We start from the raw sequence: 54,486 nt of genomic DNA on the forward strand, positions 1-54,486 counted from the left end.
ACTTCTCTCCAGCTACGAGTTTCCCGGCGATGACATTCCGGTTATCAGCGGTTCGGCCCTCAAAGCCCTTGAGTGCGGCTGCGGCAAACGCGACTGCACCTGGTGCGGCAAGATTTTGGAACTGATGGATGCCGTTGACGAGTACATTCCTACGCCGCAGCGCGATACCGACAAGCCCTTCCTGATGCCGGTCGAGGACGTGTTCACCATTACCGGCCGCGGTACCGTTGCCACCGGTCGTGTGGAGCGCGGTACGGTCAAAGTTGGCGACACCGTCGAAATCGTCGGTATGAACGAGAAACCCAAGTCCACCGTCGTAACCGGTGTAGAAATGTTCCGCAAGCTGCTTGACCAAGCGGTGGCCGGCGACAACATCGGCTGCCTGCTGCGCGGCGTTGAGCGTAAAGAAATCGAGCGCGGCCAGGTGTTGGCGAAACCCGGCAGCATCAAGCCGCACACCAAGTTCCGGGCCGAGGTCTACGTTCTGTCCAAAGAAGAGGGCGGCCGTCACACTCCGTTCTTCAACGGCTACCGTCCGCAATTCTATTTCCGCACCACGGACGTGACCGGTGTGGTCAAACTGCCGGAAGGCGTCGAAATGTGCATGCCTGGCGACAATATCCAGATGGCGATCGAACTCATCACCCCGATCGCGATTGAGGAAGGTCTGCGCTTCGCGATCCGTGAAGGCGGTCGTACCGTTGGCGCCGGTGTCGTAACTGCCATCGAAGCTTAAGGTTAGTTGGCGGGGACGGCTGCCCGCCGTCCCCACCCTAAAATAACAAGCGACAGCACTGTTCCATTATTAATTCCCCAGGATGAGTACCATCCCCCAAGCGATGACGCGGAAGGTTGCCCGCGCTTGGCGGGGAAATTTCCGCGGAGAACTGTCCGTTCAATGAAACTGGGCGATAAGGAGGATTTAAACTTTTATGGCTAAACAGCAAAAAATCCGTATCCGTTTAAAAGCCTACGACCATAAAGCGCTTGACCAAAGCGCGGCTCGTATCGTCGAAACGGCGAAGAGAACCGGATCGATGGTTTCCGGTCCCATTCCCCTACCTACCGAAAAAAATATCTTTACCATTTTGCGTTCACCTCACGTCAACAAGGATTCCCGTGAGCAGTTTGAAATGCGGACGCACAAGCGTCTCATCGACATCCTCGAGCCGACGTCCAAGACGGTGGACGCGTTAATGCGCCTGGACCTGCCGGCTGGCGTGGATATCGAAATCAAGCTGTAAGAGGAGGTGTGGCAGAATGGCTGCAACGACGAAAGCAATTTTGGGCAAAAAACTCGGAATGACGCAAATTTTTACCGCCGAAGGCCACTTGGTGCCTGTAACGGTGGTGGAAGCTGCTCCCAATGTGGTAGTGCAAAGAAAGACTGTTGAAACTGACGGCTATAATGCGGTGCAACTCGGTTTTGGCGCCGTTAAAGATAAAAAGGTAACCAAGCCGATGAAAGGCCACTTTGCCAAGGCTGGCGTGAAACCTGTCCGGTTTATCCGGGAACTCCGTCTGCCCGGTGAACCTGAGTTTCAAGTGGGCCAAACAATCGGCGTCGACATCTTTAGTGACGGTGAACTGGTTGACGTTACCGGCACCGGCAAAGGCAAAGGCTTCGCCGGTGGCATCAAGCGCCACAATTTCAAGCGCGGACCGATGGCTCACGGCTCCAAATCGCACCGTGAACCTGGTTCCATGGGTCCCCGGATGAGCGGTGGCGGCGGTAAGGTATTCAAAGGCAAAAAACTCCCTGGCCGGATGGGTGGTCATAGAGTTACCGTACAACGCCTGACTGTCGTCAGAGTTGACAAAGACCGTAACTTGCTGCTGATCAAGGGTGCTATTCCCGGTGCAAAAGGCAGCCTGGTAATGGTTAAAAATACCGTAAAACCGGCGAAATAGTAAAACCGTGTATGGGCGCGCGGCGCCCGCAAGGAAAGGAGGATGCGTTCTATGCCAAAAGTAGCAGTATATGACATCACCGGCGCGCAAACCGGTGAGATTGAGCTCAGTGACAGCGTATTTGGCGTCGAAGTGAACAAAGCGGTACTGCATCAGGCAGTTGTGATGCAGCTTGCGAATCAGCGTTTAGGTACTCATGCCACCAAGACCAGAGGTATGGTACGTGGCGGCGGCAAGAAACCCTGGAGACAAAAAGGCACCGGCCGCGCCCGCGCCGGCAGCATCCGCTCGCCGCTGTGGGTCGGCGGCGGCACCGTTTTTGGGCCCCAACCCCGCAGCTATGCCATTTCCATGCCTCGGAAAGCCCGCCGTTTGGCGCTCAAGTCGGCCCTTTCCGCCAAAGTGCGAAGCGGCGAAATGGTTGTGCTCGAAGACTTTACTTTTGCAGAGCCCAAGACCAAGAATGTGGTGAAAATGCTCGACAACCTGAAGGTTGCCGATGACAAAGCCCTGATTATCCTTTCGGAAGCCGATGAGAACGTAATTAAGTCGGCGCGTAACATACCTGGCGTCAAAGCCATTGCGTCCACGGGCATCAATGTGTATGATTTGCTGTATCATGACAAGGTGCTTGTAACCAAAGGTGCTGTCGCCAGAATAGAGGAGGTGCTGGCGTAATGGCTGCCAATCCGCGCGACATTATTATCCGCCCGCTTATTACCGAAAAGTCCAACAACCTCATGCAGGATAACAAATACACCTTCATCGTGGCTCCCAAAGCGAACAAAGTGGAAATCCGCCAAGCCATCGAACAAATCTTTAAAGTAAAAGTTCTTGCTGTGAATACCATTCGCGTGCGCGGCAAGGTTAAGCGTCTTGGCCGCACCCAGGGCAAGCGTCCGGATTACAAAAAAGCGATCGTCAAGCTGGCTCCCGGTGAACGCATTGAGTTCTTTGAAGGTGTGTAATCAACATTTGGGGTAAAGGAGGGTAACACATGCCAGTAAAAACTTTTAAACCTTATGCTCCCGGCCGGCGCTTCATGACGGTGGCCAGCTTTGAAGAAATCACCACCGACAAACCGGAGCGTTCGCTTGTTGAGCGTCTGAAAAAACACGGCGGCCGCAACCAGCAAGGCCGCATTACCGTAAGACACCAGGGCGGCGGCCACAAGCGCCTGTACCGCATTATCGACTTTAAGCGCAACAAAGACGGTATTCCGGCCAAAGTCGCCACCATTGAGTACGATCCCAACCGTTCGGCCCGCATCGCGCTGCTGCACTATGTGGACGGCGAAAAGCGCTATATCATTGCTCCAAACGGTCTTAAAGTCGGGGACGTCGTCATGAGCGGTCCGGACGCTGACATCAAGATCGGCAACGCGCTGCCGCTGAAAAATATCCCCGTTGGTACCATGGTTCACAATGTTGAGTTAAAAATCGGCAAAGGCGCCCAATTGGTCCGCTCCGCCGGTGCTGCCGCTCAGCTTATGGCCAAGGAAGGCAACTATGCCCTCTTGCGTCTCCCGTCCGGCGAACTACGTAAAGTGCATGTCAACTGCCGGGCAACCATTGGTCAAGTGGGTAACCTGGAACATGAGAACATTACGATCGGTAAAGCCGGCCGCTCCCGTTGGCTGGGCATTCGTCCCGCCAACCGCGGGGTAGCGATGAACCCTGTCGACCATCCCCATGGCGGTGGCGAAGGCCGTTCGCCGGTTGGTCGCAAACGTCCGGTTACGCCTTGGGGCAAAGCGGCAATGGGTGTTAAGACTCGCAAAAAGAAGAAAGCTTCTGACCGTTTGATCGTCAAGAGAAGAAAGTAGGCTTACGAAGGGAGGCTAATCTAAGTGTCCAGATCGGTTAAAAAAGGACCGTATGTTCATGAAAGCCTGCTCAAAAAGATTAAGGCCATGAATGAAAAAAATGAGAAAAAAGTAATTAAAACCTGGTCGCGCGCTTCCACCATTCTTCCCAGCTTTGTCGGCCACACCATTGCCGTTCACGACGGACGCAAGCATGTGCCGGTATATATTACCGAAGATATGGTCGGCCACAAATTGGGCGAATTCGCGCCGACCCGCACTTTTAAAGGTCATGCCGGCAGCAAGGTCGAGCGCTCCACATCATTGAAATAGTCACGAGAGGGGGTAATACCATGGAAGCTAGGGCAGTAGCCAAATATATCCGCATTGCGCCGCGCAAGGTTCGCATCGTCGTCGACCTGATCCGCGGCAAAAACGTAGGCGAAGCTTTTGCGATTTTAAAGCATACCCCGAAAGTCGCATCCGAAGTGGTCGCCAAAGTCCTCAAATCGGCAGTTGCCAACGCTGAGCACAACTATGACATGAACGCCGACAAGCTTTACGTTGCGGAAGCCTATGTCGACCAAGGGCCGACGCTGAAGCGCATCCATCCCCGCTCCCGCGGACAGGCTTTTAAAATCCTGAAGCGCACCAGCCATGTGACGGTTGTTGTGAAAGAGAGATAAGAGGCAAAGGAGGGAAAACTAGTGGGTCAAAAAGTTAACCCCCATGGTCTTCGCATCGGTATTATCAAGACCTGGGACGCTAAATGGTATGCTGACAAAGATTATGCAAAACTGCTGCATGAAGATATTAAAATCCGTGATTTCATAAAAGAAAAACTGTATACGGCGGGCGTTTCCCGCGTCGAAATAGAGCGGGCTGCTAACCGGGTGAAAGCCACCATCCACACCGCCAAGCCCGGTATGGTTATCGGCCGCGGCGGCGCCGGCATCGAAGAGCTGAAGCAGCAGCTACGTAAACTTGTGGGACGGAATATCGATATCAACATCGCGGAAATAAAGCAGCCTGAGCTGGATGCCACTTTGGTAGCGGAAAACATTGCCGCCCAGCTTGAGCGGCGCATCGCGTTCCGCCGGGCGATGAAGCAGGCGGTAACCCGCACGATGCGCATGGGCGCCAAGGGTATCAAAGTTATGGTTAGCGGTCGTTTAGGCGGCGCCGAGATTGCCCGGACGGAGCAATACCGTGAAGGCAGCATCCCGCTGCATACCCTGCGCGCCGACATTGACTATGGAACGGCTGAGGCACACACCACCTATGGCCGCATTGGCGTTAAAGTGTGGATTTACAAAGGTGAGGTGCTGCCGGAGGCGAAGAAGCCCGCTGCCGTAACGGAAGGGAGCGAGAAATAATGCTAATTCCGAAGCGTGTAAAGCATCGTAAACAATTCCGTGGCCGTATGACCGGCAAAGCCAATAAAGGCAATACGGTCACCCATGGCCAGTATGGCCTGGTGGCGCTCGAACCGGCCTGGATTACCAACCGCCAAATCGAAGCCGCCCGTATCGCGATGACCCGTTATATCAAACGGGGCGGTAAAGTGTGGATTAAAATTTTCCCTGACAAGCCCATTACCGCCAAGCCGGCTGAAACCCGGATGGGTAGCGGTAAAGGTTCGCCGGAATACTGGGTAGCGGTTGTCAAACCCGGTCGCGTCATGTTCGAGATGGATGGCGTGACCGAAGAAGTCGCGAAAGAAGCCATGCGTCTTGCTGCGCACAAATTGCCGATTAAAACCAAGTTTGTCAAGCGGGAGGACGCTCCGGAAGTTCAGCAGGAAGTGGGTGGTGAAGTAGATGAAGGCTAAAGACATCCGCGAAATGAGCTCGGCCGAGCTCGACCAAAAACTCAGCAGCCTGAAGGATGAGCTTTTTAACTTGCGGTTCCAGCTCGCTACCGGCCAGCTGGAAAACCCGATGCGCATCCGTGAAGTAAAGAAAACCATCGCCCGCATCAAAACCATTCAGCGCGAACGCGAACTCAAGGCGAAAGAGGCTTAACGCCGATTTACTGAGGGAAGGAGGCTAACAGCGTGACCGAAAGAAACGAGCGCAAGACCCGTATCGGCAAAGTGGTCAGCGATAAAATGGATAAAACAGTTGTGGTTGCCGTTGAACGGCTAGAGCAGCACCCGCTGTACAACAAAGCCGTGAAAAAGACCTCGAAGTTTAAGGCCCATGACGAAAACAACGAATGTCGCGAAGGCGACACCGTCAAAATTATGGAAACCCGTCCGCTTTCCAAAGAAAAACGCTGGCGAGTAGTTGAAATTCTCGAACGGGCCAAATAATTGCACCAACATTCTCGCCTCACGCATTCCGAGAAGGAGGGATAAGGATGATCCAGCAGCAAACCATGCTGAATGTCGCTGATAATTCCGGGGCCAAACAAATCATGTGCATCCGGGTATTAGGCGGTTCATACCGCAAATATGCCAACATTGGTGATATTATCGTCGCTTCTGTCAAGGATGCTACGCCCGGTGGCGTAGTGAAGAAGGGCGACGTTGTCAAGGCCGTAGTCGTTCGTTCCACCAAAGGCCTGCGTCGCCCGGACGGTTCCTATATCCGCTTTGACGATAACGCCGCAGTTATTATTAAAGAAGATAAGAGCCCGAGAGGCACCCGTATCTTTGGACCGGTAGCGAGAGAACTGCGTGACAAAGACTTTATGAAAATTATCTCGCTGGCGCCGGAAGTAATCTAGGTTTAAGGAGGTGGCCTAAAAGATGCAACCGAAACTGCATGTCAAGAAAGGCGACACCGTAATTGTTCTTTCCGGTAAGGACAAGGGCAAAAAAGGTAAAGTAATAGAAGCGCTGCCGAAAAAAGGCAAGGTTGTCGTGGAGGGCGTCAACAAGGTCAAGCGTCACACCAAGCCGAGCCAGAAAATGCCCCAGGGCGGCATCCTGGTGAAGGAAGCGCCGCTCCACGCTTCCAAAGTAATGCTTGTCTGCCCCGAGTGCGACAAACCCACCCGGATTAAAAAGACGGCTTTGGCTAGTGGGGCCATGGCCCGGACTTGCAAAAAATGCGGTGAAATTATCGACAAGGACAAGTAATTCCCGCCGAAAGGAGGTAACTGCACGTGCCGAGACTGAAAGATAAATATTACAACGAAGTGGCCAAACAACTCATGGAGAAGTTCGGCTACAAGAACGTCATGGAAATTCCGAAAATCGAAAAAGTGGTTATCAACATGGGCGTAGGTGATGCCGTCGGCAACCCCAAAGCCTTGGATGCCGCTGTGAATGATTTGATGGCTATTGCCGGTCAGCGACCGGTAATTACTAGAGCGAAAAAATCCATTGCCGCTTTCAAAATTCGTCAAGGCATGGCCATTGGAGCGAAAGTTACTTTGCGTGGCGACCGCATGTATGAGTTTCTTGACAAGCTCTTCAACGTGGCGCTGCCCCGCGTGCGCGACTTTCGCGGCGTAAGTCCCCGCGCTTTTGATGGCCGTGGCAACTACACCCTGGGTATTAAAGAGCAGCTTATTTTCCCGGAAATCGATTATGATAAAGTTGAAAAAATCCGCGGCATGGACATTGTGGTCGTAACCACCGCCAAGACGGACGAAGAAGCCCGTGAACTCTTGCGGCTGATGGGCATGCCGTTCAGCGCATAAGAAGGAGGGACACCTGTGGCCAAAAAGGCGTTAATTGAAAAGTGGAAGCGTGAACCAAAATTTAAAGTGCGCAAATACAACCGCTGCAAAATCTGTGGCCGTCCGCATGGTTATATGCGCAAGTTTCAAATGTGCCGTATCTGCTTTAGAGAGCTTAGCTACAAGGGTGCCATTCCAGGGGTAACCAAGGCAAGCTGGTAGTAATTTTACTGGAAGGAGGTTTTGTCGTATGGTAATGACCGATCCGATCGCTGACATGCTGACCCGCATCCGCAATGCCAGCTCGGTTTATCATGATAAAGTTGATATTCCGGCTTCCAAGATCAAGGAGGCCATCGCCCGTATTCTTAAGGAAGAAGGCTTTATCAAGGACTATGAAGTAATTCAGGATGGCAAGCAGGGTATTTTGCGGGTTAGCTTAAAGTACGGCGCTAACCGGGAAAAAGTGATCACCGGTATCAAACGCATTTCCAAGCCGGGACTTAGGGTCTACGCGAAAAAAGACCAGCTGCCCCGCGTGCTGGGTGGCCTGGGTATTGCCATCATTTCGACTTCCAAAGGCATTATGACCGATAAGCAAGCCCGTCATCAAGGACTGGGCGGCGAAGTTATCGCTTACGTCTGGTAACACTGGTCAACTAGGAGGTGCAAATATGTCCAGAATTGGTAGAATGCCGATCGCCATTCCTGAAGGCGTTACTGTGAAAGTGGACGGCAACGTCGTGTCGGTTAAGGGCCCTAAAGGCGAACTAAGCCGCGCCGTACACAAGGATATGATGGTGGAAGTGGCTGACGGCAAGGTTGTTGTTAAACGGCCTTCCGATGAAAAAGAACACAAGGCCCTGCACGGACTGACCCGGACGCTGATTGCCAACATGGTTGTGGGCGTAAGCAAGGGTTTTTCCAAAACGCTGGAAATTGCCGGTGTCGGTTATCGTGCGGCCAAAGCGGGCAATAAACTTAGCCTTACCCTTGGTTTCTCCCATCCGGTAGAAGTAGTGCCGCCGGCTGGTATCACGATTGATGTGCCGGCGCCGAACAAAATTGTTGTTTCCGGTATTGACAAAGAAGCTGTCGGCGCACTTGCCGCTAAAATCCGGGCCTACCGCGAACCTGAACCGTATAAAGGCAAGGGCATCAAATACGAAGGGGAAGTTATCCGCCGCAAAATGGGTAAAGCCGGCGGTAAAGGCAAGAAGTAACACTTTAAGCGAAAGGAGTGACAACCTTGCTGCGTAAAGAGAGCAGAAATGTGCTGCGCAAAAAGCGTCACCTCAGATTGCGGAAAAAAATCGTCGGCACTGCCGCCAGACCGCGTTTGAACGTATTTCGCAGCCTTAACCACATCTATGCCCAGATTATCAACGACCAGACCGGTACGACGCTGGTTTCCGCCAGCACGATGGATAAAGAAATCCGCGAGCAGGTAAAGTACGGCGGCAACATTGAAGCAGCGAAAGTTGTCGGCGCGGCCATCGCCAAACGGGCGCTGGAAAAAGGCATTAAACAAGTGGTGTTTGACCGCGGCGGCTATGTCTATCACGGCCGGGTCGCGGCTCTTGCCGAAGCGGCGCGCGAAGCAGGTCTTGAGTTTTAAGCAAAGGAGGGAAAACAATGGCCAGAATAGACTACTCCAATCTTGATCTCAAAGAGAAAGTCGTATTTATTAACCGCGTGGCCAAGGTGGTAAAGGGTGGTCGGCGTTTCTCCTTCAGTGCGCTCGTCGTTGTCGGCGACGGCAACGGTTATGTTGGCGCCGGCCTGGGTAAAGCCGCCGAAGTGCCCGAAGCCATCCGCAAAGGCGTGGAAGACGCTAAGAAAAACTTGATCAAAGTGCCTATTGTCGGTACAACTATTCCTCATGAAGTTATCGGTGAATTCGGAGCAGGCAAAGTCCTTCTCAAACCTGCCTCCGAAGGTACTGGCGTTATTGCCGGCGGTCCCGTCCGCGCCGTTCTCGAACTGGCCGGCATCCATGACATCCTGACCAAGTCCTTAGGTTCATCCAACGCCAACAATATGGTGCGGGCCACCATCGAGGGCCTGAAGCAGCTCAAGCGGGCGGAAGACGTGGCGGCGCTCCGCGGGAAAACCGTCCAGGAACTTTTGGGCTAAGGAGGATTAGGTCATGGCAAAACTCAAAATTACTCTCACCCGCAGCCTGATTGGCAGGCCTGAAGACCAGCGCGCTACCGTGCGGGCTTTGGGATTAAAGAAGACCAACAGCTCGGTTATTCAAGACGACACTCCTGTTATTCGGGGCATGATCCGTAAAGTCGCGCATCTTGTTACGGTTGAAGAAGTGCAAGAATAGACTAAGGAGGTGCGAATAATGAAATTACACGAACTGTCTCCTGCGCCTGGCTCTAAACATAAACGCACCCGTGTCGGCCGTGGTCTGGGGTCGGGCCTTGGCAAAACTGCCGGCAGAGGCCATAAAGGCCAGAAAGCCCGCGCCGGCGGCGGTGTCCGTCCCGGTTTCGAAGGTGGCCAAATGCCCATTTACCGCAGGTTGCCGAAACGCGGTTTCCACAACAAATTTGCCAAAGAATACGCAGAAGTCAATGTCAATCAACTGAACCGCTTTGAAAACGGCGCAGTAGTGGACCCGGTCGCTCTTGTCGAAGCAGGCATTTTGAAAAATGTTCGTGATGGTGTCCGCATTCTTGGCAATGGCGAACTAGAGAAGTCCCTCACCGTAAAGGCTCATGGATTCACCAAGTCTGCGGTGGAAAAAATCCAAGCCGCCGGCGGAAAAGTTGAGGTGATCTAGGTGCTTTCGGCCCTGTCCAACATACTCAAGATTACGGAACTAAGGCAGAAGGTGCTGTTTACGCTGGCGATGTTTCTCGTTTTCCGGGCCGGCACGCACATTCCCGTTCCTGGTGTCAATCCTGCCGTTATCGAGCAGTTGTTCACCACAGGCAACCTTTTTGGTTTCCTGGACTTATTTTCCGGTGGTGCGCTGAGCAAGTTTTCCGTATTCGCAATGAGTATTACGCCTTATATTAACGCCTCCATTATCATGCAGCTGCTGACGGTCGTTGTGCCCAAGTTTGAGCAGTGGGCGAAAGAAGGCGAAGAAGGACGGAAAAAGATCACCCAGGTTACCCGTTATGGTACGGTACTATTGGGCTTTATCCAAGCCCTCGGCATGGCTTATGGTTTAAAGGTGGCGATTATTAACCCGGGCATCGCCTCCATCCTCTTAATAGCGCTTACCCTGACGGCAGGAACAACTTTCCTGATGTGGCTGGGCGAGCAAATTACCGACAAAGGCATTGGTAATGGCATTTCTCTCATCATTTTTGCCGGTATCGTTTCAAGACTGCCGGACGGTATGTTTGTCATTTACCAGTACCTAAAGGCCGGTACCATTACGATTTTTAACGCTGTGCTGTTTGCGATTATCGCGGTGGCAATGATCGTATTCGTAATCGCCATTTCGCAAGGCCAGCGCAAAATTCCCGTGCAATATGCCAAGCGTGTGGTCGGCAACAGGATGTATGGCGGTCACCGCACCCACATCCCGCTGAAAGTCAACCAGGCGGGGGTTATTCCGATAATCTTTGCGTCATCCGTGCTCATGTTCCCGGTAACTATCGCCCAGTTTATTAATGTCGACTGGGTGAAAACGGTGGCTGGCTGGTTTGCGTGGGGTACGCCGCTGCAAACTACTCTGTACGTGCTGTTGATTATCTTTTTCACTTACTTCTATACCGCGGTTACCATGAACATCTCGGATATGGCAGAGAATATGAAAAAATACGGTGGTTTCATTCCGGGACTGCGGCCGGGCAAACCGACTGCTGATTATCTGGACCGCATTATGACCCGTATCACCCTTGCCGGCGCCATCTTCCTCGCCATTATTGCCATCCTGCCCAACTTCGTGGCCTGGGCCACCAACATTCAAGGCGTGTATTTCGGCGGTACAGCCCTCCTGATTGTGGTTGGCGTTGCGCTGGACACGATGAAACAAATTGAAGCCCTTGTATTGATGCGGCACTATCAAGGTTTCATGAAGTAGGAGGTTGGCCAATGCATATTCTGCTTATGGGCCCGCCTGGTGCGGGCAAAGGTACGCAAGCGGTCAAGCTTGTGGAAGCGTTTCACATTCCCCATATTTCCACCGGGGATATGTTCCGGGCGGCGGTGAAAGAAGGCACGCCGCTCGGCAAACAGGCGAAAGAGTATATGGATGCCGGACAGTTGGTCCCTGACAGCGTAACCATCGGCATTGTCAAAGAACGGCTGGCCAAACCCGATTGTGAGCGCGGTTTCATTCTCGACGGTTTTCCCCGCACCCTCGACCAGGCTGATGCCTTGGACCGCACCCTTTGCGAGCTGGGCATCCGGCTCGACCGGGTAATAAACATCAGTGTGCCGGCTGAGGAATTAGTGAAGCGGATGACGGGACGGCGCATCTGCCGCAGCTGCGGCGCCACCTATCATATTCATTTCAACCCGCCGGCCCAGGCGGGAATCTGTGATAAGTGCGGCGGCGAGTTGTATCAGCGCGCCGATGACCAAGAACAAACGGTAACCAAGCGGTTAGCCGTGTACAGCGCCCAGACGCAGCCGTTGATTGAGTATTACCAGGATAAAGGGCTTTATACCGAAATCGACGGTCAGCAAGACATTGATAAAGTTTTCGCCGATATCGTAGCCAGCCTGCGGGGCGAGCAGGTATGATCATTCTTAAGTCCGACCGGGAACTTAACTATCTGCGCGATGCTGGCAAAGTCGTGGCCAAGACGCTGGCAGAAGTCAAGAAGGCGGTTAAACCGGACGTAACAACATTGGAACTGGACCGAATCGCCGAAGAATATATTAAAAGCTGTGGGGCTACTCCTGCTTTCAAGGGGTACCACGGCTTTCCCGGTAATATCTGCACTTCCGTGAACGAAGAGGTGGTGCACGGCATACCGGGATTAAGAAAACTTAAAAATGGGGATAATGTTAGTATTGACATCGGAGCGGTAATAAATGGATATTACGGCGATGCTGCCATTACCGTACCGGTGGGAGAAGTTGACGCCGAAGTGCAAAAACTTCTGGACGTGACCGAGGAAGCGTTATATAAAGGCATTGAGCAGGCTGTGGTGGGTAACCGTCTAAGCGATATTTCCCATGCCATTCAGAAACACGCCGAAGCGCACGGCTACGGCGTTGTGCGCGACTATGTCGGCCATGGCATCGGCAGGAACATGCATGAAGACCCGCAAATACCTAACTACGGCCCTCCCGGCCGCGGCCCGCGTCTAAAAGCAGGTATGACGCTGGCAATCGAACCGATGGTCAACATGGGGACGCATGAGGTGAAAGCCCTGGACGACGGCTGGACGGTCGTCACGCTTGACAGAAAACCGTCGGCGCATTTTGAACATACCGTTGCTATCCTGCCGGATGGACCGGAAATTCTGACAAAACTGTAAGGGGGACAATGGCCTGATGGCAGCCGCTGAATCAATTCTCGGCCAAATCGTTGCATCGACGTCCGGACGGGACGCGGGCCATGTCTATGTGGTCGTCGGGCTTGTCCCGCCCAACTTCCTGCTGTTGGCGGACGGCCGGGGCCGCCGCATAGCCAACCCCAAAAAGAAGAATGTCCGGCACGTCAAGCGAGTGCAACAAGACGTCAGTCAACTTGCCGACAAATTTAGGAGCGGGGCCAAAGTCACCGATGAGGATCTGCGGCAAGCCCTCGCCACCATAGGTTCATCGGATAAACAGTGAGAGCGGACGAGGAGGAGATCTCATGTCCAAACAAGATGTTATTGAAGTAGAAGGTACGGTTATTGAAGCCCTGCCTAATGCGATGTTTCAGGTACAATTGGAAAATGGGCATGTTGTTTTGGCGCATGTTTCCGGCAAAATCCAGATGAATTTTATCCGGATCCTCCCCGGAGACAGAGTGACGGTTGAGCTTACGCCTTACGACTTAAAACGGGGCCGCATCACCTATCGGTTCAAATAAGACCATTTCACGGGCGCCAGACACAAAAAGGAGGTTTAATTATGAAAGTCAGACCGTCGGTCAAGCCCATCTGTGAAAAATGCAAGGTCATTAAACGCAAAGGCCATGTCATGGTTATTTGCGAAAATCCTAAACATAAACAAAAGCAAGGCTAAGGGGGTGGACTGTAAACTATGGCTCGTATTGCCGGGGTAGACTTACCGCGTGACAAACGCATCGAGATTGCTTTGACATATATTTATGGCATCGGTCTTACGCTCTCCCGGGAGATTTTGGCTGCTACCAAAATTAATCCCGATACCCGTGTGCGTGATTTGACGGAAGAGGAAATTTCTAAACTCCGTGAGACAATCGACAAGAATTATAAAGTCGAAGGCGACCTCCGCCGCGAAGAGCAGCTTAATATTAAGCGTCTCATTGAGATTGGCTGCTACCGGGGTAAACGGCATCGCGCCGGCCTGCCCGTCCGTGGCCAGCGTACCAAAACCAATGCGCGCACTCGCAAAGGTCCGAAGCGCACCGTTGCCGGCAAGAAGAAGTAGTAAGGGAGGGATAAAGCTTGGCTAACAAAAAAGTTGCCAGACCTAAAAGAAAAGAGCGTAAGAATATTGAGCATGGCGTAGCACACATCCGCTCGACGTTTAATAATACAATCGTTACGATTACCGACAGCAAAGGTAACGCCGTTTCCTGGGCCAGCGCCGGCGCCCTTGGCTTTAAGGGCTCGCGCAAGAGCACGCCCTTTGCTGCCCAAATGGCTGCTGAGCAAGCGGCCAAAGCCGCTATGGAGCATGGCATGAAACAAGTTGAGGTTTATGTAAAAGGACCGGGCGCCGGTCGCGAAGCTGCCATCCGTTCGCTGCAGGCCGCCGGTCTGGAAGTCAACCTGATTAAGGATGTGACTCCCATTCCTCACAACGGCTGCCGTCCGCCCAAGCGGAGAAGAGTATAAGATTTTGGGAGGTGTTGAACAAGAATGGCTCGTTATACAGGACCTGTTTGCAGACAATGCCGCCGCGAAGGTTTAAAACTGTACCTCAAAGGCGACAAGTGTTACAGTGATAAATGCCCCTTCTCCCGTCGGGGTTATGCGCCTGGTCAGCACGGCCAAGCCCGTAAGAAACTTTCTGAATACGGCCTCCAGCTCCGGGAAAAACAAAAGGCCCGTCGGATTTATGGCATTTTGGAAGGACAATTCCGCACTTATTTCGAGAAGGCTGACCGGCAAAAGGGTATTACCGGCGAGAACCTGCTGGTAATGCTGGAAAGACGCTTGGACAATGTAGTTTATCGTCTTGGCCTGGCGGCTAACCGGACCCAAGCCAGACAATTAGTGCGTCACGGCCATTTTACCGTGAATGGTCGCCGGGTGGATATTCCGTCGTTCCAAGTAAAAGTGGGCGATGTTATCCAGGTGCATGAGTCCAGCAAAGAATCCCCCTTATTCAAAGAAATCGCCGAAGGGCTGGCCCACAAAACCGTTCCGGCCTGGCTCGAACTTTCGGCCAATGACATGAGCGGTAAAGTGGTACGCTACCCCACCCGCGAGGAAATCGATGTGCCCATCCAAGAGCATCTTATCGTCGAGTTGTACTCCAGATAAAGCCACTGATGTTGGCAAGCAGGCAGCTTAACCATCACCCTCATATCGTGGGAATAGCGTAACTACCGATAGTTTGCGCAAAGAGGAGGGTTTTTCCCGGATGATCGAAATCGAAAAACCGAAGATCGAGATTGTGGAAATCAGTGAAGATAACCGGTATGGCAAAATTGTCTGGGAACCGCTGGAGCGGGGCTTTGGCATCACGTTGGGCAACAGTCTGCGCCGGGTACTCCTTTCATCGCTGCCCGGGGCGGCTGTTACTTCGGTCAAGATCGACGGTGTGCTTCACGAGTTTTCCACAATTCCCGGTGTTCGGGAAGACGTTACCGACATTATTCTTAACCTGAAAGAGCTGTGCCTGAAAATGCACAGCGAAGAACCCAAGGTTTTACGGATTGAGGCTCAGGGTGAGCGCGACGTTAAGGCCGGTGATATCATTGCCGACGCCGATGTTGAAATTTTAAACCCCGAGCTGCACATCGCGACCCTTGATGCCAGTGGTTCACTGAAAATGGAAATCACGGTAGAGCGCGGTCGCGGTTATGTACCGGCCGATAAGAATAAAAAGCCGGACCATGTTATTGGCGTCATCCCGGTCGATTCTATATTCTCACCCGTCCTGCGGGTGAATTACACCGTGACCGATACCCGGGTCGGTAACGTCACCGATTACGATAAGCTGACGCTGGAAGTATGGACCGACGGCAGCATGCGGCCGGAAGAAGCGGTAAGCAAAGCTGCTGGCATCTTGGTGGCGCATCTGAAGTTATTCCAAAATATTACCGGCACGCCGGTGGAAGATGAGGCAGGCGACGGCCCGTTTGCCGAAACGCCGGAAGAGACCGGACCCAAGACAATGGAAATGACCATCGAGGATCTCGATCTCTCTGTCCGCTCTTACAATTGTTTGAAGCGGGCCGGCATAAACACGGTAGCAGAGCTGACGCAAAAGACGGAAGAAGAAATGATGAAAGTCCGCAACCTTGGCCGTAAATCGTTGGAAGAAGTAAAAAAGAAGCTGGAAGAACTTGGGTTGTCGCTGGCTGAACCGGAAGAATAAAAAGGAGGGAAGAACATGGCCTACAGAAAGTTGGGACGTGACTCAAGCGCCCGCCGTGCGCTGTTGCGCAGCATCCTGACTTCCTTCTTTGCCCATGGTCGTATTGAAACGACGGAAGCAAAGGCTAAGGAAATCAGCGGCCTTGCTGATGAACTCATCACCTTGGCCAAGCGGGGCGACTTGCACGCCCGCCGTCAAGTTTTAGCATTTCTCTTGGACGAAGATGTGGTGAAAAAACTTTTTGACACCATCGCACCGAAATACGCCGACCGTCAAGGTGGCTACACCCGCGTCCTCAAACTTGGGCCGCGCAAAGGCGATGCCGCGCCCATGGCCATTATTGAATTGGTATAAATCCATAGCCTGATTTCGCAGCACAACGCGCTAGGGGCGGCCGCTTGGTCGCCCTTATGTTGTGATTGTCTGCTCCACCGTACAGGGGGAGTGTTATGGAACCCATCATTTATGCTGAAAATCTTAGTCATGTGTATACAGGTGCGGACGAGGGCGAAGTGCACGCCCTGGATGGCATTAATCTGACCGTCCGGCGCGGCGAGTTTGTTGCCATTATTGGCGCCAACGGCTCGGGCAAATCCACCTTGGCCAAACATTTTAACGCGCTACTCTTGCCGACAGGCGGACGCTGCCTGGTCGCCGGCATGGATACAAAGGTTAGTGAACATCTGTGGGACATCCGGCAAACAGTAGGGATGGTCTTTCAAAACCCTGATAACCAGATTGTGGCCGCCATTGTCGAGGAAGACGTGGCGTTTGGACCGGAAAACCTCGGAGTCGCGCCGCCGGAAATTGCCCGCCGGGTAGCAGAGGCCCTGGCAGCGGTAGGGATGGAGGAATACCGCTACCATGCGCCCCATCTCCTCTCGGGCGGGCAAAAGCAGCGGATCGCCATTGCCGGGGTTTTGGCCATGCGGCCGCACTGCCTGGTGCTCGACGAGCCTACCGCCATGCTTGACCCGCAGGGTCGGCAGGAGGTATTAGCTACGGTGCGCCGCCTGAATAGAGAAGAAGGAATCACGGTCGTGTACATTACTCATTTCATGGAAGAGGCGGTTACGGCTGACCGCGTAGTAGTAATGGAACGGGGCCGCATAGTCATGGAGGGGCCGCCGCGGGCGATTTTCAGCCAGGTCGAGCGGCTGAAGGCGATTGGCCTTGATGTGCCAGTAGCGGCCGAAGTGGCTCATTACCTCCGCCGCAGCGGCGTGTCCGTGCCGGAGCAGGTTATTACTGATGACGAATTGGCGGTGGCGTTATGTCGCTGACATTAAAGAATGTCACCTATACGTATATGGTAGGAACTCCTTATGAGCAAACAGCGCTCAAAGATATTTCCCTGGAAATTAACCGCGGTGAGTTTGTTGGCATTATCGGTCATACCGGTTCCGGCAAGTCTACCCTGGTGCAACATCTCAGTGGCTTGCTGGCGCCTACGCGCGGGGAAGTGGCGCTTGACGGCGTGAGTCTACATGCTAAAACGGACGCGGCCCGACAAGCGCGGCGCAAGGTAGGTTTGGTTTTTCAGTACCCGGAACATCAATTGTTCGAAGAAACTATTTACGACGATATTGCCTTCGGGCCACGCAACCTGGGACTGGCTGAGGAGGAAGTAGAGCAGCGGGTGCGGCGTGCTATGGCCTTCGTTGGTTTGAATTATGAGGATTATGCTAGGCGCTCGCCCTTCCGCCTGAGCGGCGGCCAAATGCGGCGAGTCGCCATCGCCGGCGTCATTGCTCTCCAGCCCGAATTTCTCATCCTTGACGAACCGTCGGCCGGGCTGGATCCACGAGGTCGGGACGACATTTTTGGGCGCATCGTCGAGCTGCACCGTGCGACAGGGACAACCGTTATCCTCGTTTCCCACAATATGGAGGACGTGGCGCGCATGGCGAGCCGGCTGCTGGTAATGGATCACGGCAGGGTAGTGCTGGACGGGCCGCCACTGGCGCTATTTCGTGAGGGAAGGGAAATACTGCGGGTCGCCGGCGTTGATGTACCGCCGGTGACGGCGCTCCTGCTGGCGCTGCGTCAGCGCGGCCTGCCCGTGGACGATACGGCCCTTACTCCCCAAGCGGCGGCGCAGGCCATTGCCACTGCCTGCAGGAGGAGAAAACCATGTTGAACGACATAACTATCGGGCAGTATTTCCCGGGCCGGTCGCTGCTGCATCGCCTCGATCCCCGTACAAAGATTGCCGGTACGCTTTTATTTATTACCGCCATTTTTTTTGCCGAAAGTTATTTGGCTTATGGTATCCTTTTTCTGTGGACGGCTGCCCTGATTGCCATGTCCGGCGTGCCCGTCCGGCTGGTGCTTAAGTCGCTGAAACCGCTGTGGCTTATTGTTGTCTTAACCCTGGGTATTCATATTTTTACGACGCCGGGCAATGTTATTTATCAAATCGGCCCGTTAACGGCAACCAAGGAAGGCCTGCGGCAGGGGCTGTTAATGGCGGCGCGGCTGGTATTGCTTATCGCCGTTTCCTCGCTCCTCACCTTTACGACATCGCCGATTGCCCTGACCGACGGCATTGAGCGGCTGCTTAACCCCTTCAAGCGCTTCGGCCTGCCGGCCCATGAACTGGCAATGATGATGACCATTGCTCTCCGCTTCATTCCGACGCTGCTGGAAGAAACGGACCGGATTATGAAGGCCCAGATGGCGAGAGGGGCCGATTTTGCTTCCGGGAATATCCTCCGGCGGGCGCAAAATATGGTGCCGCTCTTAGTGCCGCTCTTTATCAGCGCTTTTCGGCGGGCCGACGAACTGGCAACGGCGATGGAAGCACGGTGCTATCGGGGCGGCCAGCACCGCACGCGCATGAAGGAGCTGCGTCTGGCGAGCCGCGATTATATCGCCCTTGTGGCGGTGGTAGCGCTGCTTGTCATATTAGTCGTGCTGCGTTATTACTAGGAGGGACCTGTGGACGATATGGCTGAGCAGCGGTATTTAAAACTGACGGTTGCCTATGACGGAACGGCCTATCACGGATTTCAGCGCCAGGCCAATGCGATCACCGTGCAACAGGTTTTGGAAGAACGGTTGGCAATCATTTTCGGCCACCCGCTGAAAGTAACGGGTGCGGCCCGTACCGACGCCGGTGTGCATGCCTACGGCCAAGTTGTCAGTTTCGCCACATCCGGGACCATCCCTACGGCCAATATCGTCCGGGCCGCCAAAAGTGTACTGCCGCCCGATATTGTGGTCGTCAAAGCGGAAGAAGTGAGTGCCGATTTTCACGCCCGGTTTTCCGCCCGGAGCAAAATTTATTTGTACCGCGTCTACAACGCTGCCGTAGCCGACCCATTTCGGCGCAACTACGCCTGGCATGTGACGCAACTTTTGGATGCGGCGGCGATGGACGCCGCCGCCCAAACCGCGGTGGGCACTCATGACTTTTCTGCTTTCCGGGCCGCCGGCGGTCCGCCGGTCAGCCCGGTACGAACCATATACGAGGCCGGTTGCACCCGTGAAGGCGACATAATTGAATTTCGCTTTTGGGGTAACGGTTTTTTGTATCATATGGTGCGCAACTTGGTCGGCACGCTGGTAGATGTGGGGCTGGGGCGGCTGACCAGGGACGGTTTTACCCGCATTTTAGCCGGGCGTGACCGTACCCGGGCGGGCATTACCGCACCGCCGCAGGGCCTTTATCTCAAAGAAATTTTTTACTGAAAAGCGGGGGCAGACAAGGCGAAGTCCTTGACATTGACAGGCCCTTTTATTACAATATGCTTATGAGATTTTTGCCATGATTCCTTAGCCCCGGAACTCATCGGATAAAAATCACGTTTCGCAGTTTTTTGGCAAGGAGGGACGCCCATGAAAACAACCTACATGGCTAAACCAGCCGATGTGCAGCGCAAATGGTATGTCATTGATGCAGAAGGCAAGACTCTTGGCAGACTGGCCGCCGAAGTGGCTAAAATCCTTCGCGGCAAACATAAACCTACCTATACTCCGCATGTGGATACCGGCGATCATGTCATCGTCGTTAATGCGGACAAAGTAGTACTGACCGGTAAAAAGCTCACGCAAAAAACCTACTTCCGTCATTCCGGTTATCCTGGCGGTACGACCTTTACGCCTGCCGGGAAGATGCTGGCGGAAAGACCCGAACGGGTTATTGAACTCGCGGTCAAAGGCATGCTGCCCAAGAACCGTCTGGGCCGGCAAATGTATCGCAAGCTCAAGGTCTATCGCGGCCCTGAGCACCCCCATGCAGCGCAACAACCGGAAAAACTTGAAATCAACGTGAGATAGGCACCGGAAAGGAGGAACAGGAGATGGCACTGGTTCAATATTACGGCACCGGCCGCAGAAAAACCGCCGTTGCCCGCGTCCGGCTGATTCCCGGCGAAGGCAAAATCATCGTTAATGGCCGTAACCTCAATGATTATTTTGGGCGCAAGACCCTTGAACTGATCGTAAAACAACCGCTCCACCTGACTGACACCCTTGGCAAATATGATGTTATCGCCCGGGTAAACGGCGGCGGGCCCAGCGGCCAGGCTGGCGCTGTCCGCCATGGCATTGCCCGCGCTTTGCTTAAAGTAGATGCCGACTTCCGTCCGGCGCTGAAAAAGGCCGGATTCCTGACTCGCGACCCGCGGGAAAAGGAACGTCGCAAGTATGGCCTCAAAAAGGCCCGCAAGGCGCCCCAATTCTCCAAACGTTAATATTCTCTTTGGCGCAAGCAGAGCCCGCAAAGGTTTGTCCTTTTCGGGCTCTTTTTATTGTTTGGCGTAGCAAAGAGATGGTTATTGCGAAAACCATATAGTTTTTATCCGTTCATTTGTGGCAGTTAGTGGAAAATATATTTTTCACCTGTTAGCCTGTAACATAAGTCAATTTTAAAAATAAGTCAAGCCTGAGCCCATATATTTTAAACGTCAACGCCCTTTAATATTTTTATTCCCTACGGCAGGAAAATAGCGGCAGAAGTTCAATTTTATAAGTGCCGGATAAACTTTTATCGCGAAGTGGGACAGGAGGCATACTCATGAAAAAACTGACAGCATTGGTATTGGCCGCGCTAATTCTTGCGACGGCCGGGACGGCGTTTGCCAATCTGGACGATACACGGGCCACCATTGCCGCGCGCTACAGCGAATACCGGCTGGTGATTGACACCGATAATCAGCTCTGGACCAAAGCGGAATGGGAAGCCACCGGTTATAAGAAAGCCAAGGCCGCTTCCTTTTTGCACGCCTTTGAGCGCCAAGGGCTGCATATCCAGATGGAAGTACAGTATGAAAATAACAGTCCCGGCGCTTTGGTCAAAGCCCAACGCTTTACTCCCGACCTGGCCATCAAAATTAAGGACTTCAAGCACTACTTTCCCGAAATCTACGCGCTGATTGCATCCCCGAAGGCGGAGGCATTTGCTACCTACCGCGACCTTACCCGCAATTTCCAGGAAGCTAAATCGCCGGTGACCATGGGCGTGGTGGTTAAAACGCCGCCGGCGCCGGGGAAAGGGGGCTATTACACCCTAATCGCCTTTAACGTGCAAGACGAGGGCCGGTTACTTAAAGATGCCAAATATATTAATGAGAATACCTATATCCGCGAATTTACAATTGAGCGGATTTTCCGTTCCGCCGCCCAAGACGCCCTTGGCAATGGCGACTGGACGCCAATTAAAAAATACTTTTAACGTTAAATCCCGGGTTTTTTTGCCCGGGATTTTGCCTAGACCAGCGGTTTAAAGTCACAGTAGCCAACTTCATCGCAGCGCGTTTTCAGTTCCTGCCATAAGGCTTCGTCTGTCACCAGCCGGAGAGCGGCAGGATAAAGGATGTGGTTTTCCTTGTAAATATGGTCGCTTAAATCGTAGACCAGCGCCTGGGCCAGTTCATGCAGTTCCTGCTGAAACCGGGAAAATTCGATATGGTTTCCTTGTTTGGCTAAATTCTTGAGAGCCTGTTTTTTGCTACGCAGCGCAGAGTGCTCCATGTTCATAACTTCCACCGTACCACCGATATTGCGCTTGGTAAGTTCCGGGAATACTACTTGTTCTTCCCGTGCATGATGATGTTCAGCGGCCAGCAGGTTGTCGGCAATTGTTTCCAGCTTGGCCAGCATTGTCGCGGTAAGGGCCGGCGCTTGCTGAACCTGACCGTTCAAATCTTCCAGCGCGTTAAGGGTGCGGAGAATTTGATCATGTTCGTCAATCATCGTCCTAACCGGATGCCAGGGCGGGGTAGCGGCGCGGATTTGGGCCAGTTCTTCCTCTAACGTTTTGAGATGAAGGGTCCGGAGGTCGTGCAAGTCGCGGACATCCATGCCGATAGCTTCAAGATGCTCTTCCGCGTGACGCAATTCTTCCGGACGGATGTGGGCAAAAATTACTTTGGCTTCGCGCTTGATTTGGGCTAAGTCTTCGCCGGCGCGGTAGCGTTTGATAAGGTCGACAATCATCTCGACACGCTGCTTCATAACAGTCCTCCTTCGTAGCCTGCCGTCGGCCAGACAAACGACAGCTAGTCTTTTCTATAGCCTGTCCGCAGGACAGCCGGACTATGCCAAACAAGGCAACACCCCAAAACGGCAAACGCACCGAAAAAAGAACCGCCGGCGGCGGTTCTCTCCTAGCGGGCCAGGCGGAGCGGCTGACGTTTAGCCTCTTCGGCCTGGTTAGGGCCAATATAACCCTGTTTGACCATGACGGCCAGAACCACGGCTTGGCGCTGTTTGGCAGCGGTTAAGTTTTCGTAGGGCGAATAAACAGACGGCGCATTGGGCAGGCCGGCCAGCAGGGCGCATTCGGCCAGATTGAGCTTCGCCGGCTCTTTGCCAAAGTAAACACGGGCGGCGTCATGGATGCCATAAGCGCCGGCGCCGAAATAGATGGTATTGAGGTACATTTCAAGGATCTCTTCCTTGGAGTAACGCAGTTCCATGTCGATAGCAAGGATTATTTCTTCTAATTTGCGGCCGACCGACTGCTCCTGTGACAGGAAAAGGTTCTTCACTAACTGTTGGGTAATCGTGCTGCCGCCTTCACGCACCTCGCCGGCCTGAAGATTGACAAGGGCGGCGCGGAGGATGCCCTCAATATCGAAACCGAAGTGCCGGTAATAACGGCTGTCTTCCACGGCAATGACGGCCTGCTGGAGTGGCAGGGGAATATCGGCCAGCTTAACATAACGCTTTTTGTCCAGCTTAGCTTCAACGGCACTTTTTAAGGCTACGAGGCGGTACAAGCGGTCCCAGGCGCCGGTTGCGTCGCGGCTTGCTGCGAGTACCTTTTCCACAGAAGGAGTTAAGGGTTTAACGATACTGCTGCCACCGGCCCACCAAAAGGCGGCTACGAATAACAAAAGAAGAAGAACAAGAAAACGCCTTGTGCGCATGATTATCTCCTCCGCTTTTATTGTAGCTTAACTTGTCCCGCTTTGGCTATACTTACCATGGCGGCGCCCGGCATACCCTGCGCCGACTCGGCATAACGATTTAAGGATAGCATAAGCGGGAGGGGTTGGGTATGCGCATTTTCGCGTTCCGGCGGCGCCTGCTGCTCGCAGCCATGTTCAGCATTGCGGTGGTAGTCCTTAATCTGCTGACCATCCGGTATTTGGTGGCCGAAGATTGGGAAAAGGTTAATTTGGGGGCGCTGGCCGGCCACAAAATTGCCGTTGACCCGGGCCATGGCGGTATTGACGACGGGGCGAGCGGCAACGGCGTGGTGGAAAAAGAGGTAACACTCGCCATCAGTTTGAAATTAGCCGACATTTTGCGGCGCCATGGCGCCGAGGTCGTGCTGACCCGCGACAGCGATACCGACTATTATACCCGCGGCAAGGGCGGCAAACGCAATGACCTCCTTACCCGGGTGGAAATGATTAATAGCTCGGGGGCCGAAGTATTTATCAGCATCCATGTCAATTCCATCCGGGGCTCGGCGGCATGGGCGGGAGCGCAAGTTTTCTACAGCCCCAATCTGGAAGCCAACAAGCCGCTGGCTGAACTTGTCCAGCGCGCGCTGAAAAATTTTCCGCCCGGAAACAAGCGCCAAGCCAAGCAGGATAAGGAAATCCTTATTCTGAATCAAACCAATATTCCCGGCGTGCTGGTTGAGACAGGCTTCCTCAGCAACCCGGGCGAGGCGGCGCGTCTTGTCGATGCCGCTTACCAGCAAAAACTGGCAGAGTATATTGCCAAGGCGTTAGCGCATCATTTTAGCCAAAATGTGGGAAGATAAAAAACGCTTGTAAAGCGCCGAAAGGGGAGTGATGTCATGCATAAACTGGTTGGGTGTGCGCTTCTGCCTCATCCGCCGATCATGGTGCCGGAAGTGGGCAAGGGGGAATTGGCCCGCATTAAAGCGACGGTGGCGGCGGCGGAAAAGGCAGCTCAAACGCTGAAAGATGCAAATCCGCAGACCGTGGTGCTAATTTCGCCGCATGGGCCGGTCTTTGAAGATGCCGTCAGCATCAGTATTCATCCCCGGTTGAAGGGGAGTCTGGCGACTTTTGGCGCGCCGGATGCGGTCGTCGCCTTTGAAACGGACGGGCTTTTAGTGCGGCACATCTTGAAAAAATGCGAACGCCTCGGCGTTAACGTGGTGGAGCTTACCGACGACGTGGCCAAGATGTATCGGCTTAGTCTGCAGCTTGACCATGGCGCCGTTGTTCCGCTCTATTATTTACAAAAAGCCGGGTTTAAAGGCCAGCTGGTCCATCTGTCCATGGGCATGCTGCCGTATGAGGAGATGTATACCTTTGGCAAAGCCGTGCAGGCGGCGATTGGCATAGTGGACAAGCGGGTAGCCGTCATCGCTTCCGGCGACTTGTCGCATCGGCTTACACCCGATGCGCCGGCCGGGTACAGCCCGCACGGCGCCCAATTTGACCAGGCGGTGGTTGAGGCGCTGCAAAATATGGATGTCAAAGCCCTGCTCAACCTTGACCGCGGCCTTATCGAAGAGGCAGGCGAATGCGGCCTGCGGCCTATTTTCTTTCTTATGGGCGTAATGGGGGGACTTAATATGACAGCCGACGTTCTGTCCTACGAGGGCCCGTTCGGGGTGGGCTACGCCGTGGCTTTGTTTACTCCCAATGAAAGCAAGGGGGAATAAAAATGCCGGAAGAAAGTGCGCCGGTAGCGCTGGCGCGAAAGAGTTTGGAATACTATCTGCGGCATGGGCGCCCAATGCCGGAACCTGCCGACGTGCCGGCAGAGCTGCGCGGTCAGGCGGGCGTCTTCGTGTCGCTAAAAAAGCGGGGCGAGCTGCGCGGCTGCATCGGTACCTTTGCTCCGACGCAGCCTACCATTGCCGCCGAAATTATTCAAAACGCCATCAGCGCCGGTACGGGCGACCCCCGGTTCTGGCCGGTGGAGCTTGACGAACTGCCTGAGCTTGACATTTCGGTCGATATCCTGTCAGAGCCGGAACGGGTGGACAGCCTGGATGAGTTAGATCCGCAAAAATATGGCGTCATTGTCCGGCGGGGGCGCCGCAGCGGCCTGCTGCTGCCGATGCTGGAAGGGGTCGATACGGTGGCGGAGCAAGTGGCTATTGCCATGCAAAAAGCAGGTATTAAGCCAGATGAGGAAATTGAGCTCTACCGGTTTACCGTTACCCGGTACAAGTAGGCGGTTGAACATGCGCGAAGCTCTGTACTATGAAGCTTGTTCCAGCGGCGCTATCTGCCGGCTGTGTCCTAAGCAATGCATCATACCTGCCGGACGGACAGGTTTTTGCCGCGTAAGGAAAAATATCGGCGGCAAGTTGTATACTGCCAATTACGCGTGCGTTTCTTCTTATGGCTTAGATCCGATTGAGAAAAAGCCGCTTTATCACTTCTACCCAGGCAGTATGATTTTCTCCATCGGTACTTGGGGTTGCAATTTTGCCTGCCAATTTTGCCAAAACTGGGAGATTGCGCAAGCAACTCCCGCAACAATCGAAATGGCCCCGGAGATAGCGGTTGCCATGGCCGTGCGGGCCGGACAAGGCAATATCGGCATTGCTTATACCTATTCCGAGCCCAGCGTGTGGTATGAATATATTCTCGATACCGCCCAGGCGGCGCGCGCGGCGGGGCTCAAAAATGTATTGGTAACCAATGGTTTTATCAACCCGGAACCCCTGCGGCGGCTTTTACCGTATATTGACGCCATGAATATCGATGTTAAAGCATTTAATAGCGAGTTTTACCATCAAGTATGCGCCGGGGAACTAACCCAGGTAAAGCGCACGGTTGAATTGGCCGCCGCGGCCTGCCATGTAGAGATTACGACGCTTGTTGTTCCGGGACTTAATGACCGGGAGGAAGAACTGGTCGAACTGGCCAAATGGCTAGGGGGTATCAGTAAAGATATACCGCTGCACTTTTCCCGTTACTTTCCCCAGTATAAAATGACGGTGCCGCCAACGCCGCTGACGACCCTCAACCGCGCCTATGAACTGGCCAGGCAGCATCTGCATTATGTCTATCTGGGTAATATTGGCGGCAGCGGTATAAATACGCACTGTCCCGTCTGCGATAAGCTGGTGATTGACCGCCTGTGGCGGGATAGTCGCCTTACATCCGATAAAAAGTGCCCCCAATGCGGGAGCATGATTGCAATTATTGGCGAGGTCTTCTTCTAGAAGATCTCTTTTTTAGAAAGTATAAGTTTATAACCGCGGGGGATATAGACATAAATTGGCGCAACACAGCATGAAAACCGATTTTTAACCACGGAGAACACAGAGGCGCGATATTCATCGCGCTAAAGATTAAAGAAAAAAAATATTCCTCCGCGTCCTCTGCGGTTCTATATATTCCGTTTTGAAGTTGCCATTTTCAGGGTAGGCGCGTATGCGCTTTTTTTATTTTCGTTAGCTGGAAAAAAGTATTGAATTAATATGCGGAATGAATGTATAATTATAAATAAATTAACAAGGGAGGTTCGCTTGTGAGGGTTAGTATCATTGGGGCAACCGGTTATACCGGTGAAGAACTGTTACGGATTTTGGCAAACCACCCGGCAGCCGAAATTAAATATCTTACTTCGGAAAGTCAAACCGGCGCGAAGATCGACAGTATATACCCCCATTTTAATCACTTTTATGACCAAGCACTGGTAAATTTGGCCGACTTGGATAAAATCGTCGCCGATAGTGATGTTTTATTCATCGCGCTTCCCCATGGCCACGCCATGGAAATAGGAAAAAAAGTAAGCGGTCAGGGCGTCAAAGTGATTGATTTAGGCGCAGATTACCGTTTTAAAGATACAGCGGTTTATGAAAAATGGTACAAAATACCCCACGTTCATCCCGATGCCAAAGCGGTATACGGCCTAACTGAGTTGTATCGCGAAGCGGTGCGTACGGCCGACATTGTCGCAAATCCCGGCTGTTATACGACGGCCAGTATCTTAACCTTAGCGCCGCTTGTCAAAAATAAACTGATTGACCTGACCTCCATTGTCGTTGATGCCAAATCCGGCATATCGGGAGCAGGCCGGGGGTTAAATTTAACCCACCATTTACCGGAGGCTTTTGAAAACGTTAAGGCCTATAACATTGCCGGCCACCGTCATACGCCGGAAATTGAACAGGCTTTGTCCGAGTTAGCCGGCAGCCAGGTGGTCATTAGCTTTACGCCTCATCTCATTCCCATGTCACGAGGCATCCTGAGCACCTGCTATGCCCGGCTTCTTGACGGGGTGACGGCCAGCGTGGTCGACGAAGCGTTCCATGCCTTATACGGGCAGGAGTATTTCATCCGCCTGCTGGGCCGGGGCGGTTATCCGGCCACCAAAAATACCCGGGGTTCGAATTTCTGCGACCTTGGTTGGCATATCGACACCCGTACCGGCCGGGTTATCGTGGTAGCGGCGATTGACAACCTGGTCAAAGGAGCGGCCGGTCAGGCTGTGCAAAACCTGAATGTCATGTTTGGCCTTGAAGAGCGGACCGGCCTGACCCAAGCGCCGCTTTATCCATAGTATTATTTGTTTTAACGCACGCGATAAATGGAGGCGATTATATGCTTAAAGAAATAGGCGGAGGAATTACCGCGCCCAAAGGGTTCATGGCGGCAGGCGTAAAAGCGGGCATTAAAAAGAGCGGCAAAGAGGACATTGCCCTTATTTACAGCAAAACACCGGCCAGCGCTGCCGCCCTGTTTACGACCAACGCCATGGCTGCCGCGCCGGTTATTGTGTCCCGCCAGGCGGTAAAACACGGGACAGCCCGGGCGATTGTCATAAACTCCGGTTGTGCCAATGCCTGTACCGGACCGCAAGGACTTGCCGACGCACGGACAATGGCTGAGTTAACGGCCACGGTGTTGGGGGTAGCCCCCCACGAGGTTTTGGTAGCCTCGACCGGTATCATCGGCGTCCATCTGCCGATGGATAAAATAGCGGCCGGCATTAAACAGGCGGCGGCCGAGCTGTCGGAAACCGGCCAGGAAAAAGCGCTGCAGGCCATTATGACGACAGATACCTTTCCTAAATCCTGTGCCTATGAGTTTATGCTCAGCGGCGTACCGGTACGCATCGGCGGCATGGCGAAAGGGGCAGGCATGATCCATCCCAATATGGCGACCATGCTGGCCTTTGTTACAACCGATGCGGCGGTTGCCGCGCCTGTACTACAAAAAGCGTTAATCGAAGCGGTTAATCTTTCTTTTAATATGATTTCGGTTGACGGCGATACCAGTACTAACGATATGGTGGGCGTACTGGCCAATGGCCAGGCCGGCGCTCCGGTGATCGATAACGCCGATAGCGAGGAGTATCGTATTTTTGCCGCCGCGTTAAAGGCCGTCTGCATCAATTTAGCGAAACAAATCGTCCGCGATGGCGAGGGGGCGACCAAATTTCTCGAGATTACCGTAACCGGCGCCGAAACCTTTTCGCAGGCGAAACAGGCGGCGATGGCCGTAGCGAAATCGCCGCTGGTGAAAACCGCGTTTTTCGGGGAGGATCCCAACTGGGGCCGTATTCTCTGTGCCGTCGGCTACTCGGGGGTGCCCGTACAAAGCGAAAAAACAGCGCTGGCGATCGGCGGCATCCCCATCGTCAGAAGCGGTATGGCGACCAGTTTTGACGAGCAAGCGCTAAGAAAAGTAATGAGCGCGCGGGATATTGCCATAACAATTGACCTAGGTTTGGGCCCGGCAGCGGCCACGGTTTGGACCTGCGACTTTTCCTACGAGTACGTCAAGATCAACGGCGAGTATCATACTTAAGCCGGAAAGGGGAGCGGCATGATTAATTTTGTGGAAAAAGCAGCGGTGCTCATCGAAGCACTGCCCTATATCCAAAAGTTTGCCGGCAAAACCATCGTCGTAAAATATGGCGGTAATGCCATGATTAATGAACAGCTGAAAGCGAAGGTCATCCAGGATATTATCCTGATGAAGGCAGTAGGCATGCGGTTGGTCGTCGTCCACGGCGGGGGACCGGAAATCACGGCGATGCTGAAACAGGTGGGCAAGCAGTCTACCTTTGTCAGCGGCCTCAGGGTAACAGACGCGGAGACGATGGCGATCGCGGAAATGGTCCTTGTTGGCAAAACCAATACCGAGATCGTCAGTTTATTGAATAAGTATGGTGCCAAAGCGGTAGGATTAAACGGCAAGGATGCTAGTCTAATTGTGGCGCAAAAACATTTGGCCAAGGTCTACGATGGCGATGCGGTCAAAGAAGTTGACATCGGCTTTGTTGGCGATGTGGCCCAGATTAATCCCGGTATTTTGTTTACCCTGCTGGAACAGGATTATATTCCGGTAATTGCCCCGATTGGCGTCGGTATAGGCGGTGAAAGCTACAATATCAATGCCGATTACGTAGCCGGGGAAATTGCCGGCGCCCTGGCAGCCGAGAAACTACTGCTGCTTACTGATGTCGAAGGGATTTACCGGGATTATCATGATAAAGCTACTTTTATTTCCACCCTTACCTTAACCGAAGCGCAGGCGATGATTAAACAGGGTACCATTGACGGCGGCATGATTCCCAAGGTGGAGGCCTGTCTTAAAGCACTGGCAGGGGGAGCGCGGAAAACACACATTATTGATGGCCGCCAACCCCATTCCCTGCTGCTGGAAGTTTTCACCGACAAGGGCGCCGGTACCGAAATCGTCAAAGGGTAAAAGGAGTGAGCCGCGTGGATAAAGCTGAAGTGCAAGCTATTGACAAACGGCATTATATGCCGGTGTTTAGTCGTTATGATGTAGTGTTGTCCCATGGTGACGGGCCGTATGTGTATGATACCGAGGGCAAAAAATATCTGGACTTTTTGGCCGGTATCGCGGTGAACGTGCTGGGGCATGCCCACCCGGCGTTAGTGGCCGCCATTACTGTGCAGGCCGGCAAGCTCATTCATTGCACCAACCTCTACTATACGGAAGAACAGGCCAAGCTCGTGCAAACGTTGGCTCAGCTAAGCGGACTAAATAAGGTATTTTTGGCCAATAGCGGCGCGGAAGCGAACGAAGGGGCGATCAAGCTGGCCCGTAAATATGGCAAACAGCTAAATGCCGACCGGGTAGAAATTATCACTGCCGAGAATTCTTTCCATGGCCGCACGCTGGCCACCTTGACGGCGACGGCCCAGCCTAAATACCAGCATGGCTATGAGCCGCTGCCGCCAGGGTTTAAATATGTGCCGTACAATGACTTGGCGGCGCTCGAACGCGCCCTGTCCGCTAAGACGTGTGCCGTCATGCTGGAACCAATCCAGGGCGAGGGCGGGATTAACATTCCTGATGACGGTTATTTGCAGGGGGTCCGCGAATTGTGCGATTCTTACGGCGCCCTGCTGATTTTTGACGAAATTCAAACCGGTATGGGCCGTACCGGTAAAATGTTTGCCTACCAGCACACGGATGTTAAGCCTGACATTCTTACCGTAGCCAAAGGATTAGGCGGCGGTGTGCCAATCGGCGCGATATTGGCGACCGACCGAGTGGCTTCGGCCTTCGGTCCCGGCGATCATGGTTCGACTTTTGGCGGCAATCCGCTCGCCTGCGCCGCCGCTAATGCCGTGTTAGCCGTTATTACTTCGGAAGACTTGCCAGGCAATGCGGAGCGGACGGGGCAGTATATGCTGGGCGAGCTGGCCAAACTGCAGGCTAAATACCCGGCCATCATCAGCGAGGTACGCGGCAAGGGTTTGATGATTGGTGTAAAGTTAAGCCAACCTGGCCGCGAAATTGTCAATAAGTGTTTGGAGCAAGGTGCGCTGATTAATTGCACGGCCGGCGATGTGCTCCGTTTCGTCCCGCCGCTAACTATTAATAAGGAGCATGTTGATGAAATGATTGACATTTTAGATAAAGTAATTGGCAGTTTATAGGAAAAATATTTTGACATAAATATACATGTGATTGTATTATTATAAAATGGGGGAGGCCAGTGGTCATGAAGGGGAAACATTTACTGTCTGTTCATGATCTGTCCCAGGCTGAAGTGAACCGGATTTTTGCCCTGGCAAAAACCCTTAAAAACAAACAGCGGCAAGGTGAAGAACATCAGCTGCTTAAGGGTAAAACGCTTGCCATGATTTTTCAAAAAGCGTCTACCCGTACCAGGGTGTCATTTGAAGTGGGGATGTGGCAGCTTGGCGGCAAAGCCTTGTTTTTAAACGCCGGCGATTTGCAGCTTGGCCGGGGCGAGCCGGTGAAAGACACGGCCCGGGTTTTGTCCCGGTATGTGGATGGCATCATGATTCGCACCTTTGCCCACGACGAGGTAGTGGAACTGGCCCGTTACGCTACCGTCCCCGTCATCAACGGCCTGACCGACCTTTACCACCCCTGCCAGGCTTTGACCGATATTTTCACCGCCTGGGAGTTTAAAGGCGAGCTGCAAGGCAAAAAACTGGCCTATATTGGTGACGGGAACAATATGGCAAACGCGCTTCTGGAGACTTGCGCCAAAGTAGGCATGCACATGACCGTTGCCACCCCGCCTGGCTATGAGCCGCCAGCCGCTGTCCTGGCTGAAGCGGGCAATGATGCGCGCTTTACCGGCAGCCGGCTAGAGATTGTGGCTGATCCTTTTGCCGCGGCCCAGGACGCAGACATACTGTATACCGACGTATGGGCCAGCATGGGGCAGGAAAAGGAACAGGTCGCGCGGCGGGCCGCTTTTGCCGGTTATCAGGTAAACAGCGAACTATTGAAGGTGGCCAAACCGGACGCGATTGTCATGCACTGTTTGCCGGCCCACCGCGGCGAAGAAATTACCGATGAAGTAATGGAAGGATCGCAATCGGTAGTTTTTGATCAGGCAGAGAACAGACTTCATGTGCAAAAAGCAATTTTGGCGTTACTACTGGGAAATTAGATTTATATATATTGAGGAGGCATTAGTATGAGCGAAATTAAAAAAGTGGTGCTGGCCTATTCCGGTGGCCTCGACACATCGGTCATCATTCCGTGGCTGAAAGAAAACTTCGGCTGTGAAGTCATTGCCATGTGCGCCGACGTCGGCCAAGGTGACGAATTGGCGCCTATCCGGGAAAAAGCGATCAAATCGGGCGCCAGCAAGGTCTACATTGAAGACCTGAAAAAAGAGTTTATCGAGGGTTACATTTGGCCGACCCTGAAGGCCGGCGCGGTGTATGAAGGCAAATACCTGCTTGGTACCTCCTTCGCCAGACCTATTATTGCCAAAGCGCTGGTGGACGTGGCGCGGAAAGAAGGGGCGGACGCCGTAGCGCATGGCGCTACCGGCAAAGGTAACGACCAGGTCCGGTTTGAACTTACCGTCAAGGCGCTGGCGCCACACCTCAAAATCATCGCCCCCTGGCGGCTGTGGGACATTCGCTCGCGGGAAGACGCCATTGACTATGCCGAAAAGCATGGCATCCCCGTGCCGGTGACGAAAAAGCGCCCCTATAGCATGGACCGCAATATCTGGCATCTCAGCCATGAAGGCGGCGATTTGGAAGACCCCTGGAACGAGCCCAAGGACGACGTCTATCTTGTAACCACTACGCCGGAAAAAGCGCCGGACAAGCCGACCTATGTCGAGATTACTTTTGAAAAGGGCGTGCCGGTGGCGGTAGATGGCGAGAAACTTGATGCGGTGGCCCTGCTGGAAAAAGTAAATGCGCTGGGCGCCGCTAACGGCATTGGTATTGCCGACATTGTGGAAAACCGGCTGGTCGGCATGAAATCGCGGGGGGTCTATGAGACGCCGGGTGGCGCTATTCTCTATTATGCCCACCGCGAACTGGAATACCTTACCCTCGACCGGGCCACACTCCACTTTAAGGAACAAGTGGCCATCCGCTATGCCGAACTGGTCTATGACGGCATGTGGTATTCGCCGCTGCGGGAAGCGCTTGATGCTTTTGTCGAGTCGACCCAGCAGACGGTCAGCGGCGTGGTTCGCCTCAAACTGTATAAAGGCAATATCATGAGCGCCGGCGCTAAATCGCCCTATTCGCTCTATCACGAAGGGTTTGTCACTTTCGGGCGGGATGAGGTTTACAACCAAAAGGATGCCGAGGGCTTCATCAATCTGTTCGGCCTGCCGCTGAAAATCCGCGCCCTGATGCAGCAGAAAGAGGCGAACAAGGATGAGTAAACTGTGGGGTGGCCGCTTTACCAAGAATACCGATGTCGCGGTGGAGGAGTTTACCTCCTCCATTTCCTTTGATTGGCGCTTGTACCGCGAGGACATTGCCGGCAGCATCGCCCACGCGCGCATGCTGGCCAAATGCGGGATTATCACCGCGGACGAGGCTGACCAGATTATCGCCGGACTTAAGTCCATTCTCGCCGATATTGAAACAGGCAACTTCAGCTTTGAGACGGCGCTGGAAGATATCCATATGAACATCGAGCGGCGGCTGACCGAGCGCATCGGGCCGGTAGGCGGCAAGCTGCATACCGCCCGCAGCCGCAACGACCAGGTAGCGCTGGACACGCACATGTATCTAAAACGGGAAATCGCCGCCATCGCCCGCCTGCTGTGGGACCTGGAAGCGGCCTTAGTCGAAACGGCGGCCAAACATCCTGATGTCATTATGCCCGGCTACACACACCTGCAGCGGGCCCAGCCCATCCTGTTCGCCCACCATATGCTGGCCTACTTTTTCATGCTGGCCCGCGATTTCAGCCGTCTCCAGGGCGTGTGGGAGCGGACCGACCTCATGCCGCTCGGAGCCGGGGCTCTTGCCGGCACTACTTTTCCCATCGACCGCTTCTATGTAGCCGAGCAGCTGAAATTCGCCCAAGTGTACGATAATAGCCTTGACGCGGTCAGTGACCGGGACTACATCATCGAGTTTCTGGCTTTTGCCTCCCTGCTTATGCTTCACCTCAGCCGCCTCAGCGAGGAAATTATCCTCTGGTCGACGGCCGAGTTTGCATTTATCGAGCTTGACGACGCCCACTGCACCGGCTCGAGCATCATGCCCCAAAAGAAAAATCCTGACGTGGCCGAACTGGTGCGGGGCAAGACCGGGCGGGTGTATGGTCACCTGATGGCGCTACTCACGGTGGTCAAGGGTCTGCCGCTGGCCTATAACAAGGACTTGCAGGAAGACAAGGAAGCCTTGTTCGATACCATTGATACCGTCAAATTCAGTCTCCAGGTGTATGCCGCCATGCTGCGGGGCATGCGCGTCTTAGGCGAGCGGATGAGCGAAGCTGCCCGGCAGGACTATGCCAATGCCACCGATATGGCCGATTACCTGGTTAAAAAGGGCCTACCGTTCCGCCAGGCTCATGAAGTAGTGGGGAGGTGCGTGCGGTACTGCATCGATGCCGGCAAAGGGTTGACTGACCTGTCGCTGGCCGAATTTAAACAATTTTCGCCGTTGTTTGAAGCCGACATTCTTGACGCCATTCAAATCGAAACATGCGTGTCAGCCCGTAATTCATATGGTGGCACTTCGTCCGCCCAGGTGACACACCAGTTACAAAAAGCTAAAGATGTAATGACGCGACAGCAAGCTGTGCTTGACATGTATACAAAAGGCAATATATAATGGTGGTAATAGATTCCAGACAAACAGTTGGGGAGGCTGTCACCATGAGCAATATTGTCGTACACCGGGTTGACGAGCCTGGCGTGCTGCCGGACGAAACCAAACTTGGCTTTGGTAAGATTTTTGCTGACCATATGTTCGTTATGGACTATGAGACAGGCAAAGGCTGGCATAATCCGCGCATTGAGCCCTATGCCGAGTTTCCGCTTTATCCCGCGGCAATGGTTTACCACTATGGCCAGGCCATTTTCGAGGGGATGAAGGCTTTCCGGACGGTGGATAACCGCATCGTTATTTTCCGTCCCAAAGACTACCTTAATCGCTTCAACCGCTCCGCCGACATTCTCTGCATTCCCAATATTGATGTCGATTTAGTAAACGAAGGGCTTAACAAGCTCATTGAAATTGACAAGCATTGGGTACCGGGTAGCTTAGGCACCGCGCTGTACATTCGCCCCTTTATCGTTGCCACTGACCCTTATGTGGGCGTTAAATCATCTGACACATTCAAATTGTTTATTATCACGTCGCCGGTTGGCGCTTATTATGCCGCCGGGTTTAACCCGGTCAAGATCAAGGTTGAGGACAAATATGTCCGTGCCGTGCCCGGCGGCATCGGCGAAGCCAAGACTCCCGGCAACTACGCCGCTTCCCTCCGCGCCGGCGTCGAAGCCAAAAAGGAAGGCTTCGACCAGGTTTTGTGGCTGGACGGCATCGAGCGCCGCTATGTTGAAGAAGTTGGCACCATGAACATATTCTTCAAAATCCGGGGCGAGCTTATTACGCCGGCCCTTAATGGTAGCATTCTCGCCGGCGTCACCCGCCGAACGGTGCTTGAAATCGCGCAAGAACTGGGTATCCCGGCAGTGGAACGCCGTATTGCCATCGACGAAGTCTTTGAGGCCCATGCCAAAGGCGAACTGGAAGAAGTATTCGGCTCTGGCACGGCCGCGGTTATTTCGCCGGTCGGTCAGCTTACCTGGAAAGGGCAGACCATCATCGTTAACGACAACAAGACCGGCGAAACTTCACAAAAACTGTACGAATATGTTACCGGCCTACAGTACGGCAAAATTGCCGACAAGCATGGTTGGGTGGCAGAGGTCACCAAGCTGTAAGCGGCTGGTTTTCCGCAGTGTCATTATGCTTCAACGAAAATCCTCCCGTTTTACGGGAGGATTTTTCAGTATTCGTTTAATTTTTTTATACCTGGTCGTAATTTATAAAAGGTTTTATCTCATGTGGGGTAGAATAAAACGTAAAGGACTTTTAGGTGAGGTAATTTTTTCATGCTGCTGCAGATCAGGGGCATTCTTTCCACGATTACCCTGCTGGACATCGTGGACATTTTAATTGTCGCATTTGTTTTATATAAACTATATTTTATGATTAAAGACACGCGGGCAGTGGCGCTGCTTAAGGGCCTGGTCGTGCTATTGTTTGCCACGCTGGTCAGCAAGTGGCTGGGCCTTAATGTCATTAACTGGCTGCTGCAAAAGACCTTCTCGGTCTTGCTCGTTGCCCTGCCCATTGTCTTTCAGCCCGAACTCAGGCGAGCCCTGGAACAGCTCGGCCGGGGCGGTTTTTTGCGCAAACGCGCTCTTCTTAACGAGGAAGAGACCGCGCGGCTCCTGGAAGAATTGGCTAAAGCCGTTAAGGTGCTGGCCCAAAATAAAATTGGCGCGCTGCTTGTCATTGAACGGGAAATTGGCCTTAATGACTATATTGAGACCGGTCTAAAAGTGGATGGATTGGTATCAAGTGAATTTATTATCAATATTTTTATTCCTAATACGCCCATGCATGACGGCGCGGTTATCATCCGCGGCAACCGCATCATGGCCGCCGGCTGTTTACTGCCGCTGACTGAGGATTTGTCGCTCAGCAAGGAACTTGGTACTCGCCACCGCGCCGCCATTGGCATTACCGAACAGACCGATGCCGTCGTTGTCGTGGTGAGCGAAGAAACGGGAACCATCTCTCTGGCCCGCGGCGGCCATCTTATCCGCTATTTGGATACGGAGACGCTGAAAGAAAAACTAAAACCCCTCTTCGCCACCAAAAGTTCGGCGCTAATTGATTTTCTGAACTGGAGGTGGCCCCATGGCCGGTGAGCAGGGACGGAATCTTACGGCGAAAATTTTGGCCGTCATCTTGGCCATCATTTTGTGGCTATATGTAATGAACGAGCAGAACCCGCCAATTGAGGCCACTTTTACCGTCCCGCTGGAAGTGCGGAATGTGGCGGGCGGCTTGGTTGTGGAAGATGCGCCTGATACGGTGCGGATCAAGGTGCGCGGGCCGCGCAGCATTATCGCCGGGGTAATGACCAAGGATCTTAAATCGTATATTGATTTGCGAGGGCTCGGGGAAGGACAGCATAATGTCCGGGTAGCGGCGGCCATTCCCAGCAGCCTGAATTTAGTGGAAGTCTCGCCCGATAAAGTTACCGTGCGCCTTGACACGTCCATTAGCCGACAGGTGCCGGTGGAAGTAAGGCTGACCGGCACGGCGGCGGCCGGCGTAGTTGTCGGCAAAGTGACGGCGCGGCCGGAACAGATCACGATTGAAGGGCCGAAAAGCGCCGTTAATGCCGTGGAAAGGGTGGTTGCCATTGTCGATCTTAGCGGTAGGCAGGCCGACTTTACCGTCGATGTGCCGCTTAAACTCTTTAGCCAAAACGGCAAAGAAGTGCAGGGCTTGACGGTTTATTCCGATAAGGTAACGGTTACTGCTACTCTGGTCAAGGGCCCGAGTAAAAAGACCGTCGATGTCAAACCCATCATCTACGGCGAACTGGCCAGTGGCGTGCAACTGACGCGGATTACGACCGAACCGGCCAAAGTGGAAATAACGGGCGACAGCCGGGAAATTGAAAAGATTGATTTTATCTATACCGAACCGGTTAATTTGGCCGGCATCAACCGGGAGACAACGCGGGAAGCTAAACTGCAGCTGAAAGAAGGTATTGTTGCATCGCAAGGCGCCGTTACCGTGCATATTATAGTAGGAACCAGACAATAGAAGGAGAAAATGACGTTGTTACGCATAACTAACCTGCGCGTTGCCCTAAACGATGACAGGCCGCTTGCCCGAATTGCGGCACAGCGGCTCAAGCTGCCAGCTGAGCATATTGAAGAAGTGGTCATTTTTCGGCGGGCGCTTGATGCCCGCCGAAAAAATAATATTAACTTTGTGTATACCTTGGATGTACGGGTCGGTATCCCCGAGGGCCAGGTATTGGCCCGGTTGGGCGGTGACCGTGACGTGGCCAGCGTGGCTCAAAGCGTACCCGAGCCGGTCATGCCTGGCCCACATAAACTGGACAGTCCGCCCATCGTGGTGGGGATGGGGCCGGCCGGTCTGTTTGCGGCGCTTGTCTTGGCTGAACATGGTTACCGGCCGCTTGTTTTCGAGCGGGGACGCGACGTGGATCGCCGCACGGCCGATGTGGCCCGTTTTTGGGAAACGGGTGCGTTTGATCCGGTGTCGAACGTTCAGTTTGGCGAGGGTGGGGCCGGCACTTTTTCCGACGGCAAACTTACGACACGGGTGACCGACCCGCGGATGCGCCAGGTGCTGGATACCCTTATTGCCGCTGGCGCACCGCCGGAAATCCGCTATCTGCATAAACCGCACGTAGGTACCGACCGGCTGCGGGAAGTGGTAAGGAATTTGCGCCGGCGGATCATCGACCTTGGCGGACAGGTGCGATTTGAAACGCCGGTAATTGACATCACGGTGAAGCAAAGTCGCCTGACCGGGCTGACGGTGGGCGATGGCCGCCACTTTCCCTGCAATGTGGCGCTGTTTGCCATCGGCCACAGCGCCCGGGATACCTACGAAATGCTCTACCGCCGCGGGGTGGCGATGGAAGCCAAACCGTTTGCCATCGGCGTACGCATCGAACATCCTCAGCCGCTTATTGACCGGGCCCAATATGGTCCCATGGCCGGTCATCCCCAATTGGGGGCGGCTGATTATGCCCTGGTTTACCACGATAAAAAGTGCGGGCGCACCGCCTATTCTTTCTGCATGTGTCCGGGCGGCGTGGTCGTGGCTGCTGCCTCGGAAGCAGGCGGAGTGGTCACCAACGGCATGAGCTACTACCGGCGTGACTCGGGGGTAGCCAATAGTGCCCTGGTGGTCAATGTGAATCCTGAAGACTATGGCAGTCATGTTTTAAGCGGCATCGAACTGCAGCGGCATTATGAAATGCTGGCTTTTCGCGCGGGTGGCGGCGGCTACCGCGCGCCGGCACAAACGGTTGGCGATTTTTTAACTGGCCAAAGCGCCCGCTACCTGGTAGCGCCTACCTACCGGCCGGGTGTAGCGCCGGCTGACCTGCGGCAATGCCTGCCCCGCTTTGTGACCGATACGCTGGCTGGGGCCCTGGTTGATTTTGGCCGCAAGATTAAAGGGTTTGATCACCCCGGCGCGGTGATGACCGGCGTGGAGACGCGGACTTCGGCGCCAGTGCGTATTCTGCGGGGCCAAGACTTTGTATCGGTCAACCTTGGCGGGCTATACCCCGTTGGTGAAGGCGCCGGCTACGCGGGCGGCATCATGAGCGCTGCGCTGGACGGCTTAAATGCCGCACTGGCCGTTATCAGCCGCTACAGTCCCAATTAAGTTTAGCAAGGATGAAGGGAGCAAGAGTATACATGGCAAGACTATTCGGCACCGACGGCGTGCGCGGCGTCGCCAACACGCAGCTTACGCCGGAACTGGCCTTCCGCCTGGGGCGGGCGGCTACTTTTCTGTTTGGCGAAGAACATGAACGCCCAACTGTTTTAATTGGGCGCGATACCCGCATTTCCGGGCATATGCTGGAGGCCGCCCTGGCGGCCGGAATTTGCTCGGCCGGCGGCGAAGCCGTGCTGCTTGGCGTAGTTCCCACGCCGGCCGTTGCTTATCTCACTCGGAAATTAAACGCCCAAGCCGGCGTTGTCATATCAGCTTCCCATAATCCCTATCCGGATAATGGCATTAAATTTTTCGCCGGGACCGGTTACAAGCTGCCTGACGCCGTAGAAGACCGGCTGGAAGAGCTGGTACTGACCCACGAAGACAACCTGCCGCGTCCGACAGGGGATAAGGTGGGAATGATTATACACCGCCATGACCTTATTCAAGAATATGTCGCTTATGTCGCCGGCACTGTTGACACTGATTTCCGCGGGCTTAAGATTGTGCTCGACTGCGCCAACGGGGCGGCTTACGAGACGGCCCCCATGGTGCTTAGACGGTTAGGGGCCGATGTTGTCGTCTTAAACGACACACCGAACGGTACGAATATCAATGATCATTGCGGTTCAACCCACATCGGGGGCCTGCAACAGGCGGTAACCGCCCACGGCGCTCATCTGGGCATCGCCCATGACGGTGACGCCGACCGCTGCCTGGCCGTAGACGAGAACGGTGAAGTGGTGGACGGCGACCAAATCATGGTCATTTGTGCCCTTGACCTCCTGCGGCGGGGGAAGCTGGCAGATAACACGCTAGTGGCGACGGTCATGAGTAACCTGGGACTGCATCAGGCCATTAAACAAGCCGGCGGCAAGGTGCTTGTCACACCGGTCGGCGACCGCTATGTCCTCGAGGCCATGCGGGAAAAAGGGCTGGTTCTTGGCGGGGAGCAGTCAGGCCATATTATCTTTAGTGACTACAACACTACCGGTGACGGCATCCTGACTGCCCTGCAGCTCATTGCCAACGTCCAAAAGACAGGCAAGAAGTTGTCTGAACTGGCGAAGGTGATGACCCGGTTTCCGCAACTTTTAGTTAACGTCCGGGTCAAGTCCAAGGAAGGTTGGCAGCAAAACGAGCGCATTGCCGCGGCCATTCGCGAAGGCGAGGCGGCCTTGGGCGAGGCTGGCCGCATCCTCGTCCGGCCTTCCGGCACTGAGCCGCTTATCCGGGTAATGGCCGAAGGGCCGGTTGCCGCCGAACTGGAGCGCATCGTGAGCGCCATCGCCGATGTTATCCGTCAGGAACTGGGTTAGTTGACCAAATGCTATGGTTATAGTAGTATATGAGAGGAGCACTGCGGTGCTCCTCTGCATATATAGTAAAGTAATGAGTATTGGAGGTGAGAAATGGATAGACGGTGAAATTTCGTCAAACACTAGACGATAAAAGCGCTGGCGCTTGCGGCTGGTGGCCGCAAGCAGACGAGGAAGAGGTTTATCGAGCAGTCAGCGGATGCCTCTCGGCTCACTGCGGTCGTAAGCCGGCCGACAAAACTGCGAGGCGACTTGCAGGACAAAACGGCGGCGGCAGCAATTTACCGACCCTATTTTGAATTTTGGGAGGAACATTGCATGTGTGGCATTGTAGGCTATGTAGGTCCGAAACAGGCCGCTCCCTTTTTGCTTGAAGGCCTGACGAAACTGGAGTACCGCGGCTACGATTCGGCGGGCATCGCGGTCTTTGACGGCAATAAAATCAATGTGGAAAAGAGTGTGGGCCGCCTAAGTATTTTGCAAAAAAAGGTAGAAAACCACATGCCGGTGGGGACCATCGGCATCGGCCATACGCGCTGGGCGACGCATGGCCGGCCTTCGGATGTCAATTCCCACCCCCACACCGACTGCACGGGCCGGTTTGTCGTAGTGCACAACGGGATCATTGAAAACTACCTGCATATCAAAGAACGGCTCATCGCGAAAGGCCATGTTTTCGCATCGGAGACCGATACCGAAGTTGTGGCCCACCTCCTCGAGGAATATTACACCGGCGATTTTGAGGCGGCCGTGAAAAAGGTGCTGGCCGAGATTGAGGGTTCGTACGCCTTGGCCTTTATGTGCCAGGACCATCCTGATAAACTTATCTGCACGAAACAGGACAATCCGCTCGTCATTGGACTGGGCGAAGGCGAAAACTTTATCGCCTCCGACATCCCGGCGATCATCAACCGGACCCGTAAGACCTATATTCTAAGCGACGGCGAAATGGCCATCGTCACCAAAGATTCGGTATGGGTCATGAACCGTCAGGGCGTGCCGGTGACGAAAAAGATCTTCGAGGTGAATTGGGATGCCGAAGCAGCCGAAAAAGGCGGCTACGAGCACTTCATGATCAAAGAGATCTACGAGCAGCCCAAGGCCATCCGCGAGACGATGACCGGCCGCCTGGCCAAAGACGACAGCCGCGTTGTTTTCGACGAACTCAAGTGGACCAAGGAAGATGTGGCCAATATTAAAAAGATCGTCATTACTGCTTGCGGCACGGCCTTCCACGCCGGGATTGTAGGCAAGTACTATCTGGAGCAGCTTGCCCGCATTCCCGTTGAGGTCGATATTGCCTCCGAGTTCCGCTACCGGTCGCCGCTGACGGACGAACACACCCTGGCGATCGTTATCAGCCAGTCAGGGGAAACGAGCGACACCCTGGCCGCTCTCAAAGAAGCCAAGCGGCTGGGCGCCCGTACCCTTGCCATTACCAATGTGGTCGGCTCGTCGATTGCCCGGGAGGCCGATCAGGTAATCTATACTTGGGCCGGTCCGGAAATCGCCGTTGCCTCGACCAAGGCCTATACAACCCAATTGATAAGCGTGTTCATGCTGGCCCTTTATCTGGCAGAACTCAAGGGAACGCTGCCGCCCGAACGCATTCAGGAGCTCATCAAGGGTCTGCGCGCCCTGCCCGGCCAGGCCCATGAGCTGCTCGAAGACGTGGAACCGATCAAGACCTTTGCCCAGCAGTACGGCTTCAACGAAGACGTTTTCTTCATTGGCCGCTCCCTCGATTATGCCGTCGCCCTCGAAGGTTCGCTCAAATTGAAGGAAATCTCCTATATTCACGCCGAGGCCTATGCTGCGGGTGAACTCAAACACGGCACCTTGGCCCTGATCATCGAGGGCGTGCCGGTCATCGCCCTGGCCACCCAGCATGACGTTTATGAAAAAATGCTGAGCAACATTAAAGAAGTCAAGGCGCGGGACGCCGTGGTCATCGGTATTGCCATGAAGGGCGACGAAGAAATTAAAAAATACGTTGACCATACCATTTTCATCCCGGCTACCGATAAATACCTTGCGCCTATTCTTGCCGTCATCCCCCTCCAGCTGTTGGCCTACTACGCTGCCGTTACCCGCGGCGCCGACGTGGATAAACCGCGCAACCTGGCCAAAAGCGTGACGGTGGAATAGCCAAAAAAGGCAGCCCGACAGCATAATGTCGGGCTGTTTCTCTGATATGACCGATAGGGAGTGAGGTTTAGCGGCCGGGGATCCGGTCTTCGCAGGGGACGGCGGTCTGGCATTTGCCGCAGCCGTAACGGGGGGCGTAGCGTGGTTTGATTTCGTTATCCAAGTATTCGGAACAAATTTGGTGGTTTTTGCCGTTCTCGTCAATAGCCACAGGCGGGCAGCGGCGGATACACACGCCGCAACGGGTGCAGTATTCATAAATTTCCCGATAAGGCCGCACGGTTGGCTCAAGTTCCAGGCTGGTGACGATGCTGCCGACCCGGCCGGCCGAGCCGCGGGCGGTGATGAGCGAACAGTTCAGGCTTAAGGTCCCAAGTCCGGCAATATAGGCCACGTGCCGCTCCGACCAGTTGCTGCGCTTATTTATTACCTGATACCGCGCGTCCAGGGCCGGAGCAACCGCCTGCCCGCCCATATCCTTTACCCAGTTCACGAGAAATTGCCGCAGTGCTTCATTGAAGAGTTCGCCCTCGATCCGGCCGTATAGCCATTCGGTGGCCGGAAGCCCTTTACTGCGGTTGGCGATGCGTACCGCCGCGGTGAAGGGCAGGAAATAGGAAATTACCGTTTTCGCGGCGGGAAGCCACTCGCGCGGTAAGAGATGGTGGGGCCCGATGACGGTTTCTTTTTTTAATTCTGCGAATAGCGGGTCGTCGGCAGCGGCGATGCCGATCAGTGGCGAATCAAAGATCCGCAGGCCGCCGAGCGGTTCTACTACATTCAGGGGACTTTCCAAGGCAAAACGATTAACCTCTTTGGCGATATCCTCCAAAAGCAGCATGATTCACCTCGTTATTAGTAATAGGTTAGTCAATCCTAATTACATTATAATGTATAAGTGTACGAATTGTATCGTAAATTTGCCCCCAAAGTAATTGGTGATAATAATAAATAACCGGGAAGCGATTTGACGCCGTAAACCCAAGATGATAAAATAATCGCAGGAGTTAAAACTGAATAAGCGGGTTAGGTGCCCGTAGGGCTTAATAGGGAAGACCGGTGCAAGACCGGCGCGGTCCCGCCACTGTAATGGGGAGCGAACCAAATTATACCACTGAGGCCAGGCCTTGGGAAGGTTGGGGTAGCTATGAGCCAGAGCCAGGAGAACTGCCTAACTGACAATCACCGCATGACCCACGAGCGATGGGGAGGGGATTATCTAGCGCTAGTACATAATGCGTTCTTATCCCGGCTGTCATGGGCCGGGATTTATTGTTAGGAAGTTGGCGGCTTTTCAGGCTTATGCCCTGTGGCGGTTATGGGGGATAAACTATTGATACAGCTATGTAATTTGTCTACATACGAGGACGATCTACGCACTTTTGACCGTGACGGCAAAATTTTGCATAATTTTTTGCATGAGCATGATCTAGCAGGACTGGAACTATTGATTGACCAGCCATGGGAAGAACGGATAGTTCCACGGCACCTAATTAAAGGGGTCCATCTGCGTTATTGGTCTAACTGGCTGGACTTTTGGCTGGGCGACAGGCAGCAGTTAGTATTGCAATTCGGTAATGAAGCGAACATCGTGAAGCATTACGGCGGAGCAGACCGCGCGATACTGGTCGAAAACTACCGGGCGGAAATCCAAAAAGCTATTGCCACAGGAGCCGAGTATGCCGTTTTGCATGTAAGCAACGCCCGGTTTGGGGAACTTTTTACCTACGACTTTGGCTACAGCGATGAGCAGGTAATTAATGGGACGATTGAATTGGTTAACGCCGTCATGGACGGTATAAAAAGCAATATCACGATCTTATTTGAAAACCTTTGGTGGCCTGGTCTTACCTTGTGCGACGCGAAGCTGGCCGCCCGTTTACTGGAAAAGGTGAATCATCCCTATAAAGGGTTTATGTTGGATACGGGACATTTGATGAATACCAACACGGCACTACGCACCCAGCAGGAGGGGATTAATTATATCTTGGCAACGCTTAAAAAGCTTGGCGAACTAAAAGAAGCTATCCAAGGCATTCATTTGCACTCTTCACTGTCAGGCAAATATGTACTCCGGACGATAAAAACAGCAGACGGTTCCTTTGACAAAAACCGGATTATGGCTCACATTCTGCAAATTGACCAGCATCGCCCGTTTGAACACCCTGATGTACATAGGATCGTTGATTATATACAACCCCGGTATTTGGTGCACGAATTTACGTTTCGCTGTCGCGCTGAATTGTCTCAGTACATAAGCACCCAGCAGGCGGCGCTGCAGGGGAATATTTTGGCACGAGGTGAAGTATCATGGAATTGTTAGGCCAAATAGCCGCTCTTTTTCAAAAAGGCGGATTGGTTATGTATCCTTTATTGGCTTGCTCCATTATGGTAATAGCAATAGTTATTGAACGCTGGCAGTATTATCGTACCGCTGAAACAAGCGATGAGTTTCTTGCTCTCCTGGAGAAAAAGTTAGGCGAGGACCAATGGCAGGAGGCCATGGCTTTATGCGAAAAAACGAGCGGAATAACGCCCAGAATTATTTTGAAAGTATTGCAAAAGGGCGTTCTTGACCCGGCGCTTCTCCAGAACGCACTGGAAGGTGCGGCCGCATTGGCAACTGCCCGTTTGCGGGACCGGCTCAGCTACTTGGAAACCATCGTTACGTTGGCGCCGCTGCTAGGGCTTTTGGGCACCGTTATTGGCATGATAAACTCTTTTAGCATTATGGCCATCAGATCCGGACAGCCTCACGCGATTACCGGCGGGGTAGGCGAAGCATTAGTTGCGACTGCGGCCGGACTATGCGTAGCCGTCATGGCGCTGGTGGCCCACAGCTATTTCGCGCAGCGCCTGGACCGAATCATTACCGGCATGGAGATGGCATTTACCTGCTTACTGGATGCGGCGGGGCGGAGGAAAGTAGGATGAAGCTGAGGAATTTGCGCCTTGAACGGCAGCCCAAACTCATGATAATACCAATGATTGATATTATCTTCTTTTTACTGGTGTTTTTCATGATGAGCACGTTATATATGGTTGAGCAGAAGACCATTCCGGTTGCTTTGCCGCGGGCGGCAGCGGCTCAGGCCGATATGCAGAAACAGGTAGCCATCACGGTTACCGCCCAGGGTACGATTTTCTTTGAGCGGGAAGAAGTCCCGCTGGCGCTTTTGGGCGCCCGGATACAGGCCGAGCTTGAACGGTCGGCAGACACTTCGTTTGTCCTGCGGGCAGACCACCAGGCTGAATATGGCAAAGTTATCACGGTGCTTGATGAGCTGAAAAAGGTCGGCGTTCGCCGGATTGCCATTGCGGCCGAGGCTAAGCCGAGGTGATTTATGATGGAGCAGTCACGGTGGCGACGCGCCCTAATCGTTTCCGGTTTTGTTAACTTCTTGCTGCTAATCGCGATAGGGTGGATGGCGGATTACTTTCCTGAGGGGCGGGATGCACCTTTGGAAGTAGACATTATTGCTCATGCCGGGATCACGTCCAGTATACCGGCGGCTGTTTCGCCAGTATCCTCTTTGCCGCCAACCCCTGATGCGCCGACGACAGCGCAGCAGTCGCAACCCGCCTTGAATATGGGCGAAGGGCAAAAAAACGGAGACGTAGCCGAAAGTGCGCAAAGCAATAGGGAAGGAAGTACGCCGCTTGCTGCGTCTGGCGCGATAACGAGCGATCCGGGCCAGGCTGCGGGGGTGGGGCCTTCTGCCGGGGTAGGGCGGAAAAATATACTGCCGCCACGCATTTTGCGAAAAACCGAACCGACCTATCCGGAACAAGCCAGGCGCCAGGGCTGGGAAGGGACGGTTCGGGTTAAAATTGAAATAACGGCAGAAGGGCGGGCCGGTAACGTATGGGTTGTCGGCTCTTCCGGCTATGAAATATTGGATAATGCGGCAGTTCAGGCCGTGCGCCAATGGACTTTTGTGCCGGCTAAGGACGAGAACACCGGTTTTCCCGTTTCCTGTATTACGTCATTGTCCGTCGCTTTCCGCCTAAATTCGTAATCCTTACCGTCAGATGGTTGGCGGCCAATGCCCGTAGCCAGATAAAGGCATTATATGAATAGACCCATTTTTACATAACTTAACGCGGCGGCGGAAATGATACAAAACGGGAGGTCAAAACAAATGGCTCAGCCTGGACGCAGACAAGGGTTTCTATCCTTTTTTAGCGGCTTTATTGTTGGCGTGCTTGCCATGGTTGGCGTTTTATACTTTACCGCCCCGCAACTTTTGCCGCTACCGCAGCCCAAACCCGAGACCCCGACCAAAGCGCCTTACGAGTATTATGTGATTATTGATGAAGCCACCGGGGCAACAATCATGTATGTATCGGTCGTAACTGTCAACCCCGGTGATGAACTGATTACCGAAGACAATAAACGCTATGTTGTGGTCCGGGTGGAGGAAAACCGGGCTTACGCCCGTTATGTGGAAGATGTAAAGGTCAGAACGAAAAGAGAACCAGCGCCGTAATTTATGGGTATACGATGCGACAATTGGCTAACAGACAGTAATGACCCAGTAGTTGATTAAGCTCGGCCGCTACTGGGTATTTTTTGCATTTTCCCCGCCGGTGAAACCCCAGCGGGGCTAGATATTAAGTAAAATATTCGATATTATAGGATTAGACTTCCTCTCTTACCAATTGCTTTTACGGTTTACCGGTCATGTGCAGGGCGATTCGGCGGTGGAAGGAATGAGACAATGGCAGTTAGGGATAGTGCGGATAGCTTGCGGGAACGGCTGTGGACCAGAGATTTTATTTTGATTTGCACGATTAACCTGCTCATCTTTTGCGGCTTTCAGATGCTGCTGCCGACTTTACCGGTTTATGCCAAGCACTTGGGCGGCAGTGACGCCGCGGCCGGCTTGATCGTTGGCATCTTTACCGTCGCGGCGGTCATAATGCGTCCCGTGGCGGGGCAAGCACTGGACTATTACGGCCGCAAGGGCATTTTCCTGTCCGGACTGGCCGTCTTTATCAGCGCGGTGTTGGCTTACATCTGGGCGCCGTCGCTGGGGATCCTGCTGTTAATCCGCTTTATCCACGGCTTTGGCTGGGGCGCTACCAGCACAGCCGCCAGTACGGTAGCGGCCGATATTATTCCCAAAGCCAGGCTGGGAGAGGGGATGGGATATTTCGGCTTAACTACGACGGCTGCGATGGCTTTTGCCCCGGCATTAGGCCTCTACTTAACCAGTCATTTCAGTTTTTCCGTTTTATTTTTGGTATCTGCTTTTATCGTGACGATAGCCGCTGGGTTGGCCCTCAGCATTGGTTACCGGCACATTAACGCCGCTAACGCCAAAACGGTTCTGCTGGAAAAGGTGGCGCTGCGGCCGGCGTTGGTGATCTTCTTTGTGACCATGACCTATGGTGCGATCGTAGCTTTTTTGGCGCTCTATGCTGCCCAGCAGGGCATTGGCAATATCGGCCCCTTTTTCACCGCTTATGCCACCGCTTTGGCGGTAGCCCGGCCGCTCGCCGGACGGCTTGCCGACCGGCGCGGGTTCGATATTGTCGTCATTCCCGGGCTGGTTTTGGTTATGGTAGCCATGTTCTTGCTCTACCTGGCGCAGGGTTTGGCCTGGTTCTTAGCGGCAGGCATCGTGTACGGCGCAGGTTTTGGCGCGGTGCAGCCCGGTTTGCAAGCCATGGCGGTCCTGCAGGCGCCGCCAAACCGGCGGGGGGCGGCCAACGCTACTTTTTTTATTGGCTTTGATCTTGGCATTGGCTTCAGCTCGGTGATCTGGGGCTTGGTATCCCAGCTAACCGGTTATAAGACCATGTATCTATGGACCATGGCCCCGGCCTTATTGGCCTTATCCGTATACATTGTCTTTGGGCGCCGGACGAGCCAGTTAACTCAGTGATCATTATTGTCGCCGCGCAAGGATAGCGGGGACCGCACGGGGAAACATAAAACAGAAGTTTAAATGGGGGGGTACGTATATGTTAGCTTTAAACTCGAAAAAAAATAAATTCTTTGTATTGTTTTCCGAAAGCGCCAGACTGGCCCAAAAGGGCGCCTATATCCTCCATGACGCCCTGATCCGGCCGGAAAGTCTGCCGGAAAAGGTCAAACAGGTTTTTGACCTGGAACATGAGGCGGACGAACTTAACGATGAAATTCTTGACAATCTGCACCAGACCTTTATTACCCCACTGGACAGAGAAGATATTTTCGCCCTTACCAATCAATTGGACGATATTGTCGACTATGTCGAGGACATTGTGGAGCGGATGGCCCTTTTTCGCGTTAGCAAGCCAACCGGCGGTGCCATTGAGCTCGGCAAGCTGCTCGTGTTGTGCACCGACGAATTAGTTTCAGTCTTCGATTTACTGGCCAATATCAAGGGTAATCGGGAAAAAATACTGGATCTTACGAAAAATATTGTTGAAATGGAAGAAAAGGGCGACCATATCTATCGCGAAGAAGTCGCACGTCTTTTTATCGGCAATGTTGACCCTATCGATATTATTAAGTGGAAAGAAATACTGGAATTGCAAGAGGATGCCCTTGACCACTGTGAACGGATTGCCGACCAGTTAAAAGGCGTCTTGATGAAGTACGCTTGATAAAAGTTGTAAGCATGGCGTGGGCCAAACCCAAGCAATCTTACCTGAGATGCAGGCTGCAGTTTAAAATGCAGCCTGCGTTTTTTTAGGATAAATAAAATCAATAATTAAAATGTTTATTATCGACAAAATCAATGGTATGATTAAGAGGGGGAAAAATTATGGATATACGCCATTTGGAATATTTTGTGGAAGTTGCCCGGCACAAAAGCTTTAGTAAGGCAGCCCAGGCCGCATATGTCTCACAGTCGACAATCAGCAAAATGATAAAAGATTTGGAAACCGAGCTTGGGGTGGTCCTCTTTAACCGCAATTCCAAATATGTCGAGCTGACTGACGCGGGAGAAATACTGTTTTCTCAGGCGCAGCATGTTGTGTCGCTGTTTCAGAATATTACTGCCGAATTCGAAAGCATGGTTAAGCTGGAAAAGGGCAAAGTCAGTATTGGCCTCCCGCCGATAACGGGGGCTACGGCCTTTGCGGAGCTGCTCGGCGAATTCCGGCGGACCTATCCCAATATTGATATTGTCCTGTTTGAGTATGGTTCGAAAAAAGTTGAACTTGCCATCCAGGACGGGTCGCTCGATATCGGTGTAATATGCAGTCCGAGCAATAATGAAAACTACGAAGTGATCGAATTTACGCAAGATCCTTTGCGGGTCATCATGCATCCTAACCATCCCTTGAGCCAGTATCCGGAGGTCGACTTTGCCCTTCTCGCTGACGAGGCCTTTGTCTTATACCGTGAAGACTTTAGTCTTCATGACGCAATTATCGACCGCTGCCGTCTTGCCGGGTTTCAGCCGAATGTTATTTTCGAGACGTCCCAACGGGAATTGATGACCCAAATTGTTGCCGCCAATCTTGGCATTGCCCTCTTGCCCAGCAAAATTTGCGAGCAGTTGGACCCTAAAACCATTGTTGCGGTTCCGCTGGCCGACCCGCAGCTCTTTCTCCAAATGTCGATCATTTGGAACAAGCGGCGCTATCTGTCCCATGCCGCCCGCTTGTGGTTAACTTTTGTCCGGAACCATTTGGCAAAGAGCGGGGACTTGACTTGACTAACGGTGCACCTATTTATAAAATAAAATGAGTAATAGCCTACCTTTTGGAACTAAATATTGGGCAAACCCGTCGAAAGGCGGGGACGCAAAGCTATAGGGTCTAAGGACTTCTTGTCTATGATTGCCAGCTGCCGGTTAAGGAATTAACTGATTTTATTTAGGCAGCATTAGTCTGCCTTTTTTATTTTTGCAAAAAACAAAGAGGAGGCGGCATATGACGAACCTACTTTCCCGGTTTCCGATGAGGACTAAACTACTATTGATCTTCGCTCTGGTTGCGCTGGTTCCGCTGGTAGTTCTAAGCAGCATCACTTCCTACCAGACTTATCAGAAAGACGTGCAGAGTACATATGAGGACAATAAGCGGATGGCGGCAGCTTTGGCCGGTGAAACTGAAAGCATGATCCAGTCCTTGATTGATGTTTTGCGGCTAATAAGTCAGACCCCGCAACTTATGAGCATGGATCCGGCGCAACAAGTTCCGCTGTTAAAGCTGGTTAAACAGCAATATGCTGATTTCACCAATGTTTATGTGGCCGATGCGACCGGACGCCAGATTGCCCGCGATGCGGGCGAGCCTGTCAACATCGCCGACAGGGCTTATTTCCAGGCAATAATGAAGGGGGCGCCGGTAGCCGTAAGCGATGCCTTAATTTCTAAATTAACCGGACGGCCTACCGTAATTATTGGCGTTCCGGTGAAGAATTCCCAAGGGGAAGTGGTAGGCGCCGTGTGTGCTACCGTCGATCTGGGGAGACTTGATGCCAAAGCCCGGGCGATCAAACCGGGCGAAACCGGATATGCCTTTATTACTGACAACACGGGCAGGCTGATTTCACACCCGGTAAAGAATTTTGTCGACAGCCTTAAGAATGTCAGCGATTTGCCGCCGGTAAAAGAGGCCGTTGCCAAGACAACCGGCTTTATCACCTATGAATTTGAAGGTGAAAAGAAACTGGCCGGCTATGCTTTTGTTCCCAGCACCGGCTGGGGCGTAATTATTCAGCTGCCGGAAAAGGAAGCATTAGCCGGCGCCCGCCGTCAGCTCTTGGTATCGGGTGCAATGGTAGGGGCAGTGACACTGGTGATCATCGTTATCGCCATGACCGTTGCCCGGTCGGTTGCCCGGCCAATCGGCCAGGTAGTGGAATTTACCCGCGCGGTGGCCCAAGGGGATTTTACGCAGAAGCTGCCGGTGACCGGCCGTGACGAAACTGCCCAGTTGGCTATAGCCTTTAACACCATGACTGACCAGTTGAAAGAACTGGTAAAGAAGATAAATGCCAATGCCGAGCATTTAGCCGCTTCAAGCGAAGAGCTTACGGCCAGTGCCGACCAGTCTTCGCAGGCAGCCGGCCAGGTAGCCGCTTCCATCACTGGTGTGGCTAAAGGCGCTGAACGGCAGCTGGCTGAGCTGGAAAGTACCACAGCGGTGTTGCAGGAGATGTCGGCGAGTATTCAGCAGGTGGCGGATAATGCCAATCTGGTTGCGCGTCAGGCGGACCAGGCGGCCGGTAAGGCCCAAAACGGCAGCAGTCTGGTAGACCAGGCGGTCGGCCAGATGGCGCAGATTGAGCAGACCGTAGCCGCATCCGCCCAGGCGGTCACCAGTCTTGGTAACCGGTCCGACCAGATCGGCCAAATTGTGGATACTATCGCCGGCATTGCTAGTCAGACAAACCTGCTGGCCCTGAATGCCGCCATTGAGGCGGCGCGCGCCGGGGATGCGGGCCGCGGTTTTGCCGTTGTTGCCGAGGAAATAAGAAAACTGGCTGAACAGTCGCAGGAAGCGGCTAAACGGATTGCCGCTTTGATTAGCGAAGTCCAGGGAGAGACGGAAAAAGCGGTAGTGGCGATGGAAAGCGGAAACCAGGCCGTCAGGATGGGGGCGGAAGTCGTCAATACCGCCGGCCAGACCTTCCGGGAAATTGTTAGTTTGGTTACAAGAATATCTAGCCAAATCAAAGAAATTACCGTGGCTATTGACCAGCTCGCTGCCGGCAGTCAGCAGATTGTGGGGGCGGTTGCGCACCTTAATGAGCTAGGCAAAGAGACGGCCGCAGAAGCGCAGACCGTGTCGGCGGCGACGGAAGAACAGTTGGCGTCGGCGGAAGAAATCGCATCCGCCAGCCAGGCGCTTGCCAGGTTGGCCCAGGAGTTTCAGCAGTCTGTCAGTGTCTTTCGGGTTTAAAAACCCTGAACTGCTTTACCACTTCGGACATCGGTCAGCCTGGGCAATCGGAATTTTTTCAGCAGGAAACCCGCAAAGGAGATAGAAAGTTACGAACAGACGCTGCCAGAGCAGCGTCTGTTCGTTTTATGGTCAATAATGACGAGAAACCGTTCTTTATTCTTTGCACCAGTTCAGGTTCCAGAAAGAGGGGCAAACTCAGGGCCGGGCCGCGAGCAGCAGGACGAGGGCTGTTACCGCCTACCAAGGTTTTCACGTATTCATCAGGGTTCAGGCCGGAAGGATAAATTAAGTCACAAAGGTATTGACGGGGTAAAAGTATTTTATTACAATAAAAATATATTTAAATATTTAAATATGATGATAAAAAAGGGGTTCGATTTTATGCTCCAGTATATTGCCGATTATCTTACGTACCGGGTTTTTCAACTCGCGCCCGGCAGCAAGCTGGCCGACGCCACTAATTTTTTCATCTACGATACCATGAAAATATTCTTCATGCTGGCCGTGATTGTCTTCGTTGTGGCGATTATCCGCACCTACTTCTCGCCGGAGCGAACAAGACAAATCCTCAGCCATAAGCGGGAATTTTTCGGTAACATCTCCGCCGCGCTGCTAGGCATAGTTACGCCCTTCTGTTCGTGTTCGGCGGTTCCGTTATTTATCGGTTTTCTTGAGTCGGGAGTGCCGCTGGGGGTAACGTTTTCCTTTCTGATTTCGTCGCCGATGGTGAATGAGATCGCGGTAGTCCTTTTATGGGGCATGTTTGGCTGGCAGATTGCCGCCATTTACATGCTTTCCGGCATAACGGTCGCGATTATCGCCGGAGTAGTAATTGGTAAACTGAACCTGGAGCACCTGGTAGAGGAATACGTGTTGCAAATGAAAGCGGGGCAGGGGCAGACGACGGCTGCCAGTGTCGCTTTTCGCGAGCGGGTGGACTATGCTTGGGGCTATACCGGCGAATTATTGCGCAAGATTTGGCCCTATGTGGTTGTCGCCATTGCTATCGGCGGTTTCATTCACGGTTATGTGCCTGAGGACTTTTTAGTGCAATACGCGGGGAAGGACAACTGGTTTGCCGTCCCGCTGGCCGTAGTCATCGGCGTACCCCTTTACTCCAATGCCGCCGGCACCATCCCCATTGTCTACGCGCTGGTAGAAAAGGGCATGAGCATTGGGACGGTGCTGGCCTTCATGATGTCGGTGACGGCGCTGAGTCTGCCGGAGATGATTATTCTCCGCAACGTGCTCAAGCCGAAGCTCATCGCCGTTTTTGTCGGCATTATGACAGTGACCATCATCTTTACCGGATACCTGTTTAATGCAATTCTATAATAGGAGGGACAATTAAATGAGCAGCAAAAAACGCGTCCTATTTTTATGCACCCACAATTCGGCGCGGTCGCACCATAGTTTTCCCGACCCGTCGGCTTTGACCGGCGCTGACGCGGAGATAATGGCCGGCGTGGCTAGGGTACGAGACCAAATCAAACAATGGA

The 54,486-nt window shown here is 53.4% G+C and carries 71 protein-coding genes and 2 riboswitches (1 of these 73 only partly in view); of the genes, 68 read left to right on the plus strand and 3 right to left on the minus strand.

Translation table 11 applies throughout. From position 1 onward, the window contains the following. The 40 genes from BLQ99_RS08690 to BLQ99_RS08885 form a co-directional block, all read left to right on the plus strand. Positions 1-736: EF-Tu C-terminal domain-related protein (locus BLQ99_RS08690; RefSeq protein ID WP_245690388.1), on the plus strand; the 736-nt coding region annotated here is incomplete at its 5' end. A gap of 196 nt (positions 737-932) precedes the next feature. Continuing rightward, positions 933-1,244, plus strand: a complete 312-nt coding sequence (rpsJ, locus tag BLQ99_RS08695; RefSeq protein ID WP_093690100.1) for a 30S ribosomal protein S10 — start codon at positions 933-935, stop codon at positions 1,242-1,244. A gap of 16 nt (positions 1,245-1,260) precedes the next feature. Then, the gene (gene rplC / locus BLQ99_RS08700; RefSeq protein ID WP_093690102.1) at positions 1,261-1,911 is read left to right on the plus strand and encodes a 50S ribosomal protein L3; all 651 of its coding nucleotides are present in this window, start codon (positions 1,261-1,263) and stop codon (positions 1,909-1,911) included. A gap of 51 nt (positions 1,912-1,962) precedes the next feature. Next, entirely contained in the window at positions 1,963-2,589 is a 627-nt protein-coding gene (rplD, locus tag BLQ99_RS08705) for a 50S ribosomal protein L4 (RefSeq protein WP_093690104.1), read from the plus strand. Beyond that, positions 2,589-2,879, plus strand: a complete 291-nt coding sequence (gene rplW / locus BLQ99_RS08710; protein ID WP_093690106.1) for a 50S ribosomal protein L23 — start codon at positions 2,589-2,591, stop codon at positions 2,877-2,879. Before rplD ends, rplW begins: the two co-directional genes overlap by 1 nt. Positions 2,880-2,908: 29 nt before the next feature. Beyond that, a complete protein-coding gene (rplB, locus tag BLQ99_RS08715) occupies positions 2,909-3,736 on the plus strand; it encodes a 50S ribosomal protein L2 (RefSeq protein ID WP_093690108.1) in 828 nt (275 codons plus the stop codon). Positions 3,737-3,760: 24 nt separating this feature from the next. Continuing rightward, positions 3,761-4,048, plus strand: coding sequence for a 30S ribosomal protein S19 (rpsS, locus tag BLQ99_RS08720; protein ID WP_093690110.1), 288 nt, complete (start codon positions 3,761-3,763; stop codon positions 4,046-4,048). Between the two features lie 20 nt (positions 4,049-4,068). Continuing rightward, positions 4,069-4,401 (plus strand): 50S ribosomal protein L22, encoded by a 333-nt coding sequence (gene rplV, locus BLQ99_RS08725; RefSeq protein ID WP_093690112.1) that lies wholly within the window; start codon positions 4,069-4,071, stop codon positions 4,399-4,401. 21 nt (positions 4,402-4,422) lie between these two features. After that, on the plus strand, positions 4,423-5,091 hold the full coding sequence (rpsC, locus tag BLQ99_RS08730; protein ID WP_093690114.1) for a 30S ribosomal protein S3: 669 nt from the start codon (positions 4,423-4,425) through the stop codon (positions 5,089-5,091). Beyond that, entirely contained in the window at positions 5,091-5,546 is a 456-nt protein-coding gene (rplP, locus tag BLQ99_RS08735) for a 50S ribosomal protein L16 (RefSeq protein WP_093690116.1), read from the plus strand. Before rpsC ends, rplP begins: the two co-directional genes overlap by 1 nt. Further along, positions 5,536-5,739 (plus strand): 50S ribosomal protein L29, encoded by a 204-nt coding sequence (rpmC, locus tag BLQ99_RS08740; RefSeq protein ID WP_007289313.1) that lies wholly within the window; start codon positions 5,536-5,538, stop codon positions 5,737-5,739. The genes rplP and rpmC overlap by 11 nt, the downstream gene beginning before the upstream one ends. Before the next feature lie 32 nt (positions 5,740-5,771). Continuing rightward, complete coding sequence (gene rpsQ, locus BLQ99_RS08745) at positions 5,772-6,029, plus strand: 30S ribosomal protein S17 (protein ID WP_093690118.1); 258 nt, start codon at positions 5,772-5,774, stop codon at positions 6,027-6,029. Between the two features lie 47 nt (positions 6,030-6,076). Then, entirely contained in the window at positions 6,077-6,445 is a 369-nt protein-coding gene (rplN, locus tag BLQ99_RS08750) for a 50S ribosomal protein L14 (protein ID WP_007289315.1), read from the plus strand. A gap of 22 nt (positions 6,446-6,467) precedes the next feature. Then, positions 6,468-6,800 (plus strand): 50S ribosomal protein L24, encoded by a 333-nt coding sequence (gene rplX / locus BLQ99_RS08755; protein ID WP_093690120.1) that lies wholly within the window; start codon positions 6,468-6,470, stop codon positions 6,798-6,800. A 26-nt stretch (positions 6,801-6,826) separates the two neighbouring features. Beyond that, positions 6,827-7,366: a 50S ribosomal protein L5 gene (gene rplE / locus BLQ99_RS08760; protein WP_093690122.1), complete on the plus strand. Its 540-nt coding sequence runs from the start codon at positions 6,827-6,829 to the stop codon at positions 7,364-7,366. A gap of 15 nt (positions 7,367-7,381) precedes the next feature. After that, entirely contained in the window at positions 7,382-7,567 is a 186-nt protein-coding gene (locus BLQ99_RS08765; RefSeq protein ID WP_093690124.1) for a type Z 30S ribosomal protein S14, read from the plus strand. A gap of 28 nt (positions 7,568-7,595) precedes the next feature. Next, positions 7,596-7,994, plus strand: a complete 399-nt coding sequence (rpsH, locus tag BLQ99_RS08770) for a 30S ribosomal protein S8 (RefSeq protein ID WP_093690126.1) — start codon at positions 7,596-7,598, stop codon at positions 7,992-7,994. A 25-nt stretch (positions 7,995-8,019) separates the two neighbouring features. After that, a complete protein-coding gene (rplF, locus tag BLQ99_RS08775) occupies positions 8,020-8,568 on the plus strand; it encodes a 50S ribosomal protein L6 (RefSeq protein ID WP_093690128.1) in 549 nt (182 codons plus the stop codon). A gap of 26 nt (positions 8,569-8,594) precedes the next feature. Next, positions 8,595-8,963: a 50S ribosomal protein L18 gene (rplR, locus tag BLQ99_RS08780; RefSeq protein WP_007289320.1), complete on the plus strand. Its 369-nt coding sequence runs from the start codon at positions 8,595-8,597 to the stop codon at positions 8,961-8,963. A 17-nt stretch (positions 8,964-8,980) separates the two neighbouring features. Continuing rightward, positions 8,981-9,481 carry a 30S ribosomal protein S5 gene (gene rpsE, locus BLQ99_RS08785; protein ID WP_007289321.1) on the plus strand — a complete coding sequence of 167 codons (501 nt, stop codon included), beginning with the start codon at positions 8,981-8,983 and terminating at the stop codon, positions 9,479-9,481. A 13-nt stretch (positions 9,482-9,494) separates the two neighbouring features. Next, positions 9,495-9,680, plus strand: coding sequence for a 50S ribosomal protein L30 (rpmD, locus tag BLQ99_RS08790; protein WP_093690130.1), 186 nt, complete (start codon positions 9,495-9,497; stop codon positions 9,678-9,680). Positions 9,681-9,698: 18 nt separating this feature from the next. Continuing rightward, positions 9,699-10,139, plus strand: a complete 441-nt coding sequence (gene rplO, locus BLQ99_RS08795; RefSeq protein ID WP_093690132.1) for a 50S ribosomal protein L15 — start codon at positions 9,699-9,701, stop codon at positions 10,137-10,139. Continuing rightward, on the plus strand, positions 10,140-11,396 hold the full coding sequence (secY, locus tag BLQ99_RS08800) for a preprotein translocase subunit SecY (RefSeq protein WP_093690134.1): 1,257 nt from the start codon (positions 10,140-10,142) through the stop codon (positions 11,394-11,396). A gap of 11 nt (positions 11,397-11,407) precedes the next feature. Further along, entirely contained in the window at positions 11,408-12,061 is a 654-nt protein-coding gene (locus BLQ99_RS08805) for an adenylate kinase (RefSeq protein ID WP_093690136.1), read from the plus strand. Continuing rightward, positions 12,058-12,804 carry a type I methionyl aminopeptidase gene (gene map, locus BLQ99_RS08810; protein ID WP_093690138.1) on the plus strand — a complete coding sequence of 249 codons (747 nt, stop codon included), beginning with the start codon at positions 12,058-12,060 and terminating at the stop codon, positions 12,802-12,804. The genes BLQ99_RS08805 and map overlap by 4 nt, the downstream gene beginning before the upstream one ends. Before the next feature lie 16 nt (positions 12,805-12,820). Beyond that, complete coding sequence (locus BLQ99_RS08815; protein WP_093690140.1) at positions 12,821-13,105, plus strand: KOW domain-containing RNA-binding protein; 285 nt, start codon at positions 12,821-12,823, stop codon at positions 13,103-13,105. 22 nt (positions 13,106-13,127) lie between these two features. Then, entirely contained in the window at positions 13,128-13,346 is a 219-nt protein-coding gene (gene infA, locus BLQ99_RS08820; protein ID WP_093690142.1) for a translation initiation factor IF-1, read from the plus strand. A 41-nt stretch (positions 13,347-13,387) separates the two neighbouring features. Next, positions 13,388-13,501 (plus strand): 50S ribosomal protein L36, encoded by a 114-nt coding sequence (gene rpmJ / locus BLQ99_RS08825; protein ID WP_004092858.1) that lies wholly within the window; start codon positions 13,388-13,390, stop codon positions 13,499-13,501. Between the two features lie 18 nt (positions 13,502-13,519). Next, entirely contained in the window at positions 13,520-13,888 is a 369-nt protein-coding gene (gene rpsM, locus BLQ99_RS08830; protein WP_007289327.1) for a 30S ribosomal protein S13, read from the plus strand. Between the two features lie 17 nt (positions 13,889-13,905). Further along, a complete protein-coding gene (rpsK, locus tag BLQ99_RS08835; RefSeq protein ID WP_007289328.1) occupies positions 13,906-14,298 on the plus strand; it encodes a 30S ribosomal protein S11 in 393 nt (130 codons plus the stop codon). A gap of 24 nt (positions 14,299-14,322) precedes the next feature. After that, positions 14,323-14,949, plus strand: coding sequence for a 30S ribosomal protein S4 (rpsD, locus tag BLQ99_RS08840; RefSeq protein ID WP_093690144.1), 627 nt, complete (start codon positions 14,323-14,325; stop codon positions 14,947-14,949). Between the two features lie 100 nt (positions 14,950-15,049). Continuing rightward, positions 15,050-16,009 carry a DNA-directed RNA polymerase subunit alpha gene (locus tag BLQ99_RS08845; RefSeq protein WP_093690146.1) on the plus strand — a complete coding sequence of 320 codons (960 nt, stop codon included), beginning with the start codon at positions 15,050-15,052 and terminating at the stop codon, positions 16,007-16,009. A 15-nt stretch (positions 16,010-16,024) separates the two neighbouring features. Further along, complete coding sequence (gene rplQ, locus BLQ99_RS08850; RefSeq protein WP_093690148.1) at positions 16,025-16,363, plus strand: 50S ribosomal protein L17; 339 nt, start codon at positions 16,025-16,027, stop codon at positions 16,361-16,363. A 95-nt stretch (positions 16,364-16,458) separates the two neighbouring features. After that, complete coding sequence (locus tag BLQ99_RS08855) at positions 16,459-17,292, plus strand: energy-coupling factor transporter ATPase (protein WP_093690150.1); 834 nt, start codon at positions 16,459-16,461, stop codon at positions 17,290-17,292. Next, positions 17,283-18,149, plus strand: coding sequence for an energy-coupling factor transporter ATPase (locus BLQ99_RS08860; RefSeq protein ID WP_093690152.1), 867 nt, complete (start codon positions 17,283-17,285; stop codon positions 18,147-18,149). Before BLQ99_RS08855 ends, BLQ99_RS08860 begins: the two co-directional genes overlap by 10 nt. After that, complete coding sequence (locus tag BLQ99_RS08865) at positions 18,143-18,940, plus strand: energy-coupling factor transporter transmembrane component T family protein (RefSeq protein ID WP_093690154.1); 798 nt, start codon at positions 18,143-18,145, stop codon at positions 18,938-18,940. The genes BLQ99_RS08860 and BLQ99_RS08865 overlap by 7 nt, the downstream gene beginning before the upstream one ends. Positions 18,941-18,958: 18 nt before the next feature. Then, positions 18,959-19,702: a tRNA pseudouridine(38-40) synthase TruA gene (truA, locus tag BLQ99_RS08870; protein WP_093690264.1), complete on the plus strand. Its 744-nt coding sequence runs from the start codon at positions 18,959-18,961 to the stop codon at positions 19,700-19,702. A 147-nt stretch (positions 19,703-19,849) separates the two neighbouring features. After that, positions 19,850-20,290, plus strand: a complete 441-nt coding sequence (rplM, locus tag BLQ99_RS08875) for a 50S ribosomal protein L13 (RefSeq protein ID WP_093690156.1) — start codon at positions 19,850-19,852, stop codon at positions 20,288-20,290. Between the two features lie 23 nt (positions 20,291-20,313). Further along, on the plus strand, positions 20,314-20,706 hold the full coding sequence (gene rpsI / locus BLQ99_RS08880) for a 30S ribosomal protein S9 (protein WP_093690158.1): 393 nt from the start codon (positions 20,314-20,316) through the stop codon (positions 20,704-20,706). A gap of 323 nt (positions 20,707-21,029) precedes the next feature. Continuing rightward, positions 21,030-21,686 (plus strand): hypothetical protein, encoded by a 657-nt coding sequence (locus BLQ99_RS08885; RefSeq protein WP_093690160.1) that lies wholly within the window; start codon positions 21,030-21,032, stop codon positions 21,684-21,686. Between the two features lie 35 nt (positions 21,687-21,721). Here BLQ99_RS08885 and BLQ99_RS08890 read toward each other — a convergent pair whose 3' ends face one another. Both BLQ99_RS08890 and BLQ99_RS08895 read right to left on the minus strand, forming a co-directional pair. After that, positions 21,722-22,468: a DUF438 domain-containing protein gene (locus BLQ99_RS08890; protein ID WP_093690162.1), complete on the minus strand. Its 747-nt coding sequence runs from the start codon at positions 22,466-22,468 to the stop codon at positions 21,722-21,724. A gap of 152 nt (positions 22,469-22,620) precedes the next feature. Continuing rightward, a complete protein-coding gene (locus BLQ99_RS08895) occupies positions 22,621-23,385 on the minus strand; it encodes a transglycosylase domain-containing protein (protein ID WP_093690164.1) in 765 nt (254 codons plus the stop codon). A 131-nt stretch (positions 23,386-23,516) separates the two neighbouring features. Between BLQ99_RS08895 and BLQ99_RS08900 the strand changes: the two genes are divergently transcribed. The 17 genes from BLQ99_RS08900 (at position 23,517) to glmS (ending at position 43,132) form a co-directional block, all read left to right on the plus strand. Beyond that, positions 23,517-24,233, plus strand: a complete 717-nt coding sequence (locus BLQ99_RS08900; protein ID WP_093690166.1) for an N-acetylmuramoyl-L-alanine amidase — start codon at positions 23,517-23,519, stop codon at positions 24,231-24,233. A 36-nt stretch (positions 24,234-24,269) separates the two neighbouring features. Further along, on the plus strand, positions 24,270-25,109 hold the full coding sequence (amrB, locus tag BLQ99_RS08905) for an AmmeMemoRadiSam system protein B (RefSeq protein WP_093690168.1): 840 nt from the start codon (positions 24,270-24,272) through the stop codon (positions 25,107-25,109). A 2-nt stretch (positions 25,110-25,111) separates the two neighbouring features. Then, positions 25,112-25,627: an AmmeMemoRadiSam system protein A gene (amrA, locus tag BLQ99_RS08910; protein ID WP_093690170.1), complete on the plus strand. Its 516-nt coding sequence runs from the start codon at positions 25,112-25,114 to the stop codon at positions 25,625-25,627. Positions 25,628-25,637: 10 nt separating this feature from the next. Continuing rightward, positions 25,638-26,627: an AmmeMemoRadiSam system radical SAM enzyme gene (gene amrS, locus BLQ99_RS08915; protein ID WP_093690172.1), complete on the plus strand. Its 990-nt coding sequence runs from the start codon at positions 25,638-25,640 to the stop codon at positions 26,625-26,627. 308 nt (positions 26,628-26,935) lie between these two features. Continuing rightward, entirely contained in the window at positions 26,936-27,970 is a 1,035-nt protein-coding gene (gene argC, locus BLQ99_RS08920) for an N-acetyl-gamma-glutamyl-phosphate reductase (RefSeq protein ID WP_093690174.1), read from the plus strand. Positions 27,971-28,011: 41 nt separating this feature from the next. Next, positions 28,012-29,220, plus strand: coding sequence for a bifunctional glutamate N-acetyltransferase/amino-acid acetyltransferase ArgJ (argJ, locus tag BLQ99_RS08925; RefSeq protein WP_093690176.1), 1,209 nt, complete (start codon positions 28,012-28,014; stop codon positions 29,218-29,220). An 18-nt stretch (positions 29,221-29,238) separates the two neighbouring features. Further along, positions 29,239-30,126 carry an acetylglutamate kinase gene (argB, locus tag BLQ99_RS08930; protein ID WP_093690178.1) on the plus strand — a complete coding sequence of 296 codons (888 nt, stop codon included), beginning with the start codon at positions 29,239-29,241 and terminating at the stop codon, positions 30,124-30,126. Between the two features lie 5 nt (positions 30,127-30,131). After that, a complete protein-coding gene (locus BLQ99_RS08935) occupies positions 30,132-31,331 on the plus strand; it encodes an acetylornithine transaminase (protein ID WP_093690180.1) in 1,200 nt (399 codons plus the stop codon). 65 nt (positions 31,332-31,396) lie between these two features. After that, positions 31,397-32,323: an ornithine carbamoyltransferase gene (gene argF, locus BLQ99_RS08940; protein WP_216093651.1), complete on the plus strand. Its 927-nt coding sequence runs from the start codon at positions 31,397-31,399 to the stop codon at positions 32,321-32,323. Between the two features lie 27 nt (positions 32,324-32,350). Further along, a complete protein-coding gene (locus tag BLQ99_RS08945) occupies positions 32,351-33,571 on the plus strand; it encodes an argininosuccinate synthase (protein WP_093690184.1) in 1,221 nt (406 codons plus the stop codon). Further along, positions 33,564-34,979 (plus strand): argininosuccinate lyase, encoded by a 1,416-nt coding sequence (argH, locus tag BLQ99_RS08950; RefSeq protein ID WP_093690186.1) that lies wholly within the window; start codon positions 33,564-33,566, stop codon positions 34,977-34,979. Before BLQ99_RS08945 ends, argH begins: the two co-directional genes overlap by 8 nt. Positions 34,980-35,023: 44 nt before the next feature. After that, the gene (locus tag BLQ99_RS08955) at positions 35,024-36,097 is read left to right on the plus strand and encodes a branched-chain amino acid aminotransferase (RefSeq protein ID WP_093690188.1); all 1,074 of its coding nucleotides are present in this window, start codon (positions 35,024-35,026) and stop codon (positions 36,095-36,097) included. A 171-nt stretch (positions 36,098-36,268) separates the two neighbouring features. Continuing rightward, positions 36,269-37,093, plus strand: coding sequence for a diadenylate cyclase CdaA (gene cdaA, locus BLQ99_RS08960; RefSeq protein WP_093690190.1), 825 nt, complete (start codon positions 36,269-36,271; stop codon positions 37,091-37,093). Continuing rightward, positions 37,083-38,003 (plus strand): CdaR family protein, encoded by a 921-nt coding sequence (locus tag BLQ99_RS08965; protein ID WP_093690192.1) that lies wholly within the window; start codon positions 37,083-37,085, stop codon positions 38,001-38,003. The genes cdaA and BLQ99_RS08965 overlap by 11 nt, the downstream gene beginning before the upstream one ends. A 15-nt stretch (positions 38,004-38,018) precedes the next feature. Next, positions 38,019-39,611, plus strand: coding sequence for an NAD(P)/FAD-dependent oxidoreductase (locus tag BLQ99_RS08970; protein WP_093690194.1), 1,593 nt, complete (start codon positions 38,019-38,021; stop codon positions 39,609-39,611). A 32-nt stretch (positions 39,612-39,643) separates the two neighbouring features. Next, positions 39,644-40,984 carry a phosphoglucosamine mutase gene (glmM, locus tag BLQ99_RS08975; RefSeq protein ID WP_093690196.1) on the plus strand — a complete coding sequence of 447 codons (1,341 nt, stop codon included), beginning with the start codon at positions 39,644-39,646 and terminating at the stop codon, positions 40,982-40,984. Between the two features lie 318 nt (positions 40,985-41,302). Beyond that, positions 41,303-43,132, plus strand: a complete 1,830-nt coding sequence (gene glmS / locus BLQ99_RS08980; protein WP_093690198.1) for a glutamine--fructose-6-phosphate transaminase (isomerizing) — start codon at positions 41,303-41,305, stop codon at positions 43,130-43,132. Positions 43,133-43,199: 67 nt separating this feature from the next. On the opposite strand, the gene BLQ99_RS08985 is transcribed toward glmS, so the two are convergent. Then, positions 43,200-43,973, minus strand: coding sequence for an epoxyqueuosine reductase (locus BLQ99_RS08985; RefSeq protein ID WP_093690200.1), 774 nt, complete (start codon positions 43,971-43,973; stop codon positions 43,200-43,202). Positions 43,974-44,143: 170 nt separating this feature from the next. Next, a riboswitch (cobalamin riboswitch) is annotated at positions 44,144-44,321 on the plus strand. Between the two features lie 144 nt (positions 44,322-44,465). Here BLQ99_RS08985 and BLQ99_RS08990 point away from each other — a divergent pair. The 11 genes from BLQ99_RS08990 to BLQ99_RS14940 all read left to right on the plus strand — a co-directional run. Beyond that, positions 44,466-45,455: a TIM barrel protein gene (locus tag BLQ99_RS08990; RefSeq protein WP_171904640.1), complete on the plus strand. Its 990-nt coding sequence runs from the start codon at positions 44,466-44,468 to the stop codon at positions 45,453-45,455. Beyond that, on the plus strand, positions 45,443-46,066 hold the full coding sequence (locus BLQ99_RS08995) for a MotA/TolQ/ExbB proton channel family protein (RefSeq protein WP_093690204.1): 624 nt from the start codon (positions 45,443-45,445) through the stop codon (positions 46,064-46,066). The genes BLQ99_RS08990 and BLQ99_RS08995 overlap by 13 nt, the downstream gene beginning before the upstream one ends. Further along, entirely contained in the window at positions 46,063-46,473 is a 411-nt protein-coding gene (locus BLQ99_RS09000) for an ExbD/TolR family protein (protein WP_093690206.1), read from the plus strand. Before BLQ99_RS08995 ends, BLQ99_RS09000 begins: the two co-directional genes overlap by 4 nt. A gap of 3 nt (positions 46,474-46,476) precedes the next feature. Beyond that, on the plus strand, positions 46,477-47,151 hold the full coding sequence (locus tag BLQ99_RS09005) for an energy transducer TonB (RefSeq protein WP_093690208.1): 675 nt from the start codon (positions 46,477-46,479) through the stop codon (positions 47,149-47,151). A 123-nt stretch (positions 47,152-47,274) separates the two neighbouring features. After that, positions 47,275-47,622 (plus strand): hypothetical protein, encoded by a 348-nt coding sequence (locus BLQ99_RS09010; protein WP_093690210.1) that lies wholly within the window; start codon positions 47,275-47,277, stop codon positions 47,620-47,622. 231 nt (positions 47,623-47,853) lie between these two features. Next, positions 47,854-49,023 carry an MFS transporter gene (locus BLQ99_RS09015; protein ID WP_093690212.1) on the plus strand — a complete coding sequence of 390 codons (1,170 nt, stop codon included), beginning with the start codon at positions 47,854-47,856 and terminating at the stop codon, positions 49,021-49,023. Between the two features lie 79 nt (positions 49,024-49,102). After that, on the plus strand, positions 49,103-49,729 hold the full coding sequence (locus BLQ99_RS09020; RefSeq protein ID WP_093690214.1) for a DUF47 domain-containing protein: 627 nt from the start codon (positions 49,103-49,105) through the stop codon (positions 49,727-49,729). A gap of 161 nt (positions 49,730-49,890) precedes the next feature. Continuing rightward, positions 49,891-50,790: a LysR family transcriptional regulator gene (locus BLQ99_RS09025; RefSeq protein WP_093690216.1), complete on the plus strand. Its 900-nt coding sequence runs from the start codon at positions 49,891-49,893 to the stop codon at positions 50,788-50,790. Between the two features lie 53 nt (positions 50,791-50,843). After that, a riboswitch (cyclic di-GMP riboswitch) is annotated at positions 50,844-50,929 on the plus strand. Between the two features lie 78 nt (positions 50,930-51,007). After that, the gene (locus BLQ99_RS09030) at positions 51,008-52,984 is read left to right on the plus strand and encodes a methyl-accepting chemotaxis protein (RefSeq protein WP_093690218.1); all 1,977 of its coding nucleotides are present in this window, start codon (positions 51,008-51,010) and stop codon (positions 52,982-52,984) included. A gap of 384 nt (positions 52,985-53,368) precedes the next feature. Next, complete coding sequence (locus BLQ99_RS09035) at positions 53,369-54,322, plus strand: permease (protein WP_093690220.1); 954 nt, start codon at positions 53,369-53,371, stop codon at positions 54,320-54,322. A 16-nt stretch (positions 54,323-54,338) separates the two neighbouring features. Beyond that, a protein-coding gene (locus tag BLQ99_RS14940) for a low molecular weight phosphatase family protein (protein ID WP_171904641.1) crosses the window boundary here: on the plus strand, positions 54,339-54,486 show its 5' portion. It continues 29 nt past the right edge of the window; 148 of the gene's 177 nt are visible here — the first part of the coding sequence; the start codon lies at positions 54,339-54,341; its stop codon lies off the right edge, out of view.

The sequence above is a fragment of the Sporolituus thermophilus DSM 23256 genome, from assembly GCF_900102435.1.
In the GTDB taxonomy this organism is placed as follows: Bacteria; Bacillota; Negativicutes; order Sporomusales; family Thermosinaceae; genus Thermosinus; species Thermosinus thermophilus.

Excerpts from the sequence above, each read along its gene's own strand:
- rpsJ (WP_093690100.1), top strand. The coding sequence starts at position 933 with ATGGCTAAACAGCAAAAAATCCGTATCCGTTTAAAAGCCTACGACCAT.
- rplC (WP_093690102.1), top strand. The coding sequence starts at position 1,261 with ATGGCTGCAACGACGAAAGCAATTTTGGGCAAAAAACTCGGAATGACG.
- rplD (WP_093690104.1), top strand. The coding sequence starts at position 1,963 with ATGCCAAAAGTAGCAGTATATGACATCACCGGCGCGCAAACCGGTGAG.
- rplW (WP_093690106.1), top strand. The coding sequence starts at position 2,589 with ATGGCTGCCAATCCGCGCGACATTATTATCCGCCCGCTTATTACCGAA.
- rplB (WP_093690108.1), top strand. The coding sequence starts at position 2,909 with ATGCCAGTAAAAACTTTTAAACCTTATGCTCCCGGCCGGCGCTTCATG.
- rplV (WP_093690112.1), top strand. The coding sequence starts at position 4,069 with ATGGAAGCTAGGGCAGTAGCCAAATATATCCGCATTGCGCCGCGCAAG.
- rplP (WP_093690116.1), top strand. The coding sequence starts at position 5,091 with ATGCTAATTCCGAAGCGTGTAAAGCATCGTAAACAATTCCGTGGCCGT.
- rpmC (WP_007289313.1), top strand. The coding sequence starts at position 5,536 with ATGAAGGCTAAAGACATCCGCGAAATGAGCTCGGCCGAGCTCGACCAA.
- rplN (WP_007289315.1), top strand. The coding sequence starts at position 6,077 with ATGATCCAGCAGCAAACCATGCTGAATGTCGCTGATAATTCCGGGGCC.
- rplX (WP_093690120.1), top strand. The coding sequence starts at position 6,468 with ATGCAACCGAAACTGCATGTCAAGAAAGGCGACACCGTAATTGTTCTT.
- rpsH (WP_093690126.1), top strand. The coding sequence starts at position 7,596 with ATGGTAATGACCGATCCGATCGCTGACATGCTGACCCGCATCCGCAAT.
- rplF (WP_093690128.1), top strand. The coding sequence starts at position 8,020 with ATGTCCAGAATTGGTAGAATGCCGATCGCCATTCCTGAAGGCGTTACT.
- rpsE (WP_007289321.1), top strand. The coding sequence starts at position 8,981 with ATGGCCAGAATAGACTACTCCAATCTTGATCTCAAAGAGAAAGTCGTA.
- rpmD (WP_093690130.1), top strand. The coding sequence starts at position 9,495 with ATGGCAAAACTCAAAATTACTCTCACCCGCAGCCTGATTGGCAGGCCT.
- rplO (WP_093690132.1), top strand. The coding sequence starts at position 9,699 with ATGAAATTACACGAACTGTCTCCTGCGCCTGGCTCTAAACATAAACGC.
- BLQ99_RS08805 (WP_093690136.1), top strand. The coding sequence starts at position 11,408 with ATGCATATTCTGCTTATGGGCCCGCCTGGTGCGGGCAAAGGTACGCAA.
- map (WP_093690138.1), top strand. The coding sequence starts at position 12,058 with ATGATCATTCTTAAGTCCGACCGGGAACTTAACTATCTGCGCGATGCT.
- BLQ99_RS08815 (WP_093690140.1), top strand. The coding sequence starts at position 12,821 with ATGGCAGCCGCTGAATCAATTCTCGGCCAAATCGTTGCATCGACGTCC.
- infA (WP_093690142.1), top strand. The coding sequence starts at position 13,128 with ATGTCCAAACAAGATGTTATTGAAGTAGAAGGTACGGTTATTGAAGCC.
- rpmJ (WP_004092858.1), top strand. The coding sequence starts at position 13,388 with ATGAAAGTCAGACCGTCGGTCAAGCCCATCTGTGAAAAATGCAAGGTC.
- rpsM (WP_007289327.1), top strand. The coding sequence starts at position 13,520 with ATGGCTCGTATTGCCGGGGTAGACTTACCGCGTGACAAACGCATCGAG.
- rpsD (WP_093690144.1), top strand. The coding sequence starts at position 14,323 with ATGGCTCGTTATACAGGACCTGTTTGCAGACAATGCCGCCGCGAAGGT.
- BLQ99_RS08845 (WP_093690146.1), top strand. The coding sequence starts at position 15,050 with ATGATCGAAATCGAAAAACCGAAGATCGAGATTGTGGAAATCAGTGAA.
- rplQ (WP_093690148.1), top strand. The coding sequence starts at position 16,025 with ATGGCCTACAGAAAGTTGGGACGTGACTCAAGCGCCCGCCGTGCGCTG.
- BLQ99_RS08855 (WP_093690150.1), top strand. The coding sequence starts at position 16,459 with ATGGAACCCATCATTTATGCTGAAAATCTTAGTCATGTGTATACAGGT.
- BLQ99_RS08860 (WP_093690152.1), top strand. The coding sequence starts at position 17,283 with ATGTCGCTGACATTAAAGAATGTCACCTATACGTATATGGTAGGAACT.
- BLQ99_RS08865 (WP_093690154.1), top strand. The coding sequence starts at position 18,143 with ATGTTGAACGACATAACTATCGGGCAGTATTTCCCGGGCCGGTCGCTG.
- truA (WP_093690264.1), top strand. The coding sequence starts at position 18,959 with ATGGCTGAGCAGCGGTATTTAAAACTGACGGTTGCCTATGACGGAACG.
- rplM (WP_093690156.1), top strand. The coding sequence starts at position 19,850 with ATGAAAACAACCTACATGGCTAAACCAGCCGATGTGCAGCGCAAATGG.
- rpsI (WP_093690158.1), top strand. The coding sequence starts at position 20,314 with ATGGCACTGGTTCAATATTACGGCACCGGCCGCAGAAAAACCGCCGTT.
- BLQ99_RS08885 (WP_093690160.1), top strand. The coding sequence starts at position 21,030 with ATGAAAAAACTGACAGCATTGGTATTGGCCGCGCTAATTCTTGCGACG.
- BLQ99_RS08890 (WP_093690162.1), bottom strand. The coding sequence starts at position 22,468 with ATGAAGCAGCGTGTCGAGATGATTGTCGACCTTATCAAACGCTACCGC.
- BLQ99_RS08895 (WP_093690164.1), bottom strand. The coding sequence starts at position 23,385 with ATGCGCACAAGGCGTTTTCTTGTTCTTCTTCTTTTGTTATTCGTAGCC.
- BLQ99_RS08900 (WP_093690166.1), top strand. The coding sequence starts at position 23,517 with ATGCGCATTTTCGCGTTCCGGCGGCGCCTGCTGCTCGCAGCCATGTTC.
- amrB (WP_093690168.1), top strand. The coding sequence starts at position 24,270 with ATGCATAAACTGGTTGGGTGTGCGCTTCTGCCTCATCCGCCGATCATG.
- amrA (WP_093690170.1), top strand. The coding sequence starts at position 25,112 with ATGCCGGAAGAAAGTGCGCCGGTAGCGCTGGCGCGAAAGAGTTTGGAA.
- amrS (WP_093690172.1), top strand. The coding sequence starts at position 25,638 with ATGCGCGAAGCTCTGTACTATGAAGCTTGTTCCAGCGGCGCTATCTGC.
- argJ (WP_093690176.1), top strand. The coding sequence starts at position 28,012 with ATGCTTAAAGAAATAGGCGGAGGAATTACCGCGCCCAAAGGGTTCATG.
- argB (WP_093690178.1), top strand. The coding sequence starts at position 29,239 with ATGATTAATTTTGTGGAAAAAGCAGCGGTGCTCATCGAAGCACTGCCC.
- argF (WP_216093651.1), top strand. The coding sequence starts at position 31,397 with ATGAAGGGGAAACATTTACTGTCTGTTCATGATCTGTCCCAGGCTGAA.
- BLQ99_RS08945 (WP_093690184.1), top strand. The coding sequence starts at position 32,351 with ATGAGCGAAATTAAAAAAGTGGTGCTGGCCTATTCCGGTGGCCTCGAC.
- argH (WP_093690186.1), top strand. The coding sequence starts at position 33,564 with ATGAGTAAACTGTGGGGTGGCCGCTTTACCAAGAATACCGATGTCGCG.
- BLQ99_RS08955 (WP_093690188.1), top strand. The coding sequence starts at position 35,024 with ATGAGCAATATTGTCGTACACCGGGTTGACGAGCCTGGCGTGCTGCCG.
- cdaA (WP_093690190.1), top strand. The coding sequence starts at position 36,269 with ATGCTGCTGCAGATCAGGGGCATTCTTTCCACGATTACCCTGCTGGAC.
- BLQ99_RS08965 (WP_093690192.1), top strand. The coding sequence starts at position 37,083 with ATGGCCGGTGAGCAGGGACGGAATCTTACGGCGAAAATTTTGGCCGTC.
- glmM (WP_093690196.1), top strand. The coding sequence starts at position 39,644 with ATGGCAAGACTATTCGGCACCGACGGCGTGCGCGGCGTCGCCAACACG.
- glmS (WP_093690198.1), top strand. The coding sequence starts at position 41,303 with ATGTGTGGCATTGTAGGCTATGTAGGTCCGAAACAGGCCGCTCCCTTT.
- BLQ99_RS08985 (WP_093690200.1), bottom strand. The coding sequence starts at position 43,973 with ATGCTGCTTTTGGAGGATATCGCCAAAGAGGTTAATCGTTTTGCCTTG.
- BLQ99_RS08995 (WP_093690204.1), top strand. The coding sequence starts at position 45,443 with ATGGAATTGTTAGGCCAAATAGCCGCTCTTTTTCAAAAAGGCGGATTG.
- BLQ99_RS09000 (WP_093690206.1), top strand. The coding sequence starts at position 46,063 with ATGAAGCTGAGGAATTTGCGCCTTGAACGGCAGCCCAAACTCATGATA.
- BLQ99_RS09005 (WP_093690208.1), top strand. The coding sequence starts at position 46,477 with ATGATGGAGCAGTCACGGTGGCGACGCGCCCTAATCGTTTCCGGTTTT.
- BLQ99_RS09010 (WP_093690210.1), top strand. The coding sequence starts at position 47,275 with ATGGCTCAGCCTGGACGCAGACAAGGGTTTCTATCCTTTTTTAGCGGC.
- BLQ99_RS09015 (WP_093690212.1), top strand. The coding sequence starts at position 47,854 with ATGGCAGTTAGGGATAGTGCGGATAGCTTGCGGGAACGGCTGTGGACC.
- BLQ99_RS09020 (WP_093690214.1), top strand. The coding sequence starts at position 49,103 with ATGTTAGCTTTAAACTCGAAAAAAAATAAATTCTTTGTATTGTTTTCC.
- BLQ99_RS09025 (WP_093690216.1), top strand. The coding sequence starts at position 49,891 with ATGGATATACGCCATTTGGAATATTTTGTGGAAGTTGCCCGGCACAAA.
- BLQ99_RS09030 (WP_093690218.1), top strand. The coding sequence starts at position 51,008 with ATGACGAACCTACTTTCCCGGTTTCCGATGAGGACTAAACTACTATTG.
- BLQ99_RS09035 (WP_093690220.1), top strand. The coding sequence starts at position 53,369 with ATGCTCCAGTATATTGCCGATTATCTTACGTACCGGGTTTTTCAACTC.